Annotated in this window: 46 protein-coding genes (1 of these 46 only partly in view); 36 read left to right on the top strand and 10 right to left on the bottom strand. The window is 60.6% G+C overall.

The features are described from left to right. Positions 1-14 precede the first annotated feature (14 nt). The 9 genes from argS (at position 15) to prmC (ending at position 11703) form a co-directional block, all read left to right on the top strand. Positions 15-1676: an arginine--tRNA ligase gene (argS, locus tag CLV85_RS12405; protein WP_100389958.1), complete on the top strand. Its 1662-nt coding sequence runs from the start codon at positions 15-17 to the stop codon at positions 1674-1676. Positions 1677-1681: 5 nt separating this feature from the next. Further along, the gene (locus CLV85_RS12410; RefSeq protein ID WP_100389959.1) at positions 1682-2542 is read left to right on the top strand and encodes an LmeA family phospholipid-binding protein; all 861 of its coding nucleotides are present in this window, start codon (positions 1682-1684) and stop codon (positions 2540-2542) included. Positions 2543-2647: 105 nt separating this feature from the next. Continuing rightward, positions 2648-4051 carry a diaminopimelate decarboxylase gene (gene lysA, locus CLV85_RS12415; RefSeq protein ID WP_100389960.1) on the top strand — a complete coding sequence of 468 codons (1404 nt, stop codon included), beginning with the start codon at positions 2648-2650 and terminating at the stop codon, positions 4049-4051. Further along, positions 4048-5364, top strand: a complete 1317-nt coding sequence (locus tag CLV85_RS12420) for a homoserine dehydrogenase (protein WP_100389961.1) — start codon at positions 4048-4050, stop codon at positions 5362-5364. Before lysA ends, CLV85_RS12420 begins: the two co-directional genes overlap by 4 nt. A gap of 3 nt (positions 5365-5367) precedes the next feature. Further along, complete coding sequence (thrC, locus tag CLV85_RS12425) at positions 5368-6459, top strand: threonine synthase (protein WP_100389962.1); 1092 nt, start codon at positions 5368-5370, stop codon at positions 6457-6459. Then, a complete protein-coding gene (gene thrB, locus CLV85_RS12430; protein WP_100389963.1) occupies positions 6456-7394 on the top strand; it encodes a homoserine kinase in 939 nt (312 codons plus the stop codon). The genes thrC and thrB overlap by 4 nt, the downstream gene beginning before the upstream one ends. A gap of 132 nt (positions 7395-7526) precedes the next feature. Continuing rightward, entirely contained in the window at positions 7527-9740 is a 2214-nt protein-coding gene (gene rho, locus CLV85_RS12435; protein WP_100389964.1) for a transcription termination factor Rho, read from the top strand. Positions 9741-9742: 2 nt separating this feature from the next. Next, positions 9743-10822 (top strand): peptide chain release factor 1, encoded by a 1080-nt coding sequence (prfA, locus tag CLV85_RS12440; RefSeq protein WP_100389965.1) that lies wholly within the window; start codon positions 9743-9745, stop codon positions 10820-10822. A gap of 44 nt (positions 10823-10866) precedes the next feature. After that, positions 10867-11703, top strand: a complete 837-nt coding sequence (gene prmC, locus CLV85_RS12445) for a peptide chain release factor N(5)-glutamine methyltransferase (RefSeq protein ID WP_229820520.1) — start codon at positions 10867-10869, stop codon at positions 11701-11703. Positions 11704-11760: 57 nt separating this feature from the next. Here prmC and CLV85_RS12450 read toward each other — a convergent pair whose 3' ends face one another. Next, positions 11761-12375 (bottom strand): HAD-IA family hydrolase, encoded by a 615-nt coding sequence (locus tag CLV85_RS12450; protein WP_100389967.1) that lies wholly within the window; start codon positions 12373-12375, stop codon positions 11761-11763. A 68-nt stretch (positions 12376-12443) separates the two neighbouring features. On the opposite strand from CLV85_RS12450, the gene CLV85_RS12455 reads away from it, so the two are divergent. From CLV85_RS12455 to CLV85_RS12465, 3 genes are read left to right on the top strand one after another with little or no spacing between them, the layout of a single operon-like run. Next, positions 12444-13100, top strand: a complete 657-nt coding sequence (locus CLV85_RS12455) for an L-threonylcarbamoyladenylate synthase (protein WP_100389968.1) — start codon at positions 12444-12446, stop codon at positions 13098-13100. Further along, positions 13097-14320 (top strand): MraY family glycosyltransferase, encoded by a 1224-nt coding sequence (locus tag CLV85_RS12460; protein ID WP_229820522.1) that lies wholly within the window; start codon positions 13097-13099, stop codon positions 14318-14320. Before CLV85_RS12455 ends, CLV85_RS12460 begins: the two co-directional genes overlap by 4 nt. Further along, the gene (locus CLV85_RS12465) at positions 14317-14766 is read left to right on the top strand and encodes a Cg1360 family ATP-synthase-associated protein (protein WP_100389969.1); all 450 of its coding nucleotides are present in this window, start codon (positions 14317-14319) and stop codon (positions 14764-14766) included. Before CLV85_RS12460 ends, CLV85_RS12465 begins: the two co-directional genes overlap by 4 nt. 71 nt (positions 14767-14837) lie before the next feature. Here the strand turns inward: CLV85_RS12465 and CLV85_RS12470 are convergent, their stop codons facing one another. From CLV85_RS12470 to CLV85_RS12480, 3 genes are all read right to left on the bottom strand, one after another. Next, positions 14838-15488 (bottom strand): ABC transporter ATP-binding protein, encoded by a 651-nt coding sequence (locus CLV85_RS12470; RefSeq protein ID WP_100389970.1) that lies wholly within the window; start codon positions 15486-15488, stop codon positions 14838-14840. Positions 15489-15529: 41 nt separating this feature from the next. Further along, positions 15530-17572, bottom strand: a complete 2043-nt coding sequence (locus tag CLV85_RS12475) for a hypothetical protein (protein WP_100389971.1) — start codon at positions 17570-17572, stop codon at positions 15530-15532. A 179-nt stretch (positions 17573-17751) separates the two neighbouring features. Then, positions 17752-18039 (bottom strand): lactococcin 972 family bacteriocin, encoded by a 288-nt coding sequence (locus CLV85_RS12480; RefSeq protein WP_100389972.1) that lies wholly within the window; start codon positions 18037-18039, stop codon positions 17752-17754. A gap of 266 nt (positions 18040-18305) precedes the next feature. Here CLV85_RS12480 and atpB point away from each other — a divergent pair, with 266 nt between their 5' ends. The 10 genes from atpB to CLV85_RS12530 are packed head-to-tail and all read left to right on the top strand — an operon-like array spanning position 18306 to position 26464. Further along, positions 18306-19106 carry a F0F1 ATP synthase subunit A gene (atpB, locus tag CLV85_RS12485; protein WP_100389973.1) on the top strand — a complete coding sequence of 267 codons (801 nt, stop codon included), beginning with the start codon at positions 18306-18308 and terminating at the stop codon, positions 19104-19106. A gap of 47 nt (positions 19107-19153) precedes the next feature. Next, on the top strand, positions 19154-19378 hold the full coding sequence (gene atpE, locus CLV85_RS12490) for an ATP synthase F0 subunit C (RefSeq protein ID WP_100389974.1): 225 nt from the start codon (positions 19154-19156) through the stop codon (positions 19376-19378). A 25-nt stretch (positions 19379-19403) separates the two neighbouring features. Beyond that, positions 19404-19958: a F0F1 ATP synthase subunit B gene (locus CLV85_RS12495; RefSeq protein WP_100389975.1), complete on the top strand. Its 555-nt coding sequence runs from the start codon at positions 19404-19406 to the stop codon at positions 19956-19958. Then, positions 19958-20752, top strand: a complete 795-nt coding sequence (locus CLV85_RS12500) for a F0F1 ATP synthase subunit delta (RefSeq protein ID WP_100389976.1) — start codon at positions 19958-19960, stop codon at positions 20750-20752. Before CLV85_RS12495 ends, CLV85_RS12500 begins: the two co-directional genes overlap by 1 nt. Positions 20753-20789: 37 nt before the next feature. After that, positions 20790-22427: a F0F1 ATP synthase subunit alpha gene (gene atpA, locus CLV85_RS12505; protein ID WP_100389977.1), complete on the top strand. Its 1638-nt coding sequence runs from the start codon at positions 20790-20792 to the stop codon at positions 22425-22427. Between the two features lie 50 nt (positions 22428-22477). Further along, entirely contained in the window at positions 22478-23377 is a 900-nt protein-coding gene (locus CLV85_RS12510) for a F0F1 ATP synthase subunit gamma (RefSeq protein WP_100389978.1), read from the top strand. 20 nt (positions 23378-23397) lie between these two features. After that, positions 23398-24924 (top strand): F0F1 ATP synthase subunit beta, encoded by a 1527-nt coding sequence (gene atpD, locus CLV85_RS12515; protein ID WP_229820453.1) that lies wholly within the window; start codon positions 23398-23400, stop codon positions 24922-24924. A 2-nt stretch (positions 24925-24926) separates the two neighbouring features. Then, positions 24927-25187, top strand: coding sequence for a F0F1 ATP synthase subunit epsilon (locus CLV85_RS12520; RefSeq protein WP_100389979.1), 261 nt, complete (start codon positions 24927-24929; stop codon positions 25185-25187). Positions 25188-25196: 9 nt separating this feature from the next. Further along, positions 25197-25718: a P-loop nucleotide/nucleoside kinase family protein gene (locus CLV85_RS12525; RefSeq protein WP_100389980.1), complete on the top strand. Its 522-nt coding sequence runs from the start codon at positions 25197-25199 to the stop codon at positions 25716-25718. Next, positions 25715-26464, top strand: a complete 750-nt coding sequence (locus CLV85_RS12530; RefSeq protein ID WP_100389981.1) for a YaaA family protein — start codon at positions 25715-25717, stop codon at positions 26462-26464. The genes CLV85_RS12525 and CLV85_RS12530 overlap by 4 nt, the downstream gene beginning before the upstream one ends. 163 nt (positions 26465-26627) lie before the next feature. On the opposite strand, the gene CLV85_RS12535 is transcribed toward CLV85_RS12530, so the two are convergent. The 5 genes from CLV85_RS12535 to CLV85_RS12555 form a co-directional block, all read right to left on the bottom strand. Beyond that, a complete protein-coding gene (locus CLV85_RS12535; protein WP_100389982.1) occupies positions 26628-27218 on the bottom strand; it encodes a DNA-3-methyladenine glycosylase I in 591 nt (196 codons plus the stop codon). Further along, positions 27215-27727 (bottom strand): methylated-DNA--[protein]-cysteine S-methyltransferase, encoded by a 513-nt coding sequence (locus CLV85_RS12540; RefSeq protein WP_189621854.1) that lies wholly within the window; start codon positions 27725-27727, stop codon positions 27215-27217. The genes CLV85_RS12535 and CLV85_RS12540 overlap by 4 nt, the downstream gene beginning before the upstream one ends. 91 nt (positions 27728-27818) lie before the next feature. Beyond that, a complete protein-coding gene (locus CLV85_RS12545; RefSeq protein ID WP_229820455.1) occupies positions 27819-28871 on the bottom strand; it encodes a hypothetical protein in 1053 nt (350 codons plus the stop codon). A 54-nt stretch (positions 28872-28925) separates the two neighbouring features. After that, positions 28926-30308: an aspartate aminotransferase family protein gene (locus CLV85_RS12550; RefSeq protein WP_100389983.1), complete on the bottom strand. Its 1383-nt coding sequence runs from the start codon at positions 30306-30308 to the stop codon at positions 28926-28928. 65 nt (positions 30309-30373) lie between these two features. Next, the gene (locus tag CLV85_RS12555; RefSeq protein ID WP_100389984.1) at positions 30374-30856 is read right to left on the bottom strand and encodes an Lrp/AsnC family transcriptional regulator; all 483 of its coding nucleotides are present in this window, start codon (positions 30854-30856) and stop codon (positions 30374-30376) included. A gap of 122 nt (positions 30857-30978) precedes the next feature. On the opposite strand from CLV85_RS12555, the gene CLV85_RS12560 reads away from it, so the two are divergent. The 11 genes from CLV85_RS12560 (at position 30979) to CLV85_RS12610 (ending at position 54268) form a co-directional block, all read left to right on the top strand. Continuing rightward, complete coding sequence (locus CLV85_RS12560) at positions 30979-32415, top strand: gamma-aminobutyraldehyde dehydrogenase (protein ID WP_100389985.1); 1437 nt, start codon at positions 30979-30981, stop codon at positions 32413-32415. A 43-nt stretch (positions 32416-32458) separates the two neighbouring features. Further along, the gene (locus CLV85_RS12565) at positions 32459-33073 is read left to right on the top strand and encodes an FHA domain-containing protein (protein WP_100389986.1); all 615 of its coding nucleotides are present in this window, start codon (positions 32459-32461) and stop codon (positions 33071-33073) included. An 18-nt stretch (positions 33074-33091) separates the two neighbouring features. Further along, the gene (locus CLV85_RS12570) at positions 33092-33886 is read left to right on the top strand and encodes a PP2C family protein-serine/threonine phosphatase (protein WP_100389987.1); all 795 of its coding nucleotides are present in this window, start codon (positions 33092-33094) and stop codon (positions 33884-33886) included. Between the two features lie 119 nt (positions 33887-34005). Beyond that, the gene (locus CLV85_RS12575) at positions 34006-35433 is read left to right on the top strand and encodes a serine/threonine-protein kinase (protein WP_100389988.1); all 1428 of its coding nucleotides are present in this window, start codon (positions 34006-34008) and stop codon (positions 35431-35433) included. A gap of 12 nt (positions 35434-35445) precedes the next feature. Beyond that, positions 35446-41352, top strand: coding sequence for an Ig-like domain-containing protein (locus tag CLV85_RS12580; RefSeq protein ID WP_100389989.1), 5907 nt, complete (start codon positions 35446-35448; stop codon positions 41350-41352). Between the two features lie 9 nt (positions 41353-41361). Further along, the gene (locus CLV85_RS12585) at positions 41362-42333 is read left to right on the top strand and encodes an AAA family ATPase (RefSeq protein ID WP_100389990.1); all 972 of its coding nucleotides are present in this window, start codon (positions 41362-41364) and stop codon (positions 42331-42333) included. Next, positions 42330-43760 carry a DUF58 domain-containing protein gene (locus CLV85_RS12590; protein WP_100389991.1) on the top strand — a complete coding sequence of 477 codons (1431 nt, stop codon included), beginning with the start codon at positions 42330-42332 and terminating at the stop codon, positions 43758-43760. The genes CLV85_RS12585 and CLV85_RS12590 overlap by 4 nt, the downstream gene beginning before the upstream one ends. Beyond that, positions 43757-46048 carry a transglutaminase TgpA family protein gene (locus tag CLV85_RS12595; protein ID WP_100389992.1) on the top strand — a complete coding sequence of 764 codons (2292 nt, stop codon included), beginning with the start codon at positions 43757-43759 and terminating at the stop codon, positions 46046-46048. The genes CLV85_RS12590 and CLV85_RS12595 overlap by 4 nt, the downstream gene beginning before the upstream one ends. A gap of 145 nt (positions 46049-46193) precedes the next feature. After that, positions 46194-49796: an FHA domain-containing protein gene (locus tag CLV85_RS13455; RefSeq protein WP_100389993.1), complete on the top strand. Its 3603-nt coding sequence runs from the start codon at positions 46194-46196 to the stop codon at positions 49794-49796. Positions 49797-49901: 105 nt separating this feature from the next. Continuing rightward, entirely contained in the window at positions 49902-52895 is a 2994-nt protein-coding gene (locus tag CLV85_RS12605) for an FtsK/SpoIIIE domain-containing protein (RefSeq protein WP_100389994.1), read from the top strand. A 272-nt stretch (positions 52896-53167) separates the two neighbouring features. Next, entirely contained in the window at positions 53168-54268 is a 1101-nt protein-coding gene (locus CLV85_RS12610) for an ABC transporter substrate-binding protein (protein ID WP_229820457.1), read from the top strand. A gap of 90 nt (positions 54269-54358) precedes the next feature. Here CLV85_RS12610 and CLV85_RS12615 read toward each other — a convergent pair whose 3' ends face one another. Continuing rightward, a complete protein-coding gene (locus CLV85_RS12615) occupies positions 54359-55342 on the bottom strand; it encodes an asparaginase (RefSeq protein ID WP_100389996.1) in 984 nt (327 codons plus the stop codon). A gap of 171 nt (positions 55343-55513) precedes the next feature. Here CLV85_RS12615 and CLV85_RS12620 point away from each other — a divergent pair, with 171 nt between their 5' ends. From CLV85_RS12620 to CLV85_RS12630, 3 genes are all read left to right on the top strand, one after another. After that, positions 55514-55993, top strand: coding sequence for an OsmC family protein (locus CLV85_RS12620; protein ID WP_100389997.1), 480 nt, complete (start codon positions 55514-55516; stop codon positions 55991-55993). Between the two features lie 98 nt (positions 55994-56091). After that, positions 56092-57075, top strand: a complete 984-nt coding sequence (locus CLV85_RS12625) for an FKBP-type peptidyl-prolyl cis-trans isomerase (RefSeq protein ID WP_100389998.1) — start codon at positions 56092-56094, stop codon at positions 57073-57075. Positions 57076-57125: 50 nt separating this feature from the next. Further along, positions 57126-57671 carry the 5' portion of a 1-deoxy-D-xylulose-5-phosphate reductoisomerase gene (locus tag CLV85_RS12630; protein WP_100389999.1) on the top strand. 537 nt of this gene lie beyond the right edge of the window, so only the first 546 of its 1083 coding nucleotides appear in the window; it begins with the start codon at positions 57126-57128; the stop codon falls past the right edge of the window.

Raw genomic sequence — 57671 nt, forward strand, 5'->3', positions numbered from 1 at the left:
AGTACTCTTAAGGGGTGAATCCTGCTGATCTTTCTGCCACCCTGCTCTCTGTCGTCTCCCGCATTGCGGCTGACCGCGGCACGCCCGATTTGGGTCTGACCGCGAGTGACCTGGTGCTAGAGCGACCGCGCAACCGCGATCACGGTGATTGGGCATCCAACATCGCTATGAAGCTCGCTAAGCCGCTGGGGGCCAACCCTCGCGAACTTGCGACCGAAATTGCTGAGCAGGCTCGCGCTATCGATGGCATTGCCTCAGTGGATGTTGCGGGCCCCGGCTTCATTAACATCACGCTGGATGCCGCTGCCGCTGGCGCGCTCGCGAAGACGATCGTCGAGCAGGGCGAGGCTTACGGTCGCAATGAATCCCTCGCGGGTCAGACCATCAACTTGGAGTTCGTTTCGGCCAACCCGACCGGTCCGCTGCACATCGGCCACACTCGGTGGGCTGCGCTTGGTGACTCGCTCGCACGCATCCTCAAGGCTGCCGGCGCTGAACTCGTGAGCGAGTTCTACATCAATGACGCCGGTAACCAGATGGACAACTTCGGTGCATCGATCCTGGCCTCGGCCAAGGGCGAGCCGACTCCCGAGAACGGTTACCCGGGCGCCTACGTTGCCGAGCTCGCTCAGCGCGTACTTGCCTCGAATCCCGAAATTCTTGAACTCGACCACGATGAAGCGATCGCGGTCGCTCGCGAACGTGGTTACGAACTGCAGTTGGGTGAGATCAAGAAGTCGCTCGCCGCCTTCAACGTGCACTTCGACGTGTGGTTCAGCGAGCGTGAGCTTCACGCGGTACAGGGCGACGGCAAGAGCGCCATTGACTCCGCTGTTGAGCGTCTGCGGGCCCAAGGTCACGTCGCCGACATCGACGACGCCGTGTGGGTCAAGACCACTGACTTTGGTGACGACAAAGACCGCGTGATCAAGCGCGGCAATGGCATCTATACCTACTTTGCTGCTGATGCCGCTTACTACTTGAGCAAGGGTGACCGTGGCTACGCCCACAAGATCTACTTGCTTGGAGCCGACCACCACGGCTACGTTCACCGCCTCAAGGCGCTCGCGGGCGCGGCCGGCGACGACCCCAACAAAGACATTGAGGTGCTCATCGGGCAGCTCGTCAGCATCAACGGTGCTCGTCTCTCGAAGCGCGCCGGCAACATCATCGAGCTCGACGACCTGCGCGAATGGCTCGGAACGGATGCCCTGCGCTACTCGCTCGGCCGCTACCCCTCCGATTCGCCGCTCAACCTCGATCCCGAGATTCTGCAGAAGCGCACCAACGACAACCCTGTTTTCTACGTTCAGTACGCGCACGCACGCACGCACAGCGTTGCTCGCAATGCGGGGGAGTCGGGAGTGGATCGCAGCGTCTTCGATGCTTCGCTGCTCACGAACGAGTCCGAGAGCATCCTGCTCGGTGTTCTTGCAGAGTTCCCGCGCATTGTGGCTCAGGCCGCTGAGCTGCGTGAGCCGCACCGCATCGCGCGTTTTGCCGAAGAACTCGCCGGCAGCTACCACCGTTGGTACGATCAGTGCCGCGTCACGCCGATGAACGACGAAGAAGTTACCGACGTTCACCGCACGCGACTGTGGGTCAACGACGCTGTCGGTCAGGTTTTGCGTAACAGCCTCTGGATGCTCGGGGTTAGCGCCCCGGAGCGGATGTAGCTTTCGTGGCTTCTGACGAACAGCCCACCATCGAGCTGCGGCTCGACGGCGCGGGGGAGCCCGCTACTACGACGACCACCGGTTACGAGACTGCGAAGCGCAAGCGACGAAGCTGGATTGCTTGGGTCGTCGCCGGGGTCGTTCTCGTCATCCTGATCGTCGGCGTTGTGCTTGTCGAGACGGTCGGTCGTAGCGCGGCGGTTCGCATCGCCCAGAACGAGATCGCGTCGTCGCTCGGTCTGGAATCCAGCGACGGTGTGGCTGTCGATCTGGGCTCGGGCTCACTGATCGTGCAGGCGCTCACGGGCGGGCTCGACGTCGTTACGATCGACATCGACCGCTTCGCGGTCAACGGTCTCGAGTCATCCGTGCAGGTCATTGCGACGGGCGTGCCCGTGGTGACGTCGCAGCCCATCGACACCGTCTCGATGGACGTCGCGATCACCGGCGACGAAGTGTCGAAACTAGCAACCACCCTGAGCGGCACCGGGCTCGACTCCATCGAGTTGGAGGGCACGGCCATTCGGGTCTCGACAGTGTTCGAGCTGCTGTTCTTCGAAATCCCGGTCGCCCTCGATCTGGTGCCCGTGGCGGCGGGCGATTCGATCGCCTTCGAGCCGGAGTCGGTCATCCTGGGCGAGGAGCAAATCTCTGTCGCCGACCTACTCGATAACCCGCTCGTCTCCGGGCTTGCAGGTGGCCTGCTCAGTTCACAAGAGTTCTGCGTCGCCTCGTCATTGCCGACAGCGTTGACGATCGATTCGGTTGCTGTCGCTAACGACAACCTCGTCATTCAGCTCAGTGCTGACGGGATTGCCCTCGACGATGCCGCCTGGAAGCAATACGGCACGTGCCCGACGCCGTAACTCGATTCAGCGCTAGCGGCGCCAGCCGTTAGAGTGGTCAGCATCCCCAACGCCTGTGCGGACACAATCCGCCGTTTTCCGTCTACATCTCTGTGAGGTGCGACTGTGTTCGCGAACCCGCTGGCGCCCGAGTGGCTCGAAGCTCCCGCCGAAGCTAATTCTTTGGCATCGACCGTCTGGTCGCGCAATGCTGCGCGCTCCGAGAGCGGCGAACTGACCATTGCGGGCGTTTCCGCGAGCGAGCTCGTCGCTAGCTTCGGTACGCCGCTCTATGTCGTCGACGAAGCGGATGCCGTGGCGCGCGCTACCGAGATCAAGGGCGCGTTCGATACCGAATTCGCTCGCATCGGGTCGAGCGTCAAGGTGTACTACGCGGGTAAGGCGTTCCTCTGCACTGAGGTTGCCCGCTGGATGACGGCCGTTGGCCTCAACATCGACGTTGCTAGCGCCGGCGAGATGGCTGTTGCCCTCGCGGCTGGCGTCGACGCGTCGCGTCTGGGCTTCCACGGCAACAACAAGAGTCTTTCCGAGATCGACCGTGCTGTGCGCGCGGGCATCGGCCCCATCGTTATCGACAGCGTCGTCGAAATCGGTCGGGTTGCTGAAGCCGCTGCACGGCACGGTCGAACCCAGCGGGTGCGCTTGCGCATCAATAGCGGGGTTCACGCGTCCACTCATGAGTACTTGGCAACGGCCAGAGAAGACCAGAAGTTTGGTGTTCCGCTGACCGAGGCTGAGGCGATTGTGGCGCAGATTCGTTCGCACTCCTCGCTGGAGTTTGTGGGCATCCATTCGCACATCGGGTCGCAGATTTTCGACACTGCGGGCTTTGCCGAGGCGGCTCGTCGGTTGCTTGAATTGCATGCCCGTTTGTCGGTGGCGGCTCCGGTGCCCGAGTTGAACTTGGGCGGCGGTTTCGGCATCGCGTACACCTCGGCTGATCAGGCTTTGCCGGTCGCTGAGCTCGCGGCGTCGCTCGCAAACATTGTCGAGGCTGAGTGCGCTCGCCTCGAGATTCCTGTTCCGGTCATTGCCATCGAGCCAGGCCGTTCCATCATCGGTCCGTCGACGACGACGCTCTACACGGCAGGCACGATCAAGGATGTGCTCGTCGATGGCGAGGCGGTTCGTAAGTACGTCAGCGTCGATGGCGGAATGAGCGACAACCTGCGCACAGCCCTTTATGCGGCTGACTATTCGGCTCGCCTCGCGAATCGCGTCTCGGATGCTGCCCCCGAGCTGGTGCGCATCGCCGGCAAGCACTGTGAGGCTGGCGATATCGTCGTGCGCGCCGAGTACTTGCCCGGAGACGTTGAGCCCGGAGACATTGTTGCCGTTCCGGCCACCGGCGCTTATGGCTGGGCGATGTCCAACAACTACAACTATCTTGCGCGCCCGCCCGTTGTTGCGGTGCGCGACGGTAAGGCTCGCATTATTGTGCGGGGCGAAACCGAAAACGACTTGCTCAGCCGCGACGCGGGAATCACACCATCGGGAGACTCTGAATGATCGAATACCGCAACCTTCGCGTCGCAGTTCTGGGTGGAGGAAGTGTCGGATCACAAGTCACCGCTCTACTGCTCGAGCACGCCGACGAGCTCGCCGCCCGGGCGGGAGCTGGGCTCGAAGTCGTGGGCGTCGCCGTTCGTGACATTGATGCTCCTCGTGACACCGACATCCCGAAAGAATTGCTGACGACTGACGCAGAGTCGCTCATTGTTGGCGCCGATATCGTCATCGAACTTATCGGTGGTCTTGAGCCAGCCCGCACCTGGATTCTGAAAGCGCTGCACTCCGGTGCCGACGTCATCACCGCTAACAAGGCTCTGCTGGCCCACCACGGCGCCGAGCTTTTCGAAGAAGCCGCTCAGGTCGGTGCACAGCTGTACTACGAGGCAGCCGTGGCGGGGGCGATTCCGATCATCCGTCCACTGCGCGACAGCCTTGCCGGCGACCGCGTCGAGCGCATCTTGGGCATCGTCAACGGCACTACGAACTACATTCTTGACCGCATGGATGCCACGGGCGACAGTTTCGACACCGCTCTTGCCGAGGCCACGCGCTTGGGCTTCGCTGAGGCCGACCCCACCGCCGACATCGAGGGCTATGACGCTGCGCAGAAGGCTGCGCTGCTGGCGAGCCTCGCGTTCCACACGCGTGTGCCGCTCGATGCCGTGCACCGGGAAGGAATCACGAGCGTTACCGCCGAGCAGGTCGTTGCCGCGCGCAAGGCTGGTTATGTCGTCAAACTGCTCGCGATCTGTGAGCGCGTGCTTGCCGCCGACGGCTCGACCGAGGGTGTTAGTGCTCGCGTTCACCCCGCCCTTGTTCCTTTGACTCACCCGCTCGCTGCCGTTCACGGCGGCAACAATGCGGTATTCGTAGAGGCCGAGGCTGCAGGCAGTCTCATGTTCTACGGTGCGGGCGCTGGCGGAATTGAAACCGCATCCGCCGTTCTGGGCGACGTTGTTTCAGCCGCCCGCCGCCACGTTATCGGTGGCCCCGGCGTTGCCGAGTCGACCCACGCTAACTTGCCGATCTTGCCGATCGCCCGCGTAATGACGCGCTACCAAATCACCTTGACGGTTGTTGACGAGCCCGGTGTGCTCGCTACGATCGCCGCAGTATTTAGTGACCACCACGTCTCTGTAGAAGCGGTCAACCAGACCGTCGGTGCAGTAGTAGAGGGCGTGCCGAGCGCTACCCTTATTACTGTGACGCACGAGGCGACGGATGAGTCGCTTGCCGCCACGGTGGCAGCGCTGGCCGAGAACTCGGTTGTGCGTGAAGTTGTGTCCGTTTTGAGAGTTGAGGGGCTGTAAATAATGAATAGCGAAATCCGGAACCGCCAGTGGCGCGGCCTGCTTCACGAGTACGCCGACCGTCTCAACATTTCTGACGCGACCCCCATCATCACGCTTGGCGAGGGTGGAACTCCCTTGCTTCCCGCGCCCGCTCTGTCGGCTCGCACCGGCGCCAAGGTCTGGGTCAAGTTCGAAGGAATGAACCCCACGGGCTCGTTCAAAGACCGCGGCATGACGATGGCCATTTCCAAGGCTGTCGAGCACGGTGCCAAGGCTGTTATTTGTGCCTCGACCGGTAACACCTCTGCGTCGGCTGCAGCCTATGCCGCTCACGCCGGTATCACCGCCGCTGTTCTCGTTCCCGAGGGCAAGATCGCGATGGGCAAGCTCAGCCAGGCCATCGCTCACAACGGTGAACTCATTCAGGTTCAGGGCAACTTCGACGACTGCCTCGACATCGCTCGCGACCTCGCCGAGAACTACCCCGTGCACCTCGTCAACTCGGTGAACCCCGACCGCATCGAGGGCCAGAAGACTGCTGCCTTCGAGGTTGTCGAGGTTCTGGGTGACGCCCCTGACTTCCACATCGTTCCTGTCGGAAACGCCGGAAACTACACCGCCTACTACCGTGGCTACAGCGAAGAGCTCGAGCGCTCCGCCACCACGAAGCTTCCGCGCATGTTCGGCTTCCAGGCCGAGGGCAGCGCTCCGATCGTTCGCGGCGAGATCGTCAAGAACCCCGACACGATCGCTAGCGCCATCCGCATCGGAAACCCGGCATCGTGGCACCTCGCCACCGAGGCCCACAAGGTGTCAGACGGCTACTTCGGTGCCATCAGCGACGCCAAGATTCTCGAAGCCCAGCGCATCCTTTCAGCTGAGGTCGGCATCTTCGTTGAGCCCGCATCCGCGATCAGCGTTGCCGGGCTCTTGGAGCGTGCCGAAGCTGGCCAGATTCCTCGCGGCTCCACGGTCGTGCTCACGGTTACCGGTCACGGCCTCAAGGACCCGCAGTGGGCTCTAAAGACGGCCAGCGGCGATGACATCACGCCGAAGGTTGTTCCCGTCGACACTGCTGAGGTTGCAAGCGTGCTGGGGCTGGCCAAGGCATGACCTCGCTGGTCGGTCGCAGCGTCGTCGTGCGCGTGCCGGCGACCTCTGCCAACCTCGGTCCCGGCTTTGACACGCTCGGGCTTGCCCTCTCGCACTACGACGAACTGATCGTTACCGCGGTCGAGGGCTCGGGCGTCGAGATTGACGTCACGGGTGTTGGTGCAGGAATCGTCGCGACCGATGAGTCGAACCTCGTCATTCAGTCGATCCAGCACTGCTTCACGCACTTTGGGCAGACAATGCCGGCACTTCATGTGTCGGCGACCAACGTCATCCCGCACGGTGGTGGCTTGGGTTCGTCGGCGGCAGCAATTGTCTCGGGCGTCATGGCTGCAAAGGGCTTGCTCGACGGCATCGTCGAGATGGATGCCGCAACTCTTCTTGTGCTCGCTACCGAGCTCGAGGGACACCCCGACAACGTCGCACCGGCACTCTTGGGCGGTCTCACTATCGCGTGGAGCACCGAGTCGGGGCCGCTAGCGAAAAAGTTGATGGTGCACCGCGGAGTGTCACCGCTCGTCTGCGTTCCCGATTTTCAGGTCTCGACGGCGCACGCGCGCAGTCTGCAGCCGGATGCTGTGCCCTACGCCGACGCTGTCTACAACGTCTCGCGAGCAGCACTTTTGATTGCCGCCCTCACGCAGAGCCCCGAAGTGTTGCTCGAAGCCACGGGGGATCGCCTTCACCAGGATTACCGCGCTGCAGCGATGCCGCAGACCACAGAACTGATCCGCATGCTGCGTTCCCACGGGCATGCCGCTGTGGTTTCCGGTGCTGGACCCTCGGTGCTCGTGCTTGCGGATGACCCGGCGAAGCGCCTCGAAGCGGTCGCTCTCGTGCAGGAGCACACCGCAACGCCGTGGGAATGTCTACTCTTAGCCGTGGACTTCAAAGGTGCTACAGTGAATGAGCACCAGGTAGAAGCTACGGCGTAGCCGCAGCCTCCCGGTCGTATTTCACCCGTCGTATCCCCGAATTTTGATTCCTGCGCATCCGCGCAGACATCGGTGAGCGACTAGCTCTCCGCCAAGTTATTCATTCTTGGTTGGGGAAAGGAACCCCTAGTAGTGACTGACGTCAACAACCACGCATCGAGCGTGGATTCCCGTACCGCGCTGAGCGCGTTGCGACTGCCCGAGCTTCAAGCTATGGCGGCCGAACGCGGTATCACCGGTACTTCCAAACTTCGCAAAGGAGATCTCGTGGACGCTATCAACGAGAAGAACAACAGCAACAAAGATTCTGCCCCCGCCACTGAAGCGGCTGCCGCTCCTGTGCGTAAGCGTGCTTCGCGCCGCGTTACCAGCACCGATGGCGCCGCTATCGCTGGCTCCGAAGCTCCCGCAGGCGCTCCGCAGGTAGACAAGAACGCTGCCGCTGCTCAGGCTCCCGCTGCGGATGCCGCAGCAGAGAAGCCCAAGACGGCTAGCCGCAAGAAGAAGACTGACTCCGCGCCCGCCGCCGAGTCGGATGCCTCAGCCAGCTCCGCAGCGTCGACCGACGCCGCAGCATCCACCGAGGCTCCCGCAGCCGACGCCGCGCCTAAGCGCAGCCGTCGCAGCTCCAGCCGCAGCGTTGCAACGGCAGATGCATCAAGCGATGACACCGCTGCATCGGCCGACACCAGTGCAGTGTCCGGCGACGCCAAGGCAACCGACGCCGAGGGCAAGGCTGCCAAGGGCGCCAACAAGAACAACAAGAGTGACAAGGGCGCGAAGAACGCCGACAACAACTCTGACAACGCCGAGAAGAACGGCAACGCTGACAAGAACAGCGACAAGAACAACAGCAACGACAACGACAACGACGGTGACAACGCCGACAACGAGTCGGGTTCGGGCCGCGGACGTAACCGTAACCGCAACCGCAACAACAACAGCCAAAACGGTGAAGGTTCTGGCCGCCAGAACAACAACCGTCGCCAGAACAACAACGGCGAAGGCAACAACAACGGAAACAACGGCGGCGACAGCAACAACGGTGGCAATCGCAACAATCGCAACAACGATGACTCGCGCGGCGGCGATGCTGACTCCGAGCGCGGTGGACGCGGCCGTTACCGTGACCGCAAGCGCGGCCGTGGAAACATGGGCGACGACTTCGAGCCCGAGATCACCGAAGATGACGTACTGATTCCGGTTGCCGGCATCCTCGACGTTCTCGACAACTACGCTTTCGTGCGCACCACCGGTTACCTTCCCGGTAACAGCGATGTTTACGTCTCGCTCGGCCAGGTCAAGAAGTACAACCTCCGCAAGGGTGACGCCGTTGTCGGCGCTATCCGCCAGCCGCGTGAGGGCGACAACAACCAGGGCCGCCAGAAGTACAACGCCATCGTGCGCATCGACTCGATAAACGGTCTTCCCGTTGAAGAGGCAGCAAACCGCGTTGAATTCGGCAAGCTCACTCCGCTGTACCCGCAGGAGCGCCTGCGTCTCGAGACCGAGCCGACCATGCTGTCGACTCGCATCATCGACCTCGCTGCTCCGATCGGTAAGGGCCAGCGCGGCCTGATCGTTTCGCCTCCGAAGGCTGGCAAGACTCAGGTTCTGCAGGCCATCGCGAACGCGATCTCCAAGAACAACCCCGAGGTTCACCTCATGGTCGTTCTCGTTGACGAGCGTCCCGAAGAGGTCACCGACATGCAGCGCACCGTCAAGGGCGAAGTTATTGCTTCGACCTTCGACCGCCCCGCTGAAGATCACACCACCGTCGCTGAACTCGCTATCGAGCGCGCCAAGCGTCTCGTTGAGCTCGGTCACGACGTAGTCGTTCTGCTCGACTCGATCACTCGCCTTGGCCGTGCGTACAACGTGACGGCACCGCCGTCGGGTCGCGTACTGTCGGGTGGCGTCGACTCCGCAGCGCTGTACCCGCCGAAGCGTTTCTTCGGTGCGGCCCGCAACGTTGAAGAGGGTGGCTCGCTCACCATCATCGCTACCGCTCTCGTCGAGACCGGTTCGAAGATGGACGAGGTTATCTTCGAAGAGTTCAAGGGCACCGGCAACATGGAGCTTCGTCTCTCGCGCCAGCTCGCCGACAAGCGCATCTTCCCCGCGGTCGATGTCAACGCATCGGGAACCCGTCGCGAAGAAATGCTGTTGGGTGCCGACGAGGTCAAGGTCACGTGGAACTTGCGCCGTGCACTCGCTGGTCTCGATCAGCAAGCTGCGCTCGAGATCGTGTTGAATAAGCTGAAGGACACGCAGTCGAACGTTGAGTTCCTCATGCAGATCCAGAAGTCGCTCCCCTCCACTACCGGCAACAAAAAAGAGGACTAACAATGTTCGAGTCAGTACAGTCGCTGCTGACCGAGCATGCGGATCTCGAGGGCCAGCTTGCTGACCCCGAGCTCCACTCCGACCCGGTCCGCTCTAAGAAGGTCAACCGACGCTACGCCGAGTTGTCGCGCATTGTCGCGGCATACAACGACTGGCGTCAGCTGACCGACGACCTCGCGGCAGCCACCGAAATGGCTGACGAAGATGAGTCGTTCGCTGAAGAGATCCCCGGTCTCACCGAGACTCTCGAAGCTGCCCAGGAGAAACTGCGCCGCATCCTGATTCCGCGTGACCCGAACGATTCTCGTGACGTGATCATGGAAATCAAGATGGGTGAAGGTGGAGCCGAATCGGCCCTCTTCGCGGGTGACTTGCTGCGGATGTACCTCCACTACGCGGAGTCGAAGAAGTGGAAAACCGAGATCATCGAGCAGACCTCGAGCGACCTCGGCGGCATCAAGGATGTCCAACTCGCCATCAAGGGATCGTCGAGCGATCCTGCTGAGGGCGTCTGGGCGCACTTGAAGTACGAGGGTGGAGTGCACCGTGTTCAGCGCGTGCCCGCCACAGAGTCTCAGGGGCGCATTCACACCTCCGCTGCTGGTGTGCTGGTGTTCCCCGAGGTCGACGAGCCTGAAGAGGTCGAGATCAGCCAGAACGATCTCAAGATCGACGTGTATCGCTCCTCGGGTCCTGGTGGCCAGTCGGTGAACACGACGGACTCCGCTGTTCGTATTACTCACCTTCCGACCGGCATCGTCGTGGCTATGCAGAACGAGAAATCGCAACTGCAGAACCGCGAAGCCGGTATGCGAGTGCTTCGTGCGCGCATCTTGGCTCGTTACCAAGAGGAAGCGGATGCTGAAGCGAGCGAGTACCGCAAGAGCCAGATCCGCACAATGGATCGCTCCGAGCGCATTCGCACGTACAACTTCCCCGAAAACCGCATTGCTGATCACCGCACGGGATACAAGGCCTACAACCTTGACCAGGCGATCAATGGTGCGCTTGAGCCCGTCATCCAGTCGTGCATTATTGCCGACGAAGAGGCGCGTTTGGCTGAAGTAGGAAACGACTCCTGAACGAGGTAACTCCCGTTTCACACGACTCCAGTGTCGCTGACCTTCTGGCCGGCGGCACTGAGTTGTTGAACGGCGGGGGAGTGCCCACTCCCGAGGTTGATGCCGAGCTGCTTCTGGCTCACGTTCTTGAGCTGGGGCGTGGTGAGCTTCGTGTTCGCGTCGTCACCGGTGCCACCGTGCCCGCAGAAAAAGCGGCGCACGCTCATGAACTTTTTGCACGCCGTGCTGCCCGCGAGCCCCTGCAGCACATCACAGGAATGGCGCCCTTCCGCAACCTAGAACTAAGCGTGGGCCCGGGCGTTTTCGTTCCTCGCCCCGAGACCGAAACGGTCGTGCAGTTCGCGATCGACGCCCTCAACGCCAGCGCGACTCCCGAACCTATTGGTGTTGACCTGGGCACGGGTAGTGGTGCTATCGCTCTGGCCATGGCCACCGAGGTCACGCGCGCTCGCATCTTTGCGGTCGAGCTCTCGCCCGACGCCATGCCCTACACGAGTGAGAACTTTCGCCGCTATGGCGAGCCGAACGCAACACTGATCAACGCTGACCTGGGCGACGCTTTCCCCGAACTCAACGGCACCGTTGACGTCGTGATTTCCAATCCGCCGTACATTCCGGCAGCTGCCACCCCGCGCGACATCGAAGTGCAGCTTCATGACCCCGCTCTGGCGCTCTACGGGGGAGACGACGGCATGGATGTCGTACGCCGCGTGTCGACGACCGCGCGCCGTCTGCTCCACGACGGTGGCACTCTCGTACTCGAGCACGGCGAAGAACAAGCTCCGGCCCTTGCCGCGCTGCTCACGGCGGACGGTTGGAGAGCCGTAGCTCACCACAAAGACCTTCTCGGTCGCGACCGCGCGACCACGGCTCTGCTCTAAGCCGGCGTTCGATCCGTCAGCACAACGTGCAACGCGCAACGTGCGACGTGCAAGTTGCTAGGTGCGGGCGGCTGCAAACTCTTCGATCGCGGCATGCATGCCGGCGCACGTGCGAAACTCGTGCCCGGTAATGCCGAGGCTCTGGGCTGCGGCAACGTTTTCGGGCATGTCATCGGCAAAGAACGCGTTCTCGGGTGCGACGCCGTACGCCTCGAGAGCGCGTTCAAACACGATCGGGTTGGGCTTGCGGGCGCGGTAGTGGCTTGAGGTCCGCAGGTGATCGCCGAAGATCTCGACGAGTTCGGGGGCGACGGCGGCGAGGTGGTCACCGAGGAGTGCTCCGTTGTTGGTCAACAGGGTCGCTTGGCCGAGTTCTGCGGCGCGGCGGGCGGCCGCGAGCGAATCGGGCCACGGCGTCATCGCTGCCGCTCGAATCTCTAGCCAGCTGGTGAGATCCACGCGCTGGCCGATGGCTTCTTCGAAGGCGGCAAGGTATTCCTCGCCGGTGGCGTAGAGGCCGGCTTCGGCGCCAAATTCGCCGTCATCGTGCCACCAGCGACGGCGGAGTTCGAGAAAACTGAGGCCCGTGAGCTCGCTCATCGCGGCCATCCGCGCACGCCAGTCGTAGTCGTAGAGCACGTCATCCATGTCAAAGATGAAAAGCAGCGTCATTGTTTGCCATCGCTATCTGTTAGTCGTGATCAGTCTTTCACTGTTTCTCCCGGTACCATGTTGGGGACATGGATGACCTTTATGATTGCGCCGACGAAGCCCAACTCCTCACCGGTATGAGAATGGCGCGTGTGGCGATTGGCCGTGGCGACCTCGTCGTCATTCCCACCGATACCGTTTACGGCGTTGCGGCAGACGCTTTTCAGCCGGATGCGGTGCAGAAACTTATTGATGCCAAGGGGCGTACTCGGCAGTCGCCTCCTCCGGTGCTCATCCCCGGCATCCCTACGCTTGATGCTCTTGCGGCGACGGTGCCCGACGAAGTGCGCACGCTTGTGGCCGAGTTCTGGCCCGGTGGCCTCACAATTATTCTTCCCGCCCAGCCCTCGCTGAGCTGGGACCTGGGGGAGACCCAGGGCACGGTTGCTTTGCGGATGCCGTCGAACCGCATTGCCCTCGAACTCCTGTCGGAGACGGGACCGCTCGCGGTCTCGAGCGCTAACAGCACCGGTCTGCCGGCGGCTCGCACGGCTGAGGCGGCTCACGAGATGCTGGGGGACTCCGTTTCGGTGTACCTGAGCGACGGTGAGGGCGGCGAGCTCGCGTCGACCATCGTGGATGCCACGGGTCTGCTTGTTGAGGGCGGCAAGCTGCGCATCGTGCGCGAAGGCGTCATTTCGGCCGACGCTATTCGCGATCTGATCGGGGCCGATCTGTGCGAATAATTTTCTACTTCCTCATCGCGGGTATCGCCGCGATGGTCACCTATGCGCTTTCGCTGTTGGTGCTCAAGGTGGCGCTCAAATACAAGCTTTATCCGCAAGTCCGGCAACGCGACGTGCATTCGCGGCCCACTCCGCGACTGGGCGGCGTTGCCATGTTCTTCGGCGTGGTTGCGGCGTTCGCCGTGGCTTCCAGCTTCAGCAACTTCTCGCTCATCTTCAATGAGCCGGGCAAGGTCTTTGGTCTTCTCGGCGCTGCCCTGATCATTGTGATCATCGGTGTCGCCGACGATATCTGGGATCTTGATTGGCTCACGAAGTTGGCCGGGCAGATCATCGCAGCGGGCGTCTTGGCGTGGCAGGGCGTTCAGCTCTCCACCCTTCCCATTGGCGGCCAGACGATTGTCTCGCCGTACGTCTCGTTGATTCTCACGGTTTTCGCCGTCGTCCTCGTAATGAACGCGGTCAACTTCATCGACGGCCTCGATGGCTTGGTCGCGGGCGTCGCGGTCATCGCCAATGGTGTCTTCTTCATCTACGCCTACTTGTTGCAGGGGCAAGCGCAGACCGAGTACTTCAACCTCGCGTCGCTGACGACCGCAATCCTTATAGGAGCCTGCGTTGGCTTCCTGCCGCTCAACTTCCATCCGGCCAAGATGTTCATGGGGGATGCCGGAGCACTGTTGGTTGGTCTCCTCATGGCCGCGTCCGCCATTTCGGTCACCGGTCAAGTGGATGCCGGCTACCTCGCCCAGCCCGATAAGTTCACGCTCGATTTCCTCCCGGCCTTCATTCCCATCCTGTTGCCGATCGCAGTGCTCATCATCCCGCTGCTCGATTTCGGGTTGGCGATCATCCGTCGGCTCCGTGCGGGCAAGTCGCCGTTCACCGCAGACCGTAAGCACTTGCATCACCGCCTGCTCGATATGGGACATTCGCACTTGCACGCCGTGCTGATCCTCTACAGCTGGACCTTCGTCGCGTCCGTAGGCGTTCTCGCCTTCACGTTCGTACCGTGGCGCTGGGCGGCGCTGATGTTCGTCGCCGGCCTAGCCGTGTGCGCAGCAATTACACTCGCGCCTTTGAGCCGTCGTAAGTCCCGCGAGGTTGCCGCTCAACGACTCGCAGCAGAGCAAGAGTCCATCGAAGACGCACGCTTCGACGGTCTGGATGCCGCCTCCAACACCCCCGATTCTCTCCACACAAAGGAACCTACCGAATGAAGTCCTCAGCAATCCTCGGCCGCGCGATCGCTTACGGAGCGATCCTGACCGTCAGCATCGCTGTCGTCGGTTCCATCATTGGCTATCTCGTAGCGGGAACCTCGGGAATGATCAGCGCCCTCATCGGTGCCGGTCTCACCGCACTCTTCATGGGCCTCACGGCCGGCAGCATCGTTCTTGCGTCTCGAGCGACCAAGGGTGATCCGTCAAGTGTTCTTTTTTTCGGAATCGTCCTAGGCGCGTGGCTATTTAAGTTCGTTCTGTTCATCGCACTCATGGTGATCCTGCGCGGCCAGCCGTTCCTCGAACCAGTCGTTTTCTTTTTCTCTGTTCTTGCTGCCATCGTCGGTAGCTTGTTTGTCGATGTGCTCGCTTTCGTGCGAGCCCGGGAAAGCTATGTCCCCGGAGTTACTCTGCCTGGTGAGCCCGGCTCTGATCTAAGGTGATTTGACGATGACGTCAACCAGCGTCTCGACGTTCCGCGTGTCTTCACAAACTCGTCACGAGATTTTCGGAGCTACGGCGTTAGACGGATGACCTTGTCGGCCGTGCTCGCGTAGTTCGTATCATGTGTGGAATATATGAGAGCCGCTCCGCGCTCGCAACACTCGTTGAGTACCGAGGTCACGAGCGAAGCAGTTTGGTCGTCTAGAGCTGCTAATGGTTCGTCGGCGAGGATCAGTGGCGGGTTTTTTAGCAGCAAGCGTGCAAGTGCCACGCGCTGTTGTTCGCCGCCGCTGAGCGAGTAGACGAGGGAGCGTTCCTTGCCTGCCAACCCAAGACGCTCAAGTACGGATGCTGTCATAAGCGTACGTGAGGGCTTGTTTTGCTTTGAATATGTGAGCGCTACGCGGAGGTTCCTCGCGACTGACCACGAATCTACTAGCGCGTAATTTTGGAAAACAAAACCAACTTGGTTCCGATAGAAGATTGTCCGTGAGCGAGCGGAGCTCTTGCGGATCTCCTTCCCATTGAAGATCAGGCTTCCCTGGTCCGGTGTCTCTAGTAATCCGAGACAATTGAGCAGGGTCGTCTTGCCCGAGCCGCTGGCTCCTGTTATCGCTACGTGTGAACCTCGCTCGACGTCGAACGACAAATCCTGCCAAAGCTCTTTTCCTCCTTTTCGTTTACCTATGCTCATCGCGCGGACGGCGAATTCGGTATTCATCGTGGTGTCCTTTGACTATCGCCTTGTCGAAATTTCAATATTCAAGACCGGTGCAAAAAATCGAAGCGTGATTTCGTTTCTGAAATAGCGATTCCCAGCATGTTTCCTATGGCGCAAAGCCCGATACCAATTGCACCGATGGCAACGGAGTTGGCAACATTCAAGCCGAGGAGAGCGGAGGCCGCTGCGACCATTGCGATCGAGGAGATCCAAGACCTCACAAGGTACCCAAGGTTTCGCCTAAATAGAGGGGCGCCATGGACGCGACGAACGAAAATTTCAGCTTTGTGTCTATCCGAATGGATGGATCCGGCGAGTAACCCGGTGAGCACAAGGAGTATTGCTAGGAAGGCAATTGCGGGTCGCCGTTGCATGACTCCGCTCTGCTGCTCCGAGACCGCCATCCTTGCGACCTCTCCAGCGGGCGCTGTAGGCCGGATTTGGCCGACAAGGCCCGAGTCTGAAATTGCTTCGACTAGAGTGTGGCGATCCTCGACTAGTAGGTCGCCCTCTGACGCTGCAGCGACGTAAAAGTGTGCTGGAAGGATTTGGCTCGAGCTCGAGATTACAGCGATGACTGGATCTAGCTGTCTCATTGCGACGTCTGCGCCAGTGTGGTCGTAGTTGAACATCAACTGACCAGACGAGGTAACTAGAGTCGTGATCTCCAAAGGCGAAGAGGGCACAGGGGCGGGCCAGAGAGCCCGCTGCGACATCGCCCAGCTACGGTAGTTGCCTTCTATTTCGACTCTTTCGTCGGCGAACTGCTCGGGTAGTAGCACAACAATATCGCTGGAGGTCAGTGCAGACTCGTAATCTTGCACGCCGGGTAAAAGTTCGGGCCGGTTGCCCTGCAAGAAGGTCGGGTTCACGATCAAGCTATTGCCTTGATCTGGCCCGGGCCGCTCAGCCTTCGGCATATCAGGAGCTGGATGGAAGGCAAGGACAAAATTCCCACGACTTTCAAGGTCTGCAACGAACTCACCAAAACCTTCAAAGAGCATCTCCAGTTTGGGTTCGCTCTGCGCTTGGATTTCGATACCAACGTAGCTAGAAGATTTGTCCCAATTCGACAGTGCTTGCTCGTTGTCCCGCAGAATCGCCTCATAACCCGCCGCATGTGTAGCTGTGATGATGGCGATGAGCAGTAGCCCTAACAGGGCGGTATTTATGCTCGCAGAGAGGAACAGCGACGGCTTTTTACCATTGATGACTTCGAATTCAGCTTCTTCAGCGAGGAAGATCAGCCCGAGTCCCTGTATGACCAGCAGAGCGAGGAGTAGGAGCGCGAGCACGACGAGTGTATGTCCGGCGTATCTGCCGAACTGGTCAAAATTGTTGTAGACAAATGCGGTGAGCGTGAAGAAGGGAGAGAAAACTAGGCAGCTAATGACGAACACGGTCGTGGTTTCTACGAGCTCCGAGACGGCTGATCGAAGCGGCGGAATGCCATGGAGGTGTTTGATGCTCAAAATCCTCTGCCTGTCAGAGACCGCATACAGAGCGCCGATGCCGATTCCTATCAATGTCCCCCAAATAACCGGCGCGAAAGTCGACCGCGAAGCGGTCTCTAGGACGAATTGCGACATCGAGACGTGCTCCAGAGATATCGATATCCCTGAATCGCGTAAATGTTGGACGAGCCCAGATAGCGCTGCGGCGTCGGACGTCGCCGAGTACGCTCCGAGTAGGCCCTCCTTGGTGAGCTGGTCAGGGAGCATGAGCGCCGTCGTGACACTCCTATCGAACGATGGGTAGCGCTCATTGGGATACAGCCTATTCAGGTGATCCGAATCACCCTGGAAGACGTATAGCGTCCTCTCTAAGTTCTCGCCATGCGTTGCCTGGACAACCCTGAACAAATTCGTGCTGTACTCCGTTGCCGCGGCGGTAAGCACGGCGTGTGCATCCTCAGCAGTTAAATCGTCGGCGATCGAGGTCACGACGAAGAACGATTCGGAACCGAATGGCACCTTTGCGTCTAGATCCTTGTAGGCGAAAAATGATGTGGCGATAGCTATTCCGACACCAAGAAGGATCGTCGCTCGAAATACGGCCTGCGCAGCAGAAACATTCTTTCTCATGGGCTGAAAGGTCCTCGTTCACATATGGGGCTTCGCGATGACCGCGTGGTCGCTACGCACTCCGGAAGGTGCAAGGAGTTTATTTGGGAGCCATCAGCGTTCAGTCCAAACGGCCGACACAACTCCGTCAACTTAATTGTCGAGTTAGAGTTGGCCGGCCGCTTGGCGGCTGCTATCCGCTAGTTGAAGATTCGGTAGGACGCTTGGTTCCCCCACAGAGTTCCAACGAGACTGGCCTTTGACCATTTTCCGCCACCGACGGTATAGCCAACGTCAACGGTCCCGTTGCCGTTGACGACCTTCGCGTAGTGGTATTTGGACGGGTGGAGGTACTCGGAGTAGATAAATCCGCCGTAGCGCCACTCCCCACCATCGACGTACTTAGTAGTTGCAAGAGCGCTTCCAGCACCAACACCGGTGACGAGCAGCGCCAAAATCGTCGCCGTGGCGATCTTCTTCTTAAGCATGAACTTCCTCAATTCTCTGATTGGGCGGTTTCTGAATTGAAACTGAGGATAACCCGAGTAAGAATGGCTTGTCTAGTAGGACAGCTCTTCTATTTCCCAACTGCGTAGCTTCGGTCAGCGGCTAGATGTCTCGAGAAACAAATCCCACATCTGGTCCAGCATTTCGCAATCCTTTGCTAAGCTGGGTGAAGTAAGAAAAATCCCTCGCCGCGTGCATCTACGCCCCGATTCTGGAGACAGCGCTGTTATATAACGCTCTCGCGCTCATTGCGCCATTTGCCACCGACGACGGATCTGGTGATGGGAGTTTTCATGGCCCATCTTTAGCTGAGTTCTTCCCAGGGGCCTTCCTTTTTGCTGGAACGCCATTCGAGATCAACCGCATCATGATGGTCCGATTCATCGCGGTTCTCGTTCTCATCCTGCTCTTCTGGGTCGGAACTCGCCGAATGCGAATGATTCCGGGCCGCAGCCAGAGCCTCTTGGAGATGGCAGTCGGCTTCGTTCAGTCAAACATTGCGGACGGTGCTCTTGGAAAGGAAGACGGCAAACGCTTCATGCCGCTTCTAGCCACGATGTTTTTCATGGTTCTAGCGATGAATATCACTGGCGTCGTGCCGGGGCTCAACATTGCAGGCACCTCAGTAATCGGAGTCCCGCTAGTCCTAGCGGTCGTCGCGTACGTGGTTTTTATCTATGCAGGTATCAAGAAGCAGGGAATGACCTTCTTCAAGGCTTCGCTTTTCCCTTCCGGGGTTCCTTGGGCGCTCTACATAATCGTTACTCCGATTGAATTCGTTTCGACGTTTATTCTCCGCCCGGTCACACTAGCGCTCCGATTGCTTATGAACATGATCGCAGGGCACATGCTTCTTGTGCTGTGTTTCTCCGCGACACAATTTTTCTTGTTCACAGCGGGGGGCTTTTACGGGCTCTTTAGCGGTCTAACTCTTGCTTTTGGGCTTATCTTTACACTCTTCGAAATCCTCGTTGCCGTCCTCCAGGCTTATGTGTTCACATTCCTGACTGCGGTATACATCCAGCTAGCGCTGGTCGAAGAACACTAGACAGGTTCCAGCGACCGCTGGAAATTGAAACTACGGAAGGAAAACAAATGAACGTTGCCGAAATCACAGGTCAACTCGCCCCAGTAGCCTTTGGCATCGCCACCATTGGCCCAGCCATTGGTGTGGGAATCGTTGTTGGAAAGACAGTGGAGTCCGTTGCGCGCCAGCCTGAGCTTCAGGGCCGCCTGACAGGACTCATGTTCCTCGGTATCGCATTCACCGAGGCCCTCGCATTCATCGCGATTGCTGTTTCCTTCATCCAATTCCCGTAATAACTGACTAACTGAGGAGGCTGGGATGCTTAGTGCAGTACTGGCTGCCGCGGAAGAGGGAGATTTGAATCCCCTCCTTCCCGCAGATTACGACATCATTTGGTCAGCGGTTTGCTTCGCTATCATCTTGTTCTTCTTCTGGAAGAAGTTCCTTCCAGCACTGACGAAGACGCTTGATGCTCGCGCTGAGGCCATCGAAGGTGGCATCAAGAAGGCTGAGATCGCTCAGGCTGAAGCGGCTACGGCTCTCGAGCAGTACAAGACGCAGCTCGCTGAAGGTCGTGCCGAAGCCGCGAAGATCCGCGAACAGGCTCGTCTTGAGGGAACCGCCATCGTCAACGAGCTCAAGGAGCAGGCGACGGTCGAAGCCGCTCGCATCACTGCGAACGCTCAAGCAACGATCGAAGCAGAACGCCAGGCGGCACTCGTCTCGCTCCGCAGCGAGGTTGGCTCAATGGCCATCGACCTCGCATCGGGCGTTATCGGGCAGAGCCTGACGGATGACAAGAAGTCGTCGGCACTCGTCGACCAGTTCTTGGCTGACCTCGAGGCATCAGAGAAGGCAAAGGCGAAGAAGTAATGGGATCAGCTACGAGAGAAGCGCTTGTTGCAGCGAAGGATGCACTCGCATCCGTCACTGCCAAGAACTCTCTGGCCACGGGCGCAGAGCTGTTCAAAGCAGGACGCGTAGTGGGCGACTCCGCTCAGCTTCGTGCTGTTTTGGCTGACCCTGCCGTCGACGCGAAAGACAAGGCCGCAACAGTCGGCTCGGTTTTCTCGTCGCTGAGCGCCTCAACGCGCACCGTACTTTCAGCCATCGTGAGCGCTCGCTGGTCGAGCGCTGACGACTTGCTCGCAGGAATCGAAGAGGTCGGCATTCGAGCGATCGCTAAGTCGGCTCCGGCAAAGCTCGCGATCGAAGACGAACTCTTCGCTTTCGGTACCACCGTCGCGTCTGACGCACAGCTCGAACTTGCTGTTGGCAGCAAGCTCGGTTCGGCTGCTGCGAAGTCGAAGCTCGTTGGTTCCTTGCTCACGGGCAAGGCATCGGAGCAGACGGCGCTGATCGTTGATCACCTCGTTCAGCAGCCCCGTGGGCGTCGCATCGGGGAACTCGTTTCCACGGCCGCTGACATCGTTGCGGACCAGGCAGGCAAGGCGGTCGCAACCATTACGACCGCCGCACCGCTCAAGGCAGCACAGCTTGAGCGCCTGCGCGCAGGACTTGCCAGCAACTACGGACGCGAGCTCAAGCTCAACGTTCGTCTCGACCCCTCGATTATCGGTGGGGTTCGCGTGCAGATCGGTGACGAAGTTATCGATGGCAGCGTTTCCACCAAGCTCAACGACCTCAGGATCCAACTCGCAGGCTAGCGAGTTAGCAGAACTTTCCACGGAATAGGAAAACACAATGGCAGAACTCAGCATTAGTCCGGACGAGATCCGCGACGCGCTCAAGGACTTCGTCAAGGCTTACGAGCCCGGCAAGGCCGCGACCACCGAAACCGGAACGGTCATTGACGCGTCCGACGGCATCGCCCACGTCGAGGGACTCCCCGGCGTTATGGCCAACGAGCTCATCCGCTTCGCTGATGGAACTCTGGGCCTCGCTCAGAACCTCGACGAAGACGAGATCGGTGTTGTTGTTCTCGGTGAATTCACCGGCATCGTTGAAGGTATGGAAGTTGCTCGCACTGGCGAAGTTCTCTCCTCGCCCGTCGGTGACGCATTCCTCGGCCGTGTAGTCGACCCGCTGGGTAACCCCATCGATGGTCTCGGCGACATCAAGGCAGAAGGCCGCCGCGCCCTTGAGCTCCAGGCTCCCGGCGTTATGGCCCGTAAGAGCGTGCACGAGCCCATGCAGACCGGAATCAAGGCAATCGACGCCATGATCCCGATCGGCCGTGGCCAGCGCCAGCTGATCATTGGTGACCGCCAGACGGGTAAGACCGCCATCGCGATCGACACCATCATCAACCAGAAGGACAACTGGGAGTCGGGCGACGAGAACAAGCAGGTTCGCTGCATCTACGTTGCTATCGGTCAAAAGGGTTCCACGATCGCTGCCGTCAAGGGCGCGCTCGAGGACGCCGGTGCCATGGAGTACACCACCATCGTGGCTGCTCCCGCATCCGACCCCGCAGGTTTCAAGTACCTTGCTCCCTACACCGGTTCGGCCATCGGCCAGCACTGGATGTACGGCGGCAAGCACGTACTGATCATCTTCGATGACCTCTCCAAGCAGGCTGAGGCCTACCGTGCCGTATCGCTGCTCCTGCGCCGTCCGCCAGGGCGTGAGGCATACCCCGGTGACGTGTTCTACCTGCACTCCCGTCTGCTCGAGCGTTGTGCCAAGCTCTCTGACGAGCTGGGTGCCGGTTCGATGACCGGTCTTCCCATCATCGAGACCAAGGCAAACGACGTTGCTGCCTACATTCCGACCAACGTGATCTCGATCACCGACGGCCAGATCTTCTTGCAGTCCGACCTCTTCAACGCCAACCAGCGCCCCGCTGTTGACGTGGGAATCTCGGTCTCGCGAGTCGGTGGTGACGCGCAGGTCAAGTCGATCAAGAAGGTTTCAGGAACCCTGAAGCTGGAACTGGCTCAGTACCGTTCGCTCGAGGCATTCGCGATGTTCGCATCCGACCTCGACGCAACGAGCCGTCGCCAGCTTGCTCGAGGTGCACGCCTCACCGAGCTGCTGCGCCAGCCGCAGTACTCGCCGTTCCCCGTCGAGAACCAGGTCGTTTCGATCTGGGCTGGCACCAACGGCAAGCTCGATGAAGTTCCCGTCGAAGACGTACTTCGTTTCGAAAGTGAACTCCACGACTACCTCGCACGCAACACGAAGGTGCTTGACACCCTCCGCGAGAAGAACGCACTCGATGACCAGCTGATCGCTGACATGGATGCCGGAGTCGAAGCCTTCAAGCTGGGCTTCCAGACGGGTGAGGGCAAGTCGCTCAACTCCGTCGGCACCGAGGAGTTCGACGAGATCGCTGAAGAAGACATCGCTCAAGAGCAGATCGTCAAGCAGAAGCGCTGAGCTTCGCACCAGTGATCATCGACCAACACGACATAGAAAGTTAGAAAGCCATGGGAGCGCAACTTCGGGTCTACCGGCAGAAAATTAGTTCTGCCAAGACGACCAAGAAGATCACACGCGCGATGGAGCTGATCTCCGCGTCGCGCATTCAAAAGGCGAAACAGCGGGTTGCTGCATCGGGCCCGTACTCACGCGCGGTAACGCGTGCCGTTTCGGCGGTGGCGACTTTCTCGAACGTCGATCACGTGCTCACAACGGAGCCAGAGAAAGTCGAGCGCGCTGCGGTCGTCATCTTCTCCAGTGACCGCGGCCTCGCAGGAGCGTTCAACTCGAACGTTCTTCGCGAAGCTGGTGAACTTGCTGCTCGCCTCGAGGGTGAAGGTAAAGAAGTTGTTTACTACCTCGTCGGCCGCAAGGCTGCCGGATACTTCGCCTTCCGTAAGCGTGATGCTGAGCAAATCTGGACCGGTGGAACTGATTCCCCCGAGTTCGAAATTGCTAAGGAGATCGGTGACGCGGTTGTCAGCAAGTTCCTGCAGCCTGCCAGCGAGGGCGGCGTAGATGAGATTCACATCGTTTACAACCGCCTAGTCAGCATGCTTCTGCAGGTTCCTGAGGTTGTGCGTCTGCTCCCACTGGAGATCGTCGAAGGTGTAGAAGCTCCGGATGAGAAGGATGTTCTCCCTCTCTACGAGTTCGAACCTGAGGTCGACAAGGTGCTTGACGCCTTGCTGCCGGTCTACATCGAGAGCCGTATCTTCAACGCCATGCTTCAGTCTGCTGCTGCAAAGCACGCCGCAACGCAGAAGGCAATGAAGTCTGCAAGCGACAACGCAGACAAGCTCATCAACGACTACACGCGCCTCGCAAACAACGCGCGCCAGTCTGAGATCACCCAGCAGATTTCCGAGATCGTGGGCGGCGCGGACGCCCTGAGCTCGGCTAAGTAAGAACCATAGATAGGGAAGCCATGACTGAAAAAGCCCCGGCCAAGAAGGCCCCAGCCAAAAAGACGCCAGCAAAGAAGGCGCCTGCGAAGAAGGCAGCTGCCGCTGCTGTTGTCGCCGGCGTTGGACGCATCGCACGTGTAACCGGTCCCGTTGTGGACGTCGAGTTCCCGCACGATTCGATCCCCGGTATCTACAACGCTCTCAAGACCAACGTTTCGATCGGTGGCGAGACCACCGAGATCACACTCGAGGTTGCTCAGCACCTCGGAGACGACGTTGTTCGTGCGATCGCGCTCAAGCCGACTGACGGACTTGTCCGCGGCCAGGAAGTCCGCGACACAGGCGAGCAGATCACTGTTCCCGTTGGTGACATCACCAAGGGCAAGGTCTTCAGCGTTACCGGAGAAATCCTGAACGCGGATGCCGATGGCAAGGTCAACGGCGAAACGATCGAGATCACCGAACGCTGGCCTATCCACCGCAAGCCCCCGGCATTTGACCAGCTCGAGTCGAAGACCGAGCTCTTCGAAACCGGTATCAAGGTCATCGACCTTCTCACCCCGTATGTACAGGGTGGAAAGATCGGACTGTTCGGTGGTGCCGGTGTCGGTAAGACCGTTCTGATCCAGGAAATGATTCAGCGTGTAGCTCAGGACCACGGTGGAGTTTCCGTATTCGCCGGTGTTGGTGAGCGTACCCGTGAAGGTAACGACCTCATCGCTGAAATGGACGAGGCAGGTGTCTTCGACAAGACGGCCCTAGTCTTCGGCCAGATGGATGAGCCGCCAGGAACGCGTCTTCGCGTTGCCCTCTCGGCTCTGACCATGGCTGAGTACTTCCGCGACGTGCAGAAGCAAGACGTGTTGCTCTTCATCGACAACATCTTCCGCTTCACGCAGGCCGGTTCCGAGGTTTCGACCCTTCTGGGCCGTATGCCTTCCGCCGTGGGTTACCAGCCGAACCTCGCCGACGAGATGGGTATCCTTCAGGAGCGCATCACCTCGACCCGTGGACACTCGATTACGTCGCTGCAGGCAATTTACGTTCCTGCCGATGACTACACCGACCCCGCGCCGGCAACGACCTTCGCCCACCTCGACGCCACGACTGAGCTCAGCCGTGAAATCGCATCGAAGGGTCTGTACCCGGCCGTTGACCCGCTCACCTCGACGAGTCGTATCCTCGACCCCCGTTACCTAGGTGCCGACCACTACCGCGTTGCTACCGACGTGAAGCAGATTCTGCAGAAGAACAAGGAACTCCAGGAGATCATCGCGATCCTCGGTGTTGACGAGCTCTCTGAAGAAGACAAGATCACGGTATCGCGCGCACGTCGTATCCAGCAGTTCCTCTCGCAGAACACCTACATGGCGAAGAAGTTCACCGGTGTTGAGGGATCGACTGTTCCGCTCAAGGACACCATCGAGTCGTTCGACGCGATCGTCAAGGGCGAGTTCGACCACGTTGCTGAGCAGGCGTTCTTCAACGTCGGTGGAATCAACGACGTCGAAGAGCAGTGGGCCAAGATTCAGAAAGAGAACTCCTAACAATGGCAGTTCTCGCAGTGAGCGTTGTCTCCGCCGACCAGGAACTCTGGTCGGGGGAGGCAACCCAGCTCATCGCTCGTACCACCGAAGGTGAAATCGGAATTCTCCCGGGTCACGAACCGCTTCTGGCGATTCTGGCCAAAGGTGAGGTCCGTGTTTCAACCGCAGACGGCCAGACGGTGACCGCAATTGCGGACAACGGCTTCCTCTCGGTTGAGAACAACACCGTCACCGTGGTGGCGAGCACCGCAGAACTGGTTTAGTTTCCAATCATGCTTATAGCGATGGCCGGGTTGCCGGGTGCAGGAAAATCGACTCTCGCAGAGGTCGTGGGTGCCCGGCGCAAGACCACCGTGTTGTCTGTCGACCAGATAGAGACAGCGATCCTGAAGGCCGGCATCAGTGCCGGACAACCGACAGGACTCGCTGCCTATCTGGTGGCGGAGACTCTCGCCGAATCCGTGCTGATGAACGACAACGACATCATCATTGATGCTGTCAACGCCGTGGATCCAGCGCGCGAGCAGTGGGTCAATCTAGCCGAGCGCACCGGCTCGGGTATCCGCTTCATTGAAGTTGTCTGTTCTGACGAAGAACTTCACAAAGAACGCCTCGTAGAGCGCGCTGCTAAGCGTGAGCTTGCGGGTGCGCCAGACCGCGATGCTGTTGAGCAAAGCGTTGAAGAGTATTCCCCGTGGAGCGGAGTGAGCGGCGCAGTAGCCCGCATCACCCTCGACTCTGCCGGACCCATCGGCGTCAACGTCGAACGGGCCTCCGCGTTCCTCGACGCGTGATCGTTCTCCTTCCTCCCTCCGAAACTAAGCGTGACGGGGGAGATCAGGGTGCCGTGCTCGACTGGGATCGCCTCTCGTTTCCCGAGCTCACTCAGCCGCGGCAAGCCGTAGTATCTGCGGTCTCAGAGCTCGCCGGGGACACCGAAGCCGCTCAGCGCGCCCTCGGCATCAGCGCGAAACAGCTTTTTGAAGTGGAGCGCAACCGCACGCTGGCCACGGCGCCGGTAATGCCAGCCCTTGAACGCTATACCGGCGTGCTATTCGACGGTTTGGATGCCGCAACCATGACCACTGATGAGCGCTCGTTCGCCCACGAGACTGTGGTCGTGCATTCGGCGCTGTTCGGCCCGATCGGCGCCGGCGATCCCATTCCCGCGTACCGTCTCTCTCATAACTCCAAAGTCCCCGGGCTGCCATTGAAGAAGCATTGGCGTGTTCCGGCATCCGACGCTCTTGCGGGTCTCGGAGGGCTCCAGCTAGACCTCCGCTCCGAAGCGTACGCACAGTTGGGCGCGGCAGGGGAGAACAGCGCCTACCTGCGAGTGGTGACGGCGGGTGCAGACGGCAAGCGTGTGGCGTTGAGTCACTTCAACAAGAAGTCCAAAGGGCTCTTCACTCGTGCTCTCGTGCGGGCGGGGATTCGCCATTCAACGGTCGACTCGCTTCTCGAGTGGGCAAACGGTGCCGGCTTCCAGCTGGAGCACGGAGCGCCGGGCGAACTCGACCTGGTCGTCGAGAACGCCTAGCAACGTCACTGAGCCCGTGCTGCTGGCCCGTGCTGCTGGCCCGTGAGCGGCAACGCCGCTGAGTCGGGGCTGCCGACCCACAGACCGCGGCTGCTGGCTTGCAGGGTCGGGGCTGCTGGCCCGCACGACCGAAGAGGCACACAGCTGCGTCCGTGGCGAAACGTTAGACGGCTCGCCAGCAGCCTTCGAGGTGGTCGTCGACCATGCCCGCGGATTGCATGAGCGCGTACATCGTTGTCGGGCCCACAAAGCGGAACCCTCGCGCTTTGAGCGCCTTGCTCATGGCCGTCGACTCCTCGGTGGTCGCAGGAACGTCGCTGAACGCTGCGAGACGAGTGGTTCGTGGTGGCGGTGCGAAACTCCACAGCAGCGTGTCTAGCGCGCCGGGATCGTTCCGCGTGAGTTCGAGTGTTGCTTGAGCGTTGGTGATCGCCGCAGATACCTTGAGCCGATTGCGGATGATGCGGGGGTCGTTCAGCAGCCGAGCGATGTCGTCGTCGCCGTAGCCTGCGATCGTGGCGGCGTCGAAGTGATCGAAGGCTTCGCGGATGCCCTCTCGGCGACGCAAGATCGTGATCCAGGAGAGTCCCGCTTGAAACGCTTCGAGCATGATCTTCTCGAAGAGTTTGTGGTCGCCACGGAGGGGGTTGCCCCATTCGGTGTCGTGATACTGGCGGTACTGTTCGTCGTCTCCGACCCAACTGCATCGAGCCCGGCCGTCTGGCCCGACAAGGAGGGATTCGCGATCGCTCACTTGTGGCTGATCCCCTCGTGCTTGAGAAGCCAGACTTTGGTGGGAATGCCGTCGCCACCGCTGTAGCCGGTGATCCTTTGGTTGGACGCGAGCACACGGTGACAAGGAACGATGATCGGAATCGGATTGGCACCGACAGCACCGCCAACCGCGCGACCGGCGGTGGGGCGGCCTGTAGCGCGGCCGATATCGGCGTAAGAAACTGCGGCGCCGTACGGAAGCTGGTTGAGCTGTAGCCACACGGATTTCTGGAATTCCGTGCCGGCCGCGGAGAGCGGCAGGTCGAAGGAGCGGCGGTCTCCGGCAAAGTACTCGGCGAGTTGAGTGGCCGCGGCGTCGAGAACCTCGCAAGAACGCTCCGGCTGTTCGTCGTGGGGGAGAACGCCGTCGTTCTCGATGGCGAGGCCGGTGACGCTAGCGCCGTCGCTCGTGAGCTCGATACGGCCTATCGGCGAAGACAGCCGGCGAAGGTAAGCGACCTCTGTCTGCAGGGGAGTGAACGTGTTCATGCTTCGAGCGTACGCCGCCTAGCGAGAAGGCGGCTGGCCATTTTCGGACATTGCAATTCGCTGCGAAAACGCGTGCTGTGGAGGAGCGGTGTTAGATGCCGTCTTGATTGCGCGGTTCGATATTGATGCTCTGGTTGAGTTCGCTGATCGTGGCGTTGAGATCTTCAAGCTGAACGACAAGCCCGTCGTAGGTGGCGACGTTAGCTTCAATCGTGTCGTAGAGCGCATTCAGTTCATCTTGGCGATTGATGAGCTGGTTTCGTTCACGATTGAACTGATCGAGCGTGGCGAAGTCGCCCCGATCAGCGCGTGCATTGAAGCTGTCGATGTCGGCGTTCAAGCTGTCATAGCCCGAGTTGTAGGTCGCGTAGTCGTCGTCGATCGTGCCGCGCAGAGCATCCAGCTGCTCAACGAGCTTCTTGCTGGCATCCAGCTGCTCCGTGAAGACGGCATTCGACTTCTCGTGCAGCGCCACAACTGTCGCGCGATCCGTGAAGTAGGTGGCGTAGTGCTCTTCAAGCTCCGGGCTCAGATCGGCAAATTCCGTGCCGATGATTGAATGGAGCTCGTTCGAACGCTCGCCGGGCTCAGTCTTAGCGTAGAACTCCAGTGTTGTTGCGAACTCCGGATCATCCTTCATACGGTCGGCTTCAGCCTCGAGCAATGGCGTCAGTCGGGCGCGCTCGTCATCCGAGAGTCGATCCCACGCAGCGTGGAGCATCTCGTGTGCGGCGACGACCTCTTCGATGCCGGCGAGCCGCTCATCCGTCACATCAAAGAGGTAGATCGCTTTGCTGCTGGGGAAGTAGCACCCCAGCACGCCAAAGTTCTCTTCAACGTTCGAGCACGTGCTGTTGAACTCCGGGTTTTCCTGGACGACGGGCTGGCTCGCGTAGAAGAGGAACTCGCCCTCCTCTGACATCGCTGCCGAGGTGACGTACGCACGAACCGTGGAGGACGGCTCGAACTGCCACACCGTGAACTGATCGGAGATGCGCTGCTGGTTCGTGAGAGCCCACACCCCAGCAGCGATCACCGTTACGTTCAAAAGGATCGCGAGCCCAATCGCGATTGCGCGCGCCACAGTGATCCGAGCGCGGTCATCGCGCGGACGCAGTGTTAGCGAATTTTCCTCAGTGCTCACGGAAGGAACTCTATCCGAGCCGTGGGGTAAGAGGGAGGGCGAACGCGGTGGGTTCTAGAGACGGCTCCATGCTTCGGTCAAAACCGAACGCAGCATTGATTCTATCTCGTCAAACTCGGCGGGTCCGATCGTCAAAGGCGGTGCCAGCTGAATCACAGGATCTCCACGGTCATCGGCGCGGCAGTAGAGGCCAGCGTCGTAGAGCGCCTTCGAGAGGAAGCCACGGAGCAGGCGCTCGGATTCGTCGTCGTTGAAGGTCTCCTTCGTTGCCTTGTCTTTGACGAGTTCGATGCCGAAGAAGTAACCATCTCCGCGCACATCGCCCACGATCGGCAAGTCGAGCAAGCGCTCAAGCGCAGCACGGAACTTGGGCGAGTTTTCACGAACGTGCTCGTTGATCTTCTCTTCCTCGAAGATGTCGAGATTTTCTAGGGCAACCGCAGCGGAAACAGGATGTCCGCCGAAGGTGTAGCCGTGGTAGAAGGTCGTAGCGCCGTGCTTGAAGGGCTCATAGACGCGGTCAGAGACGATCGTGGCACCGATCGGTGAATAGCCGCTGGTCATTCCCTTGGCGCACGTGATCATGTCGGGGATGTAGTCGTACGCGTCACACGCGAACATGTGACCGAGACGACCGAAGGCGCAAATTACTTCGTCACTGACAAGCAGCACGTCGTACTCGTCGCAGATCTCGCGAACACGCTGGAAGTAGCCAGCGGGAGGCGGGAAGCAGCCACCCGAGTTCTGCACGGGCTCCAAGAAGACCGCGGCGACAGTTTCGGGGCCTTCGAAGAGGATCATTTCCTCGATGCGGTTAGCAGCCCACAGCCCAAATTCCTCTTCGGTGCCGTGGAAGCCCATCTCTTCCGCGCGGTAGTAGTTGGTGTTTGGCACGCGGAAGCCGCCAGGAACGAGAGGCTCAAACATCTCCTTCATGCCGGGGATGCCGGTGATGGCAAGCGCTCCCTGCGGGGTGCCGTGGTAAGCGACCGCACGCGAAATGACCTTGTGCTTCGTGTGGCGGCCCTGAAGCTTCCAGTACTGCTTGGCCAGCTTGAAGGCGGTCTCGACTGCTTCGCCGCCACCCGTGGAGAAGAAGACACGGTTGAGGTCGCCCGGGGCATAGCCCGCTAGGCGGTCAGCCAGCTCGATGGCTTTGGGGTGCGCGTACGACCAGAGCGGGAAGAACGCGAGTTCTTCAGCCTGCTTCGCAGCGACCTCGGCCAGGCGCTTGCGGCCGTGACCGGCGTTGACCACGAAAAGTCCGCTGAGGCCGTCGAAGTACTTGTTGCCCTTGGAGTCATAAATGTGGTGACCCTCGCCGCGAACGATGATCGGCACGCCGTGACCGTCTTCCATCACCGACTGGCGGGAGAAGTGCATCCACAGGTGATCTTTCGCTTTTTGCTGAAGATCGGCTTCGTTGAACTCTGACATCTCAAACACTTTCTTTAGTGCGTTGGGGAATTGGTGCGTGGTGACGTTGGTGAGGCGGGGAGTGCTTAGCGCGTTCCCCAGTTGTAGAACTGCTTGTGGAGGCGCAGGTAGACGAAAGTCTCCGTCGATCGCACGCCTTCGATACCGCGGATGTCGTGGTTGAGAAGCTCGATGAGGTCGTCATCGTTCTCACACACGACTTCAACGAGAAGGTCGAAGCTGCCGGCGGTAAGAACGACATAGTCGACTGAAGGGAGCTTGCCGATCTTTTCGGCCACCGAAGTGGTGTCTCCCGAGATCTGGATGCCGATCATTGCTTGGCGAAAGAAGCCCAGCTGCATCGGGTCGGTGACGGCCACGATCTGCATGACGCCAGATTCGGTGAGCTTCTGCACGCGCTGGCGTACAGCGGCTTCGCTCAAGCCAACAGCCTTGCCGATCTCCGCATAGGAACGACGGCCGTCGTTCTGCAGCTGTTCGATGATCGACTTGGAGACGTCGTCAAGGTGCACAGGCCTGTTGGCGGATCCACGCGAAGAAGTGCTCATGTACCGATTTTGTCAGTTCAGAGCATGGCTGGCAAGCGATTCCGTATCAAAAATGCCTTTTTGCGGCGGAAATCGTTAGTGCCGGGGTGGATTAGTGGCGTCATGGTCGCTATCTTGGAGGCATGAGCGCTCCTGACATCCAGAACTTTATTAATGGCGAGTACGTCGCAGCGCGTACGGAAAGCGGTTTCGATGTGATCGACCCCGCTACTGAAGACAGCTACGCGCACTCGCCGGTTTCGTCGAGTGCGGATGTCGACGCCGCCTATTCCGCCGCGGCAAGAGCCTTTGAGACTTGGGGCGAGACCACGCCCTCCGAGCGCCAACTTGCGCTCTTCCGAATCGCCGACGCGATGGAAGCTCGCGCCGACGAGTTCGCCGACCTCGAGTCGAAAGACACCGGCAAACCGCGTGCGAGTCTCGTCGCTGACGAAATCATGCTTTCGGTCGACCAGATTCGGTTCTTCGCCGGCGAAGCCCGCCACCTTTCGGGGATGGCCTCGGGCGAGTACATGAAGGACCACACCTCGTCTATCCGTCGCGAACCGATCGGCGTCATCGGGCAAGTAGCGCCGTGGAACTATCCGCTCAACATGGCGGTGTGGAAGGTCGCCCCCGCCATCGCTGCGGGAAACACAACCGTGCTCAAGCCCAGTGACACGACTCCCTCGGCGACACTGCTGTTCGCTGAAGTCGCCGCTGAGTTCCTTCCCGCTGGCGTGTTCAACGTGCTGACAGGGGACCGCACCACCGGCGGCCTCATGATCGACCACAAGACGCCGCAAATGGTGTCTATTACGGGATCGGTGCGGGCGGGAATGGAGGTCGCCAAGGCGGCATCCGTCGACCTCAAACGCGTGCACCTTGAGCTGGGCGGTAAAGCTCCTGTTGTTGTCTTCGATGACGCCGACATCCCTGCCGCTGTTGCCGGTATCGGCGCCGCGGGGTACTTCAACGCGGGGCAGGACTGCACTGCGGCGACGCGAGTAATCGTGCACGCCAACATCCACGACGAGTTCGTAGCTGAGCTCGTGAAGTGGACGCGTGAGAACGCGACCACCGGTGCGCCGAGCGAAGATGTTTACTTTGGTGCCGTGAATAACGCGAACCAGCTTGCCCAGGTGTCTCGCGTCATCGAAGAGCTGCCGTCGCACGCGCAGGTCGAGCTCGGTGGTGCACGCCAGGGCGACCGCGGTTACTTCTACGAAGCGACCATCGTTTCGGGACTTCAGCAGAACGACTCGGCAGTTCAGAACGAGATCTTCGGCCCCGTCATCACGGTTCAGAAGTTCACGGATGAGGGCCAAGCGCTTGAGTGGGCTAATGACGTCAACTACGGGCTGGCTTCGAGCGTGTGGACTCGCGATCACGGCCGTGCAATGCGCTTCGCTAAGCACCTCGACTTCGGTTGCGTCTGGATCAACACCCACATTCCGATCGTGGCGGAGATGCCCCACGGTGGCTTCAAGCACTCGGGTTATGGCAAAGATCTGTCGAGCTACGGTTTCGAGGACTACACCCGCATCAAGCATGTGATGAGTTTTATCGGACAAGCGTGACGTGCTCCCACGAGAAAACGTCAAGCGTGTCTAAGATTGCCGCGTGAAGCATGACTTCGATGACACGATAACGGCGGGCCAGCGGCCGCAGCTTCAGTCGACCATGCCTGATCTCGATGACACGATTATCATCAGCGCGCGACGAACCGCGGCGGTCGTTAAGCCCTACCAACGTCCCGTCGAATCGCAAGCAAAGCAAGCATCACCGACCACAGCTCAAGAGGCAGCGCGCTTGCGGGCGCGTGCCGCAGCGCAAGTGAAGCCACCGCGTGCTCCCGTGGAGCCGACGGCAGCATCATCCGCGCTGTATTACCGCGTGCAGCTTGACGGCACTGGGCAGATGTACTCCCTAGAACATGCGTGTGTGTTCGGGCGTGACCCTCGACCTCCGCGCATTGTGAAAGGCGTAGGCCCGCGCCTCGTTGCAGTGCAGTCTCCGCAGCGCGAAGTATCAGAAACGCACGTCGAAGTGCGGCAATTGGGGGCGTCGGTGATCGTCACTGATCTGCGCTCCACCAATGGTTCGATCGTTCAGGTGCCGGGCAATGCGGCACGAAAACTCCGTCAGGGTGAGTCGGTGGTGGTTTCCACCGGCACGCTAGTGGATATTGGAGACGGAAACATTATTAGGATTCTGCCTCGGCGGCGTCTGGAGTAAACGGGCAGGAAGGTAGCCGTGACCGAAATCGGCGGCAACAACCCGGGGCATACCATCGCCCTACCGGGGCGAGCAGAACAGACGTTTACGTTTGCGTGGGCTGCGGGCACTCACACTGGACATCGGCGCGCCGCAAACGAGGACAGCTACGTTGCGCGTTCTCCGATGTTCGCTGTGGCCGACGGAATGGGCGGACACTCGGCGGGAGACCTCGCCAGTGCTGCCGTCGTCGAACGACTCGATGATGCCATTACGGGTGACTTTCTCCCGGCACGTGCCGTCGAGCGCGCGCTCGAACGGGCAACCGACTACATCGGCCTCATCGCGCAAGACAGTGAACTCGGCGTCGGCACGACCGTCACGGGAGTCGTCGTCACGGAGCATCATGAGTCGGCAAGCTTCGCGGTCTTCAACGTGGGGGATAGCCGGGTCTACAACTTCGACGCCGAACGACTGGTCCAGATCACACGAGACCACTCGGTAGTTCAGGATCTTGTCGAGGCCGGTTTGATTTCCCGCGGCGAGGCGGACGAGCATCCGGATGCCAACATCATTACGCGAGCGATCGGCTTCAATGCCGCACCGTCACCAGACTTCTGGATGCTGCCTATTCATTCCGGTCAGCGCCTGCTGATCTGCTCGGATGGCCTCACTCGCGAGGTCTCGGACGACAAAATTGAGCGCCTGATGAAGCAGGGTTTTTCTCCCGACGAGACGGTGTCGCAGCTCATTGATTCCGCACTCGATAGTGGTGGACGAGACAACATCACCGCAATTGTGATCGATGTGTTGAAAGTGCCTACAGCGGCGTAGCCCTCGAGTCCTCCATACTGGGGACAGACAAACTGACCCCAGACAAGGGGCAGAATCCGATTTTTGAGTGGTTTCCTCACTTAGAATGATCGAACTCGACGACAAGTAAGGGGTGTTCTGTGGCTAGAAGATTGCCCTCAGCTCCTCCTGCGCTGCCCGGATTCTCCCACGTTCACGTTCTGGGCTCGGGTGGCTTCGCCGATGTGTTCCTGTATGAGCAGAATATGCCGCGACGCCAAGTCGCTGTCAAAGTGATGCTCAGCGAGGTTGTGAACGACCAAGTTCGGCTCATGTTCCAGGCCGAAGCGAACCTGATGGCCCAGCTCAGCTCGCACCCCTCGATCCTTACCGTCTACCAAGCGAGTGTCTCTTCAGACGGCCGACCGTACCTTGTGATGGAGCTGTGTTCCTCGACGCTTAGCCAGCGTTACCGAGTCGAACGACTCCCGGTTCCTGAAGTACTGCGCATCGCCATCAAGATCGGCAGTGCCATCGAGACCGCCCATCGTGCGGGTGTGCTGCACCGAGACATCAAGCCGTCCAATATTTTGACGACTGCATATGGGCATCCGGTGCTCTCCGACTTTGGCATTGCGGCGACGCTCAGCGAGTCTGAAAATCTTGAAGCCGTGGGAATGTCGATCCCGTGGTCGGCACCCGAAGTGTTGATGGATGAGACCGCCGGCACGATCGAGTCTGAACTGTGGTCGTATGCAGCCACGGTGTACTCGCTGCTTGCCGGGCGCTCGCCCTTCGAAGTGCCGGGGGAGTCGAACAAGTCGACCGACCTCATCTCCCGCATTAACCGCGCGAAGCCACGCACCACCGGGCGAAGCGATGTGCCCGAAAGCTTGGAACGCGCCCTCAACCGCGCAATGTCCCGCAAAGCAGAGGCGCGCCAAGGCAGCGTTCTCGAACTAGTACACGAGTTGCAAGCGGTGGAGTCTGAGCTCGGACTCTCGCAGACTGCAATCGAAGTTGCCATGGACGACTGGGCTCTGGCTACGGTTGCCGAGCTGGAAGACCGCACCCGCGTGCGCCCCGGCCAGGCATCACCTATGACGTCGTCGCAACGCCGTAAGCGTCGCCGCCCCGCCAACATCGAAGAAAGCTTCGGCTCGTTCGAAAGTGAAGCTGCCGAAGGCAAAATGTCGCGTCGCAAGACCGGCATCAGTCCCATTCCCAAAACGCGCGGCATGCAGACCGTCGCGTGGATAGGTGTTGCGCTCGCAGCCTTCGTCGTGGTTCTGGGAGCCACGGCCACGTTCATTCAGCTTCAGTCGGGATCGAACGACATCCCCGTGGTGAGCGACATCTCGGCCTCGGTCTCAGCCGACGTCGTAGAGTTCTCCTGGCTCGATCCCGGCCTCGAAGCCGGCGACTTCTACCAAATTAAGACGACCGATGGTCAACCGTCAGTTCAGCAGCGCGAGCCGAACTTCGTTGTTGACGCCGAGTCGGGCGAAAACGTCTGTATATCCGTCACTGTTACTCGCGAGGGCAAGTCTGGCCCCGCGAGTGCCCAAAAATGCGCGGTGTTGCCGTGATGAGGGAGGCCAGTGATTAAGCGTTGGGGTAAAGCGCGCCGCTCCACAGTGATCGGTGTGGTGAGTGTCTCTGCGATCGTAGCGCTGGTAGCTACGGTCGCAATTGTGTCGACGGGATATACCGCCCAGCGCGTCGACTTGGCAGACGGTGCCGTCTGGGTCGCCAACAACCAACAGCAGGCAATCGGGCGCGCCAACACCGAAGTGCTCGAGATCAACTCCGTCGTGAACGCGCAAAGTGCTGACCTCGAAGTGGTTCAACACGGCGAAAGCGTATTGCTCTTCGACCGTTCTGAAAGTTCGATCGACGTCGTCGACCCAGCGCTCTCTGAGATCGACGACAGCGTTGCGCTACCGCCTAACCAGCCCGAAGTGTATTTCGCCGGCAATAACGTTGTTGTGCTCGAGCACGGCACCGGAGAATTGTGGATCAGGTCGTACGAAGACTTCCTCAACTTCGATGCTGAATCTCCCGCCTCCTTGAGCCTGGGCGCCGATGCGATCGTCAGCGTCGATGAAGACGGGCTCCTGTTCGCCTACTCTCCGTCAGCCGGTCAGCTCTTCCGAGTGAATGCCGCTATCTCAGATACGGCGGAGTCCAGCGAGAATCTTGAACTCGATCCGAACGCCGAATTGAGCATCACGTCAGTGGCTGGCCAGTGGGCCATCCTCGACTCCGATGCCGAACTGCTGCACATGGCTGGCCGCGAGGTTGACCTCACCGGGCTTGTGGATGGCGGCAACGGCACCATTCTCCAGATTCCCTCCGCTGCCGGCGAACGAGTTCTCATCGGGTACAGCAACGGTGTGCTGAGCGTTCCGCTCAACGGCGCCGCTGCCGTCGGCCTTGCCACGGGCCAATCCGGTATTCCGGCGGCTCCGCTGCGGCTGGGCGAGTGCGAATTTGCGGCATGGTCGAGCGGCGAGAACTGGCGACGCTGCCCCACGGATGCTGGCGAAGGCGTCATGCTTCAGCTGAGCGAGATGCAAGCCAACGCTCAGCTTTCCTACTCGGTCAACGGATCGCGCGCGGTGCTCAACGATCGACTGTCTGGTCGCACCTGGGCAGTGCAGGGCAGCGGCGAGCTGATCGACAACTGGAACCAGCTCATCACAACCGAAGAGGAAGAGCCCGAGGTTGAGCAGAACCTCGTTGACCTCGAGCCCGAGGTCGACAAAGTACAGCAGCCGCCAGTCGCTGTTGACGATACCTTTGGTGCCCGCCCGGGTCGTGCCACCGTTCTGCCGGTGTTGCTCAACGACTATGACCCGAACGGTGATGTTCTCGTAGTCGAAGACCTTCCTGTTATCAATGCAGGAATTGGCCGAATCGACCGCATCAACGAGCGGCAGCAGATTCAGATCACACTGGAGCCTGGCGCTAGCGGGCAAGTGTCGTTCAATTACACCGTTAGCGATGGTCGCGGGGGCACGGCCAGTGCCAGTGTGACCGTCGAGATCCGCGATGATTCCGAAAACTCGCCCCCGCAACAGATGCGCGCCACGAAGTTCACGGTGCAGTCGGGCGGGCGCGTTTCGAATCAAATTCTCGGTGACTGGGTAGACCCGGATGGCGATCCCTTCTATCTCACGAGTGCGTCTGTCGCAGTCCCCGACGTCGTGAGCTACAAGCCGGGCGGGGACCTCGTATTCTCAGATTCCGGAGCCGGCGGCGAACTCAAAGTCGTCACGCTCGTGGTCTCAGACGGTACTGCCGAGAGTTCTGGCAGTGTGTCGCTCTCGGTGAAGCCTGCCGGAGAAGTTCCGATCGAAGCCGACCCGTTCGTGGTGCTGGCGTACGCGGGCAAGGAAGTCACGGTGTCGCCGTTGAGTCACGTTCGCGGTGGTAACGGAAACATTCGCCTCAATAGCGTTCCTGCAAAAACTGGTGCGCAAGTGCTGCCGAGCTACGAAACCGGAACCTTCCGTTTCGAGAGCGATGAGATTCGCAGCCACAACCTTGAATACGTCGTGACGGATGGAAACCTCACGTTCACGGCGATCGTGCGTATCGATGTAGTCGCGCCGCCAGACGCCAACACGTCACCGATCACCGTGCCCAAGACTGTGTTCGTGCAAACTCTCCAGAATGAGCGAATTGACGTTGCAGGCACAGACGTCGATCCCGCCGGTGGAGTGCTTCTCGTCACCGAAACGATGAACCTGCCCGTGGGTTCCGGCGTTCGCGCCGAGATCCTCGAACAGCGCCTTGTTCGTGTCAGCCTCGAGGCTCCGCTCGACAACGGTCCGGTCAGCTTCAACTACCGCATCAGTAACGGGCTAGCGGATGCCGTCGGCGTGATTACCGTTGTCGAAATTCCCGCGCCGTCCCGCTTGCAGGCACCCATCGCCAACGATGACTCGGTGACGGTTCGCGTGGGACAGGCTGTCGACATCCGGGTGCTTCTCAATGACGAGCACCCCGACGGCCTTGAGCTGTCGCTGGTGCCGAAGCTGGCTCAGGACCTTCCCGATGACTCAGGCCTCCTCTTCGCTTCTGGCGACGTGTTGCGCTACCTCGCGCCTGACCGTACGGGTAACTTCACCGCGGCGTATCAAGTTGCGGGGCCCGACGGACAGTCCGCGACCGCGATCGTGCGCATTGCCGTTCGTGAGCTCGACGCGTCGAGTAACAACCCGCCGGTTCCGCCTACCGTCACCGCGCGCGTGCTTGCTGGTGACACTGTTCGCGTCTCCATCCCGCTGACCTCTGCCGACCCTGATGGTGACTCGGTTCTCTTGCTCGGCCAAGCAACGAACCCGAATAAGGGCGCGGTAATCGAAGTCGATTCCAATACCTTCGTGTACCAGGCGGGGGAGTACTCCGCGGGCACAGACAGTTTCAGCTACACCTTGATCGACTCACTCGGAGCTCGCGCGAACGGCGAAATTAACATCGGCATTAGCCCGCGGCTCGATGGCGCACGAAATCCTGTTGCGATCATTGACGAGGTGACTGTCAAGCCTGGCATCACAGTGTCTGTGCAGGTTCTGGCTAATGACTCGGATCCCGATGGCAGCACACTTTCCGTCGTTTCCGTCGAGCCGAATGATGCCGAAACGGTTGCCGAGATCGATGGCGATGTCGTGAAAGTCACGCCGCCAGAAACGCCAGGTGATTACGGCATCATCTACGTCATCGAGAACGAAACCGGCGGATCGAGTCAGAACTTCATCCGCGTCACGGTCGACCCGGACGCAAAGCCGGCGTATCCGATCGCGACAGACAGCGTGCTCACCCTCTCCGACGTGCTCGATCGAAACCGTGTGACTGTCGATGTTCTTGCCGGCGTATTTTTCGCCGACGGTGACCCACGAACGCTGTCCTTGGCAATCTACCCGGGGTACGGTAACTCGGCGTCGGTCACGTCGGATAAGCAGATCGAAGTCTCTGTCGGAGACACGGGGCAGATCATTCCGTTCCGTGTGACGAACCCGGCCGACCCGACGATCTTCAGCTACGCCTTCATCAAGGTGCCGGGCTATAACGATGCGCTTCCTCAAATCGATCGCCGCGCACCGAAGCTGAGCATCAACAGCGAGAGCACTCTCGTTATTGATCTCAACGACTACATCATTGCGGTCGGCGACAACCCCGTGCGTCTCACTGACTCCAGCACGGTTTTGGCGACGCACAGCGACGGCTCGAACCTCGTGCGCGACGAAGACACTCTCGTATTCACGTCCGCGGAGAAGTACTTCGGGCCAGCATCCATCTCCTTTGAAGTCACCGATGGCACTTCGGCGACGGATCCGGAAGGCCGCACAGCGATTCTCGTGTTGCCTATCGACGTTCTACCCCGTGACAACCAAGCTCCCGTCTTCGGTGGGGCGGTGATCGACTTCGAACCCGGTCAAGAGAAAGAGATCGACCTTCTCAAGCTGACCAACTACCCCTACCCCGATGACCTCGACGAGCTTGCGTACACCGTTCTGAGCCCGCTCCCTGAAGCGTTTAGCTATTCGCTGGAAGGCACGATGCTGACCCTGCGCGCTAACGACAGCGCGTTCAAGGGCACCCGTACCTCTATCTCCCTCGGCGTTCGCGACGACCTTTCCGAAGGAAAGTCTGGGCGCATCGAACTCAACGTCGTTCCGTCAACCCGGCCGCTTGCTAGCCCCGCTTCGGACCTCGCGATCGCTAAGCGTGGCGAAACCACGGTGGTTGATGTACTCGCCAACGATGCGTCGACGAACCCCTTCCCAGGGGCGCCATTGCGCGTGGTCGACATTCGCGGTCTTGGCGGGAACGCTATCCCTGCTGGACTCTCAATCGTTCCGAGCAGCGACAACCGCACTCTGACCGTTACCGTGTCGGCGTCGGCGGTTCCGGGTGACGTGAATCTCCAATATCGGGTAGCGGACGCGACCAATGACGAGACGCGCTACGTCTGGGGCACGGTCGTGGTGTCGGTTCAAGACAAGCCCGATCCCGTGTCGAACCTCGGACCGAGTGGTTTCGGCGACAAAACCATCATGATGCGCTGGAACGCCGGCCCCGCCAACAACTCTCCGATCACGTCGTACCGTGTGACGACTCGTGCCGCCGGGGTTCTGGTGAACACGACGGAGTGCGCGGGAACAACCTGTGCGATCCCGACGACCGGAAATGGCCCGACAAACTCGGTGAAGGTGACGGTCGTCGCCATCAACGCGATCGGCGAATCAGAACCGGTAACGCTTGCGGACTCAGTGTGGTCGGACATCATCCCGGTCGCGCCCTCGACGCTGAGTGCATCTCCGCTTGATCACGGTCTGCGCCTCACCTGGAATGCCGTGCCTACGCCTACAGGCGGCTCACCGGTGGATCGCTACCGCGTAGTGGTCGGTGGCTTCGAGACCACCCTTGGCCTTGCGCAGTGCGACTCCGGAACCTGCACTTGGGAGACGCCGTCGACGTGGGTGCTCGACAACGGTGTTGCTGTGTCTTATACCGTGAGCGCTCGAAACGCTGCCTATACGGCCCTGTCGGTGTGGAACACGAGCGAGCCGCGAAGCGCTATCCCTGCGGGGCCGCCGATCGCGCTTGCTGCGCCCGTAGCATCCGTAGTCAACGACACCACCGCAAACTTGAGCTGGGCTGGTGCCTTCAACGAAAACGGTCGCCCGGTCACGTCGTACACCGCGGCTGCCTACACCGGAACCCAGCCCACCTGCGCGCCCAATGGCTCGATCACGAGCAACGGCGCAAAGCTCTCTGCAGTCGGCACGGGAACATCCGCGACGCTGTCTGGGCTATCTCCGAACCGCACGTACACAATGCTGGTCTTCGCACACAACGGCCAAGGCTGCACGGCAACGCCTACAGTGATTGCTCACACTCCGCCCGCCGTGGTGACCGCTCTGAATACCGCCGGTCCCGTGCCCAATGGCAACCGCTACGACTTCACGGTCAATGGCGGCATGATGGGCGCCGACGCGCTCGATAGCAACTACACGGTGTACTACCGTTTGAGCGGCGGCACCGTTCCGGGCACGGTTTACGGTCCTGTGGCGCTCGGTTCGTTCCTCACGGCGGATGGTGGTCAGCAATACGGCCAAGACATCTCGGTCGAAGTGCGCGCCTGCCGCAGCTACGGATCGGGCCCGATCTGCCAGCCGGAGTGGTCAGCGGCGTTCCCGCTGGGTGTGCCGGTGAATCCTTCGGTGTCGAGCCTGACTTTCACGTCCGACAATGATGTGCTCAATGAGAGCGGAACTTTCGCGTGGCTCAACTGGCCTACGGGAGATTACGCAAGCGTGCAGTACCGCTGTGGTGGAGTCACCCTGGGTGCATGGCAGACTGCGGACACGACTGTTCCCGGGGCGAGCTGTCATGCCGACGTTGCGCTCCTTGCTACACCTACGCTCGTGATTCGCGTGGTTGCCAATGGCGGCCAGATTTACGAGAGAACGTATAACGGATATGACTATGACTAGAGGTGCACTATGACCATGACTCCCGACGAAGCCGCATGGTTCGCAGAAAGCTTTAACCGACTTGTCACGAACGTAGAACAGGTTCTTCTCGGCAAGACCTTTGTCGTGCGTCTCGGTTTCACCGCGCTTCTCAGCGAAGGTCATCTTCTCCTCGAGGACTACCCGGGAACGGGAAAGACCTCATTCGCTCGCGCGATCGCGCAGAGCGTCTCGGGAACGACAAACCGTATCCAGTTCACTCCTGACCTGCTTCCCGGTGACATCACGGGTGTCAGCATTTTCGATCAGCGCGAGAACGAATTCGAGTTTCACCCGGGCCCCGTTTTCTCCAACATTGTTCTTGCGGATGAAATCAACCGTGCCAGCCCCAAAACTCAAGCCGCTCTTCTCGAAGTAATGGAAGAGGGTCAGGTGACCGTGGATGGCGTGACGCATCCGGTGGGCTCGCCGTTCATGGTTATCGCAACCCAGAACCCCATCGAGCAGGCCGGAACATACCGCCTTCCTGAAGCGCAGCTTGACCGCTTCCTCATGAAAGCGTCGATCGGTTACCCCGACCGCGCATCCACTCTTCGTATTCTCGATGGTGCCGGTGTCGCTGCTCACTCCACGACCATCGAACCAGTGGTCAGCGCTGAACTGGTCGTGGAAATGGCTCAACTCGCACGCACCGTGCACGTTGACCCGACCATCAACGACTACGTGAGCCGCTTGGTCGAAGCGACTCGGAGCGCCACCGAGGTGCGCCTCGGTGTGAGTGTGCGGGGCGCCCTCGCGCTGATGCGTGCAGCGAAGACTCTCGCGGCATCCAATGGTCGACACTATGTCGTCCCGGATGATGTGAAGGCACTTGCCGAATCGGTGCTCGCTCACCGTTTGGTGATCGACGCTGAGGCTGAATTCGAAGGCGTCACCGCCTCGAGCGTGATTGCACAGATCCTCATCGAGAACCCGCCGCCCACAGAACGGCAAGCCGTGTGAGTTCACTTCTGAACCGCTCGGCGAAAGGGCATTCGAATAACACCGCGGCGGAGAATTCAGGTCCGGGCGGGGAGCGGGCGCGCTCAGACAGTGACTTTCCTACCGCAATTCGCGGTCTCGATAACGCGCGCACCCGAATTGTTGGATACCGCACTGGGTTTCTCGCCGACCTCATCGTTACGCTGGTGCGGTTCGCTGTAATCGCTCGTGCCACCATCTCGCGCTACGCCAATCGCATCACTTCGGTGATCACCCCGGTCGGCTGGGTCGTTCTTTTTCTCATTCCGCTGACGCTTATCGTCGGATACTCGATCTCGTGGAACGAGCTCGTTGTTGTTGGCTTTGCCCTGATCGCCATCGCGCTCATGGCCGCCATCTACCTCTTAGGGCGAAGCCACCTCGCTATTAGCTTGCGCGTCGAGCACCAGCGCGTTGTCGTGGGTGAGGCTGCCAGCGGCGAAGTGCACGGGGTAAATGAAGGCAAGCGTCGCAGCTTGGGCGTTGTCGCAGAAATCCCGGTGGCCTCTACCGTTGCTGAGGCCGTGCTGCCGAGTTTGCGCCCTGGCGGAGCGTCTGCACATGAATTCCCCATCCCGACGAACCGTCGTGGCGTGATCTCAGTGGGACCAGTGCGTACAGTGCGCGCAGACCCCGTTGGGCTTGTGCGGCGCGAGCTGATCTGGACCGATTCGGCTGAGATCTTTGTGCATCCCCGAACAATTAGCATCCCCAGCGTGAGTACCGGCCTCATCCGCGACCTTGAGGGCAACCCCACTAGGGATCTCGCTAACAACGACATCTCCTTTCACGCCCTGCGCGAGTACGTTCGCGGAGACGAACGTCGCAACATCCACTGGAAATCGACGGCTCGCACCGGTCGCTACATGGTGCGGCAATTTGAAGAGACTCGACGCAGCCACCTTGTGATTGCTTTGAGCCTCGCGACGGCGGATTATGCCAACGACTATGAGTTTGAGATGGGCGTCAGCGTTGCCGGCTCTCTCGGAGCGCAGGCAATTCGGGATGCCCGAACCGTCACCGTAGTCGCTAGCGAGCAGACTCCGCAGTTCGCCAAGCGCAAGGTTTTTGCAGTTCGCGCCCTGTCGACCCTGACCGGAACACGGTTGCTGGATGACCTCACTCGGGTTCAAAGCGCCGACACCGCCCTCCGCCTGATCGACGTCGCTCGCGTGACGTCGGAACAAACCAGCGGCGTCTCGGTTGCGTTCCTCATTTGTGGCTCCACAGTGACCTCTCAGCAGTTGCGCGCGGCGTCGACGAAGTTCGCGGCCAATGTAGAAGTTGTGGCGATCGTGTGTGACCCGGAGGCGGTGCCGGGGCTCCGTCGGGTTGCTGGCCTCAGCGTGCTCACGATTGGCTATCTTGAAGAGCTCAAGCGTGCTCTCTCACGATCGGCGGGTGCATGACACGACCTGTCTCTCGTTCGTTCGTTATCGTTTCTGGCGCACTGCTCTGGCTATCGATCGCGGTCGCTTCGGCTGCGCTCTGGCCGATCTATCGCACGCCAGCGCTCACCACACTGATTGCCGTCGCCATCCTCGCGGGATCTATTGTTGCCGTGCTCGCCCTGTGGCGAGCGTGGTCGTTTGTGACGACGTCCCTCGTCTCGGTGTTGGTCTTTCTCATCATTGGAGTGCCGGTCGCCGTGCCGTCGGAGACCCAGTTCGGCGTTGTGCCGTCGCTCGAAGGGCTCAGTGATCTCATTGCGGGAGTAGCGCTGGGGTGGAAACAGCTGCTCACCATTTCCTTGCCGGTAGGTGACTATCAAGCGCTGCTCGTCCCCGCCCTCGTGCTCGTGTATTTCGGCACCGTTGTGGCGTTGAGCATCGCGTTCCGCACCCGTATTGCGGAGCTCTCGGTAGTGCCGGCGATGGTTGTCTTCGTGATGGCCATTTCCTTGGGGCCGACCTATCCCGATCAGCCTCTCTCGTTGTCTCTCATCCTTCTCATCGTGATTGCGCTCTCGTTGGTGTGGTTCCGCTGGCGTCGCCGTCGCGACACGGTCAACGCCCTTGAAGCTGCAATGGATGAAGCTGGCGTCGCGCGTCGTAAGCGAGAGTTCGGCTTTGCTGGGGTTCGCACGGTGGTCAGCGCGGTCGTCATCTTGGCCATCGCCTCGGGCATCGCTGTGGTGGCCGCTAACGTTGTGCCGCCGACGAACAACCGTTCAGTGTTGCGCACGGCAATCGTTGAGCCTTTCGATCCCCGTGACTATGTCAGCCCGCTTTCGGGCTTCCGGCGCTATTGGCAGCCGAGCACCGCAAATTCTGTGCTGTTCGAAGTCGCGGGAGTGCCTTTGGGGACTCGCGTGCGCCTGGCGACTCTGGATAGCTACAACGGCGTTGTTTATGCGGTCGGCAGTGACCGAGTGTCAAGCGAATCTGGTTCTTTCTCGCGCGTGCCTTCGCGCTTTGACCAGTCCGGGGTCGACGGCGAACAGGTCGATATGACCATCACGGTCGCTGACTATTCCGGGGTATGGCTCCCCACCGTAGGGCTGTTTGAGCAGGTCGAGTTCTCGGGCGACCGTGCAGCTGACCTGCGGGACTCTTTCTACTACAACAAGGTCTCGGGAACCGCAGCGGTCGTCGACGGGCTCATGAGCGGTGACACCTACACCTTTGAAGGCGTGGCGCCCATTCAGCCGGATTCAGACGAGATCAGCTCCCTGACTCCTGGCCTCGCCGAAGTGCCCTCGATTCAACAGTCGCCCGAAGAGCTCACCGAGAAACTTGACCAGTACGTGCGGGGATTCACATCGTCGGGGGAGCGCCTGGACGCGATGCTCTCGGGACTCGCTGCCGACGGCTACGTCAGTCACGGCGTCGGCGTGGATGAGCCGGCTAGCCGCTCGGGGCACTCTGCCGATCGGATTGCCGAGTTGGTGACGGCACCGCGCATGATTGGCGATGGTGAGCAGTACGCGGTTGCGGCATCCATGATGGCCAATGAGCTTGGGTTCCCCGCTCGTGTGGTGCTCGGTTTCGTGACATCAGATTCTCAGATTCGTGGCGACGATGTCTCGGCGTGGATCGAGGTGAACACAGCAGAGTACGGCTGGGTCACCATCGACCCGAACCCGCCGCTACGAGAGATTCCGGATGAAGACCCGGACGACATCGCCCAGGTCGCCCGCCCGCAGACCGTTGTTCAACCGCCTGAAATCGAGTCGGATACGACCAACCGGCAGTCGAACCCCGATAGCGAGCAGGCTTTGCAGCCCGACCTCGACCCTGTGCTCCAAGCCATTCTCGCTGCGCTACGCACGGCAGGTTGGATCGCACTCGTGCTGCTGGTGCTTGCCGCACCGTTCGTTCTCATCATCGCTGCGAAGTTGCGCCGCCGACAGTTGCGCAAACGCGCTGAGTCATCGGTGGAGCAGATCAGTGGCGGGTGGCAAGAGTTCGAGGATTCGCTCATTGACCACGGTTATTCGCCACCGATTGCGGGCACGCGAACCGAGGTCGCTGCCGTGATGGCGACTCCGGATGCGCGTCAGCTTGCCGAGCATGCCGACCGCGCGATTTTCTCGGGGGGCACCCCTGAAGCTTCTGACGTCGATGCGTTCTGGTCGAACGTGTCGGAATTGGAAACTCAACTCAACACAGGACTGTCGCGCTGGGCGCGGTTCAAGACCGAAATATCGCTGCGATCGCTCGGTGGTTATAGTGTCACAAGTCTGTTTAAGCGATAGAGGGCTACCCGTGAATTGTTCTTTCTGCGCGACGCAACTGCCTGCCGATGCCGTCTACTGCGCTGAGTGTGGCCGGCCGGCGATGTCTCGCCGCGCCCGCAGGGGTGCTGCGACGAGTGCTGAGTCTGCCCGCCAACCCGTCGCCGTGAGTGAACGCTCGGCTAGTAAAAACGCAGACGCTCCGCTGGGCTCGCGTCGTCGCCGTAAGCGCGAATTGGCTGCCGCCGAGAACGGTGCTGCCGCCACGAGCATTGCTCTCGCTCAGGATGACGAGCCAGCTACAGCTGCCGCGGGGGATAGCGCCGAGGCGCCGATTGCGGAGCACGAGACTTCGGTCGTTGCTGCTGACGCGTCTGCCGAAACGGCGAACTCCGCATCCGAGGCTGCGGATAGCAGCGATCATGACGCGAGTGCGAGTGCGAGTGCGAGTGCGAGTGCCAGTGCGAGTGACGACGCCGACGCCGACGCCGACGCCGTTATTTCTCTTGACGAATTACCTGCCGCGCTTCGCGAAGCCCTCGTCTCCTCGCCCGATGAGACTGAAGGAGACGCGCGTACCCTTCAACTGGGCGAGCCTTTGGTGCTCTCTGCAGCGGCCGACATCGCGGTCTCGACCGGCGAAGCTAACTCTGCAAACGACGTCAGTGCGCTCGTGGACGAGATGCCATTTGATGAAGACGGCCCTTACGACGAAGTGCTGCCCTTCGACGAAGACGGTCCCTATGACGAAGTGCCCAACCCCGCGGCGTTGAGCTTTGACCGAAACTTGACCGTTGGCTCGGTGAGTGAGCTTCCGGATCCTGTCACGACGGCAACCTGGCGTGATATGCCCGCACCGATCATCGAGCAGGCAGCACAGCCGGAGCAGACAGAGCAGCCGGAGCAGTCGGAAAAGTCAGAACAGCCGGAGCATCCAGACGAATCCGAGCCTCACGCGGAGGTTGCCGAGAGCATCGCCGGCGTTGCGGACTCGAGTTCAGACGACAAAATTCGGATCGCTGACCTAGCCGACCCCGAGAGTATTGATTCTGAGCACGCAACTCCAGCTGCCATTGCAGATTCGGATGGCGATACGGATACGGATACGGATACGGATACGGATGGGGGCGCGGATGCCGCTGTCGATACGGATACTGGTACCGCTGCGGATGCCGCTGTCGATACGGGTGCCGGCACCGCTCTGGATGCTGATCGCGAAGATGAGAGCGCTGAGCCCGTCGATGCCGCGCCAGTGCTGACGCCCATGACGCAAATCGACTATTTCGCTGATGCTGATGCTGATGCTGATGCTGAGCCAGACGTCGTGCCCACCTCAGAAACAGCTCAGGTAGACGAGTCCGACGAGGCCGACGACGTTGAAGTTCTTGAGGCCGAGGCTGTGGCTGTGGACGCGCGGAGCGTCGAGCCGGAGGCGACCACTTCCAGCGTTCTGCTGACCGACCAAGGTCATTCGGAAGAAACCACGGGCGACGCCTCTGAAGCGTCGACTGAGCTTGAGGCAACTCCGGAGGTTGAGGCGACTCCGGAGCGTGAGCTGCTCGAAGATTCCTCGCCGGAGCACGTCGCGGAATCAGCTGAAGATCTTGAGGCGAGCACGGAAGAAACAGCGAGCACGGAAGTCACGGCTAGCGCGGATGACGAGTCGAGCGAAGTTGAGAGCGATGAACTCGCTCAAGCCTCGAACGCCGCCGCAAACATTGTCGAGGACCCGGATGCTGCAATCGACGAGGCGCAGGCTGACCACACCGCGGTCGTCGACACAGAGACCGAATCACCCGTAGTCGACACCACAAACCTCGAGAACGTCGAGACCGCTGACGCTGACTCTGATTCCATCTCCAGAGAAGCATCCCGAGTAGTCACGGCGGAGAGCGCAGCAAGCGAATCCATCGCTGAAACCGAGCCTGAAGTCGAGCTCGAAGCCGAAACGGAAGCCGAAGCCGAAGCCGAAGCCGAAACGGAAGCCGAAGCCGGAGCCGAAACGGAAGCCGAAGCCGGAGCCGAAACGGGAACCGAGGGCGAGGGCGAGGGCGAGGACGCGCCAGCGATCAGAGATGCAGCGGAGTCCACTAACGATGACTCGCGCGAGCGCGAACAAGAGCAAGAAGACGGGGTGTCGGGGGACATGAACGAGAAAGCTGCAATAGCGGAACAGGCGAGAGCCATTCCCGAACCGCTCGTCGAGCCGGCACCGTTGCCACGCTCGTCATTCGAGCCTGACTTGAGCAAGCTGGGGCGCACTGATGTGGCTCCAGACGACGTGGAGCCACTTCGCGTGAAGCCTGTACGCCCGCTCGGCGAAGAAGCCGTCTTTACAACGGCCGATCGACTTCGCGCCTCCGCTTTCGCTCCTGTTGCTTCAGAACGGGTCGCCGACCATCCAGCACCAGCGGCTGTTGCTGACGACGAAGCGCCCATCGCTGCTGAAGCTGAGCCGAGCGGCCACGGCACACAACCGCGCTCAGCGATTGCGGCGGCACAGGCACAAGCAGGCCCAATCGCTCCCGAGCAGGATCGCACCGAGAGCAGTTCGGCAGCTGAAAACCACGCAGGCGTAGACACCTGTAGTCAATGTGGAAATGAGCTGTCAGAGTCTGACATCTTCTGCGGCTCTTGTGGTTTCGTGAAGCATGGCGTCGGCCCCAGCTCGCGTGCAGCGGCACCAGTGCTCGACCCGTTCCCGTGGGGAACCCCGTCAGCCGAAAAGACGGTCGCGAATGCTCCCGAGAGCAACGAACTCAACGCCAGCGCCGAGAACCTGATCCCCGAGCAAGGCGCCACTGCGGAGGCCATCCCGGCCTCGGCAGAAGTGAACCGTGCAGAGCAGGATGACGAGGCCGAGCAGAGTGCCGCCGTGGAAAGCGCTGACGTCCCGGTCGAGAACGAGAATCAGTCGAGCGACATCGATGCGCGCTCCGCTGACCAGAGCGCGGCGGTTACAGCGATCGCTGAGGTAGCAGAGGCTCCGAACGACGACCTCAAGCCGCAGCCTGAGCTGGATGATGTCGAGAGTAGCGAGATTGCCGAGCCACGGGCATCCGCGGAAAGTGCGATCGCGGCCGCTGCTAAGGCTGAAGACGCTCCGTCAGAGAGCTTCGGCGCTGGCGTGGCAGAAGCGGTGGACAGTGCAAGCGAAAGAGGCGAGGCAATTCCGCTCATCGAGCCAGGAAGCGTAGAGCCCGCGCAGCCCCATCTGGAAGCAGCACCTCCGCTCGAAACAGGAGCCGAGGGCGAAGACATGCAGGGGAACGCAGCCGCGGCTACGACTGCCTCGGGAGCCCCGGGGTTCTCGGTGCTTGCGCCGCCGCCAAAGTCGAACCAGAGGGTCGAGCTTCCGATCTCGCCGCCCGTTCCCCTAGCAGCGCTCGGAGCGGACGAAGCGGACATCGAAGACACCCGCATCGTAGAACGCAGCGTCACGGGTACGCGCTTTGTGCTGCAGTTCAGCACGGGTGACAGCGTTATCGTGACCGGAAACGGGCTGGTGGGGCGAAACCCCATCCCGGAGCCTTCCGAGAAATTCGACATTGTGGTGCCGATCACCGACCCCAGCAAGTCAGTCTCGAAGACTCATCTTGAGTTCGGTCAAATGAGTGGCGTGTTCTGGATCAGCGACCGTTACTCCGGCAACGGAACCATCGTGCGGGAGCCTGGCGCAGAGCCGAAGCGATGCGAACCGGGTAAGCGTTACCGGGTCGTCCGTGGAACTCGCGTAGAAATCGGAGAACAGTTCTTCATCGTCAGCTAGCGGCGAGAGCTGAGACTGCCCCTCCACAGGGTTCGCCCTGAAGGGGCTCTGCACTGGGGCTCGCGCGCGCCAAATCGTGAGTGTGGAGACTGATGAAGTAGAGGAGTGAACGAGACTCCTCATACCGCCCCTCGCATTGCGCTTCCGGCGCCGCCGCAGCGCCCGGCACCATTCAAATTCCCGGTGATCGCGGCGACTGTTCCGGTCGTTGCCTCCGTGGCGATTTGGCTGATCACGGGATCAACCTTTGCCCTCATCTTCGCCGCGCTGGGTCCGCTAGCAGCGACAGGCAGCTATATCGATTCGCGGATGTCCGCTCGAGCATTGCGCCGCACTGAGAGAGCTCGATTCTCCGATGACGCCGCCGCGACTCTGAAAAAAATCCAGGCGTATCACCGTCGCGAACTTAGCGAACTCGCCGAGAAAACACCCTCGGCAATCATGTTGGTCAGCGACGTTCATACCGATGCGTCACGCTGGATGCGCGAGCCAGCCGATGTGCTTCCGGTTCACCTTGGCTATGGGCTTGTCCGTAGCAGCATCGCGATCGATCGCACCGGTGCCCATGACGCTCAACCGCCTGAGGTCGAAGAAAGTTATCGCACGCTCACGGCACAGGCCGAGCACCTTGAACGCGCCCCCATCGCGGTCAATGCGCGGCTCGGGGTCGCGATCTTCGGCAACCAGCTGATGGCGCTGTCCCTCGCCCGTGCGGTATCGATCCAACTTGCACGAACCCTCGCGCCCACCGCGAGCTGGGTGAGACTCAGCGGAGCATTCGCGGCGGAACCCTGGGGCGAGGCTCTTCCGCACCGGCAACTCCGGGGGAGTGAGGTGCAGGGCCAGCGCGTCGACGAGTCCGCTGGCGGTACCGACCTTGCAACTGTGCAGTGGGGCGTGTTGGGAGACTCAACACCACAGGTATCGATCACCGTGGTGCAGGAAGAGGGCCACGTGCCGAGCGGCCACAGGATCGTTATCCAGACGCGCGGTGACAGAGTCGCCGTGGTGCGGCATCCGGATCGTCATCAACGTCGTGACTTCGAACCCTCGTTCTTGGGCCGTGAGCAAGCGTTGGAGTGGGTGCGAGCAGCGCGAGGCATCGCGGCACGCGACGGTCTCGCCTCGGGGATCGACGATTTGCCAGATCTGGTGCGTTTTTCGGAAATAGCGGCGATGTCGCACGCTGAACACCATCCGCGCGCCGCGCATCGTCGTTCTTTGAAAGCGCGGCCGGCGATGGGCACCCGCAGTGCGATGTCGCTCGATCTTGTCGCCGACGGTCCGCACGCAATTGTGGGCGGAACGACGGGCAGCGGTAAGAGCGAGTTGCTCATCGCCTGGGTTCTTGCCATGGCGGCCGAGACTGCGCCGGAGGACGTCACTTTCCTGCTCGTTGATTTCAAGGGCGGCTCTGCTTTTGACGCCCTAACCCAGCTTCCGCATACGGTCGGCATCATTACTGATCTCGACGAAAACTCCGCCGCGAGAGCATTCTCCAGCCTCCGCGCCGAGCTGCGACATCGTGAACGCGCTCTCGCTCAGGCAAAGGTCCGCGATATCTCAGACCTTGAGAGCATGCCACGACTTGTGATTGTGGTTGACGAGTTCGCGGCGATGATGGAGGACTACCCTCAACTCCACACCCTCTTCAGCGACATCGCCGCGCGCGGCCGCTCTCTCGGAGTTCACCTCATCCTGTGCACACAGCGCCCCTCGGGAGTTGTGCGGGATTCACTTCTCGCCAACGCTGACTTGCGGATTTCGCTTCGCGTCAACAACGGAGCCGATAGTTCCGCCGTCATCGGCAGCGACCGCGCCGCAGAACTCCCGGCGCAGCAGAAAGGGCGGGCGTGGGTCGCGCATGGATCGTCGTCCGCCGAGCTCGCGCAGTTTGCGCTGGTTGAAACCCACGACATCCGGGATGTCGCTGAACGGTGGGCTTCGAGCGCGAAACCCCGACGTCCGTGGTGCGAGCCGCTGAGTGAACACCTGTCGCTCTCGACCGTCCTCGCGCATCCAGAGGCTCCCGCCGCAGCGACACGTCACGCCCCAGAGGGTGGGGGCACTATTGCGTTCGGAATGACGGACCTGCCTGAAGAGCAACGTCATGGTGTCGCAACCTGGTCGCCCTCCGGCGATGGACACTTGCTCGTGCTCGGCGCCCCCTCCAGCGGAAAAAGCGTCACGCTCTCAACGCTCGCTCACGTGACATCCCGCGACGTCCTCGTGCTCGGAACCGACTCAGCGTCGTTCTGGGACACCCTCACGCAGCTTTACGCGCGGTTGGATGTGATTGGTTACCCCGGCCGCGCCGCCGCTGCAGTGCTTGTGGTGGTTGACGACCTCGATGCTGCGGTGTCGCGATTCGACGACGAATACCGTCCGGTAGTGCTGGAACGACTCGCGCGCATCCTTCGGGAAGGGCCAGCGGCTGACGTCGTGGTCGTCGCGAGCGCTCAACGGATCACCGCGGCCTTGCAATCGCTCTCTCAGCTCTTTCCTCAAACCTTGCGTTTGAGGTTCTCCACTCGACAAGACTTTGTGCTTTCAGGCGGCAGCACGGAGGACTACAACGACACTCTGCCCGCGGGAGGAGCACTGTGGCAGGGCGCGCGGGTGCAGGTGGCACAGGGCGACCGGTTTCTCCCCATACCGCCCCCTGCCTCCGCCGCAGTCGTCGGTAGGGACGAAGGGCTCGCCATCGTGAGCACGCGGCCGGCGGCTACTGCGGCGGCGTGCACCGAGGCAGGGTGGACAGTTCAGCTAGTCGAGGGTGCACCAGGCAGCGAGCGTGAGCTGCTGATCAACCCGAGCGGAACGCGGGGAGCTGTAGCCCTCATCGGTTCGGTAGACGAATGGCAGTCTCGCTGGGGAGCGATTCAAGCACTTCTGCCTCACGCCACGGTGCTGCTCGACGGATGCAGCCTGAGCGACTATCGGCAGCTGGCCCGCACGAGAGAATTGCCGCCGCCCCTCAGCCCCGGGTCGCGACAGTACTGGCGACTGAGCGGCACCGGCCCCACCGAGCGGGTTCAACTGCCTCGAAAGAGCCACGCCTCCGCGCCGACAAACGACATCGTTGCGCGGAACGCCTAGCGTGCGTCTTCCTCAGGGGTACCCGAAATGGGCACATTTCGAGCGCGAAATTGTGAAGTATCCGTGAAATTATTATGAAGCGCCAAAAGCCCCTCCTAACTGGGGCTATAACAACCCGGACTGCGCTCACTACCATCGGTGTAACTGGTGGGGGCGAAGGAGAAAACGTGACGAGAGCACTTCCGCAGGATCATGCGATCCAGCAGCTAATGCTGCAGGCGAAGCAATCTCAACTCAGCCGTCGGCGGTTGTTGCAAGGAGCAGGTGTCGGCATGTCCGCACTCGCACTTGCAGCCTGTGCCGCGCCGGATGGGTCCGACGCGATTGATATTTCAGACAGCGACAGTTCGCTCGTCTGGGCCAGCTGGCCCTCGTACATCGACGAGGACCTCAGCGGTAGCTCAGCGACGCTCAAGGCGTTCAAGAAAGAAACAGGCATCGAAGTCGAGTACAAGGCCGTTGTTAAAGACAACGTTGGCTTCTACCTGACGATGAAAGACCAGCTCTCTCTCGGACAACCGACCGGCGCCGACATTATTTGCGTCAGTGACTGGATGGCCGCGCGCCTCATTCGCTTCGGATACGCCCAGAAGTTCGACTCGGCCAACATGCCGAACAAGGCAAATCTCACCAAGACACTGAGCAGCCCAGAATTCGACCCCAAGCGCGAATACTCGCTGCCGTGGCAGAGCGGGTTCATCGGACTCGCCTGGAACGCGGAGGAGTACCCCAAGGGGCTCGTCTCTGTCGAACAACTGTGGAACGACGACCTCAAGGGCAAAGTCGTTGTGCTCGCCGAAATGCGTCACACCATGGGCATGCTGCTGCTCGCTAACGGCGTCGACATCTCTGATGGCAACTGGGGAATCGACGAATTCAAGAAGGCCAGCGCAGTTCTCGAAACTCACCTCGCGTCGAAGCACATCCTCGGTGTTTACGGCAGCGACTACCTCGACAAACTCAAATCTGGCGAAGCATTGGCCGGATTCGCCCGCGCCGGAGACGTCGCGGTGCTCAACGCCCAAGCAGGCTACGAGAAATTCAAGTTCTTGCTGCCCGGGTCGCGAGGCACTTTCTTCACGGACTCGCTCGTAATTCCGGCTGGCGCTCAGCACAAGGCCAACGCCGAAAAGCTCATGAACTTCTACTACGACCCCGCTATCGCAACCGAGGTTGTGGAGTGGATCCACTGTGTGAGCCCCGTTGACGGAACTCTCGAGTACGCCATCGAGAACTTCCCGAAGCTCGCATCGAACCAATTCACCTTCCCCAACGCCACGGCGATGTCACGTGCAAGCACATTCCGCACGCTCAGCACGACCGACGACCAGTCGTTCAACGCTGAATTCCGTCGCATCACGGGCAAGGGCTAAGTACTCAATCACTCCTCCCCAGCGCGGCGTGCTCCAGAAGCGCAGCCGCCTGGAGCGAGTGCGTTAACGGCCGAAAGTGCGCGAGTTGCCCTAGGCGAGTTCGAAGCGCAGCTCGCCAACAGGCAGACCGCGGCCGAGCACTTGCTCGGTCGTCGATTTCAGCACGCTCGCCACAGCATCCGCATCGAGAGCGCCCGCGTCGGCGAGCAACGAAAGCCCCACGGGCAACAGCGGGCGGATCGAGCCATCGAGAATCTTGAGCGTGACGGTTGTGCCGTCGGGCGCCGCGGCAATGAGGACCCCTTCGGCGCCGCGCTTGGCGATGATTCCCAAAGTGTCCATTGCTTCGGCGACCTGCGGCATATCGAGGCCCCACGCGTTACCGCGAATGGCGCTCACGAGCGAGTGTGCGTGGGCGTCGGTCGCGGCATCCGCCATCACAATGCGCTGGATGGCGGTGGCGAGCGATACGAGACTCATAGCGAATACAGGAGCCCCGCATCCATCCGTTCCCTCATGAGCGAGAGGCTCACCCGTGAACTCGACGATGGTGTCGCGAATGCGCTCTTGAAGCGGATGATCGTGCTCAAGGTAACTCTCGAGCGGCCAGTCATTGACGACGCATGCCGCCAAGAAACTCGCGTGTTTGCCCGAGCAGTTCATGGCCAGTCGACGCGGAGCATCTGAAGCGCGACGCGTGGCGGAGTCGGCGGGCCAATCGGGCGGGCAGCGAAGGTCGTCTTCGGTGAGGCCGTACGCAGCGAGCGTCGAAGCGACAACGTCTTGGTGGCGCTGGCTGCCGGTGTGGCTTGCGCTAGCCAGGACAAGTTGTTCGTCATTCAGCGTGACACCGGCGCGCAAAACGGTGATTGCCTGCATCGGCTTCAGCGTGGAGCGCGGGTAAATTAACGCGTCGGGGTCGCCAAGGCGACGCAGTTCGGTGCCATCGGGGGAGAGCACGACGGCGGCGCCAAGATGCCGAGATTCGATCATCCCGGAACGCTCCAACACAGCGAGCTGAGTGGTGTCGTTGACCGTGAGTGCGCGGGAGGAAGCCGTCGATACAGAGTTCACCCTCCTACGTTATCGCCGTCTGGCCAGAGTGAGGGTTCGGCTGCCGAAACCGTGTGGAACCGCGGCGACACTTCTCAGCGTGCGGCGCTACGGTGAGAGTTAGATACGTTGGGTGTGATCGCCCCGCTGCGGTCTGTGATGCTGGCCCTCGGGGCCGCGAGGGAGGTTTCGATGAACATCGACCACAATTTTGAAGTGCGCTTGGAATGGTCCGGAAATCTGGGCGAGGGCACGACAAACTACCGTGGCTACTCTCGCCACAACGAGGTCACCGCGGTGGGCAAGCATCCGATCGAGGGGTCAAGCGCTCGGGTATTCCACGGCAATGCAGATCGGTGGAACCCCGAAGAGCTGCTGATCGCGGCGCTCAGCCAATGCCACATGCTCAGTTACCTGCATGTCGCGGTCAGTCGTGGGATTGTTGTTACCGCGTACCACGACGAGGTTTCGGGCACCATGAAGCAGACCGACAACGGGGGAGGCCACTTCACGTCGGTCACCCTGCGGCCGGTTGTCACGATTTCTGCCGGCAGCGTAGAGGATGCCATGGATGCCCACGCCGAAGCGAGCGGCAAGTGCTTCATCGCGTCATCCGTAAATTTTCCCGTGCTGCACCAACCGCGCATCATCGTCGAACCCGCCGCTGAGTAATGCCGACGGCAGACTAGCGGCGTCGGCGATTCCACACGCTACACACAGCAAGGGTGCGGGAGGATTGGTGCTCCGTGTTCTTGCTGTGAAGGGTTCTTGTGCGAAAAGCGATTCCGTTTCTGTTGACCATCGGCGTTGTGGCGTCACTTGCCGCGTGTTCGCCCGCCGACTCGACTACTGCCGAGAATTCCGGCGATTGCACGCCGACGGCATCCGGTTCGGCCTCTGAGGCCGTTCAGGTGAGCGGCGACTTCGGCGTCAAGCCCGAGGTCACCATTGACTTCCCGACCGACGTTTCTGAAACCGAGCGCTCTGTCGCGATTGCCGGTGACGGCGACATTGTTGCTGTTGAGGCAGCCACCGCCAACGTGCAGTTCAGCCTGTACAGCGGTGCAACGGGCGAAGAGCTCTCTTCCACTACTTACGACGAAACCGGGTTGACCCCGTTCCCTGTGGATGCTGAGCAGTTCCTTGTGGGCATCGTCAAGACCATTGAATGCTCCACCGCCGGTACTCGCGTTGTGGGCGTCATTCCTCCCGAAGAGTCCTTCGCTGACGACGCAAGCCGTGAACAGCTGGGAGTCGGCGCTGATGACGACATCGTTTTCGTTGTTGACGTAGTTTCGGTCGACGAGCCTGCCGAGCCCGCGCTTCCGCGCGCCGACGGTGAAGACCAGCCCGCTGAGGAAGGTTTCCCGGCGGTTGAGCTCGACGACGACGGTCGCCCCACGATCACCATTCCTGACACTGACCCGCCCACGGAGCTCGAAGTTGCTGTACTGAAGCAGGGTGCTGGCGAGACCATTCAGGAGAACTCGGATGTTGTTGTCCACTACGTGGGCATGAACTGGACCACCGGCGAGATCTTCGACGAGAGCTGGGCGCGCGGCACCCCCTCGACATTCAACACCGGTCAGGTTGTCCAGGGCTTCAAGACCGCTCTGGAAGGCCAGCAGGTCGGTTCGCAGATCATCGCAGTCTTGCCGCCCAGCGAGGGCTACGGCGAGGCCGGTAGCGAAGGTGCAGGCATTTCTGGCACCGACACGATCGTCTTCGTTGTCGACATCCTCGGCATTGGCTAATTCGCGCTCGTCGTTGACGCACATTTGTGCGAGCCAACTAAAGTAGCGGGATGCGCAAGATAATTCTGCTCGGATCGACGGGCTCGATCGGCACGCAAACCCTTGAGGTAATCGGGGCAAACCGTGACCGTTTCGAGGTCGTCGGTCTCGCAGCCGGCTCCAACCGAACGCTCGTCGAAGAGCAGGCGGCTCGGTTCGGCGTGAAGCACATTGCGTTCGGTGCCGAGCAGGCGGCGCAGTTGGTGCGGGATGTCCCTGCCGACGTCGTCGTTAACGGAATCACCGGTTCCGTAGGCCTCGGGCCCACGCTCGCGGCCCTCGAATCCGGCGCGACGCTCGCTCTCGCCAACAAAGAGAGCCTCATCGTCGGCGGAGAACTCGTGACGTCGCGAGCGAAGCCCGGGCAAATTGTTCCTGTCGACTCGGAGCACTCGGCCATCGCCCAAGCGTTGCGTTCTGGCGAACACTCAGAAGTGCGCCGCTTGGTGCTTACGGCATCCGGGGGACCATTCCGGGGTCGCACGCGTGATTCCCTGCGCGATGTGACTCCGCGCGAGGCGCTCGCTCATCCCACCTGGGATATGGGGCTCGTGGTG

This window comes from Salinibacterium amurskyense (assembly GCF_002797685.1).
GTDB classification, from domain to species: domain Bacteria; phylum Actinomycetota; class Actinomycetes; order Actinomycetales; family Microbacteriaceae; genus Rhodoglobus; species Rhodoglobus amurskyensis.

Coding starts and splice junctions, on each gene's coding strand:
- CLV85_RS12560 (WP_100389985.1), top strand. CDS start 30,979: ATGAGCGCTCCTGACATCCAGAACTTTATTAATGGCGAGTACGTCGCA.
- CLV85_RS12450 (WP_100389967.1), bottom strand. CDS start 12,375: ATGACGCTGCTTTTCATCTTTGACATGGATGACGTGCTCTACGACTAC.
- thrB (WP_100389963.1), top strand. CDS start 6,456: ATGACCTCGCTGGTCGGTCGCAGCGTCGTCGTGCGCGTGCCGGCGACC.
- CLV85_RS12465 (WP_100389969.1), top strand. CDS start 14,317: ATGAAGTCCTCAGCAATCCTCGGCCGCGCGATCGCTTACGGAGCGATC.
- atpA (WP_100389977.1), top strand. CDS start 20,790: ATGGCAGAACTCAGCATTAGTCCGGACGAGATCCGCGACGCGCTCAAG.
- atpD (WP_229820453.1), top strand. CDS start 23,398: ATGACTGAAAAAGCCCCGGCCAAGAAGGCCCCAGCCAAAAAGACGCCA.
- CLV85_RS12585 (WP_100389990.1), top strand. CDS start 41,362: ATGACCATGACTCCCGACGAAGCCGCATGGTTCGCAGAAAGCTTTAAC.
- CLV85_RS12495 (WP_100389975.1), top strand. CDS start 19,404: ATGCTTAGTGCAGTACTGGCTGCCGCGGAAGAGGGAGATTTGAATCCC.
- CLV85_RS12620 (WP_100389997.1), top strand. CDS start 55,514: ATGAACATCGACCACAATTTTGAAGTGCGCTTGGAATGGTCCGGAAAT.
- CLV85_RS12510 (WP_100389978.1), top strand. CDS start 22,478: ATGGGAGCGCAACTTCGGGTCTACCGGCAGAAAATTAGTTCTGCCAAG.
- CLV85_RS12525 (WP_100389980.1), top strand. CDS start 25,197: ATGCTTATAGCGATGGCCGGGTTGCCGGGTGCAGGAAAATCGACTCTC.
- thrC (WP_100389962.1), top strand. CDS start 5,368: ATGAATAGCGAAATCCGGAACCGCCAGTGGCGCGGCCTGCTTCACGAG.
- CLV85_RS12475 (WP_100389971.1), bottom strand. CDS start 17,572: ATGAGAAAGAATGTTTCTGCTGCGCAGGCCGTATTTCGAGCGACGATC.
- CLV85_RS12480 (WP_100389972.1), bottom strand. CDS start 18,039: ATGCTTAAGAAGAAGATCGCCACGGCGACGATTTTGGCGCTGCTCGTC.
- CLV85_RS12470 (WP_100389970.1), bottom strand. CDS start 15,488: ATGAATACCGAATTCGCCGTCCGCGCGATGAGCATAGGTAAACGAAAA.
- CLV85_RS12540 (WP_189621854.1), bottom strand. CDS start 27,727: ATGAACACGTTCACTCCCCTGCAGACAGAGGTCGCTTACCTTCGCCGG.
- prfA (WP_100389965.1), top strand. CDS start 9,743: ATGTTCGAGTCAGTACAGTCGCTGCTGACCGAGCATGCGGATCTCGAG.
- atpE (WP_100389974.1), top strand. CDS start 19,154: ATGAACGTTGCCGAAATCACAGGTCAACTCGCCCCAGTAGCCTTTGGC.
- CLV85_RS12500 (WP_100389976.1), top strand. CDS start 19,958: ATGGGATCAGCTACGAGAGAAGCGCTTGTTGCAGCGAAGGATGCACTC.
- CLV85_RS12520 (WP_100389979.1), top strand. CDS start 24,927: ATGGCAGTTCTCGCAGTGAGCGTTGTCTCCGCCGACCAGGAACTCTGG.
- CLV85_RS12420 (WP_100389961.1), top strand. CDS start 4,048: ATGATCGAATACCGCAACCTTCGCGTCGCAGTTCTGGGTGGAGGAAGT.
- CLV85_RS12550 (WP_100389983.1), bottom strand. CDS start 30,308: ATGTCAGAGTTCAACGAAGCCGATCTTCAGCAAAAAGCGAAAGATCAC.
- CLV85_RS12455 (WP_100389968.1), top strand. CDS start 12,444: ATGGATGACCTTTATGATTGCGCCGACGAAGCCCAACTCCTCACCGGT.
- CLV85_RS12555 (WP_100389984.1), bottom strand. CDS start 30,856: ATGAGCACTTCTTCGCGTGGATCCGCCAACAGGCCTGTGCACCTTGAC.
- CLV85_RS12595 (WP_100389992.1), top strand. CDS start 43,757: ATGACACGACCTGTCTCTCGTTCGTTCGTTATCGTTTCTGGCGCACTG.
- CLV85_RS12610 (WP_229820457.1), top strand. CDS start 53,168: ATGTCCGCACTCGCACTTGCAGCCTGTGCCGCGCCGGATGGGTCCGAC.